Raw genomic sequence first — 57,671 nt, forward strand, 5'->3', positions numbered from 1 at the left:
AAATCGCCCTACAAATCGCCAAACGCAACCTAAAAAGCACAGGCTTTTGGAAGTGGCAACTTGAAGCAAACGAAATCGAGCATTTGCTCGAAATCGCCTAACCCACCGCCATCAGTCGAGGGCTTTTTATTGGAGAAAATATGCCCCAATCTGAATTTCTCACCCTCAAAGAACTTGTTGATTTAACAGGGTACACACAGAAAAAACGCCAAATCCAATGGCTAAAACAGAGAAACTATATTATCCAAGATGAAAACCGCTACAAACCACTCGTCCTTTACAAGGACGTGTTTGGACAACCTCGTCATCTATCAAGCCATATACAGCCAACAAAGACTTGGCACCCCTCAGTTCACCTCACAGGAGTAACCTATGGGAAGACCTCGAAAAATCACCAACAAGCATCTACCTGACAACCTAAGACCAAAAACCGTTATTCGAAAATCAGGCAAAACCGTCATCTACTGGCTCTATCGCACTCACGGCAAAACAGAAATTTCCCTTGGTACAGATCGAAACCAAGCCTTTATCAAAGCAGCACAGCTCAATATTGAGCGGGAAAGTAAAAAAGACTACATCACATTCGGCCTAGTGGCGAAACGCTACCGTGACGAAATCATTCCACAGAAAAAAAACAGCACTGCTCAAAACGACTTAGTAAAACTCAAACCACTGCTACTTTTCTTCAGTGATGCACCACTAGAACAAATCACTGCCCAACATATTCGAGAATATATGAATTGGCGAAAAGAGACACCAAGTGCGGCAAATAATGAATTTTCGATGTTTGGCCATATTTGGCAACACGCCCGAGAATGGGGATACACCAACTTGCCTAGCCCAAACACCAATATGAAACGCTTTCCAATTCGCAAACGAGAAATCTACGTTGAAGATCACATCTTCCAAATGGTGTACGAATTTGCCGACCAAGATATGAAAGACCTAATGGATCTCGCCTATCTCACTGGGCAACGTCCTGTCGATCTTGCCAATTTAGAGCGAGAACATATTTTTGACGGCTACCTGCACATCGTCCAACAAAAAACGAATGCCAAACTGCGAATTGAAATAGTTGGCCAACTCGCAGAAATTCTTCACCGACGATTGGAAACGGCAATAGGAATTTATCTATTCACTACAAAAAAAGGTGAAAAAATGACAGCAAGAAAACTGGGAAAACGGTTTATTGTTTATCGAGAACACGCTATCAAAGCCTACCCAGAACATAAAAAAGAACTAACTGCTTTCCAGTTCCGAGACCTGCGAGCCAAATCAGGCACAGACATCGCAATGACTTCAGGCGAAGAAATGGCACGCCAACAACTTGGGCATACCAATATTCAAATGACAAAAACCTACATCAGAAAAGCCCCCATCATCACCCCAATTCAAGACAGCATATCAACCAAACAAAAGGGCTAATTTAGCCCTTTTTCCCTCCCTAAAAAATCGCCATTTATTACAGAGTTTCGGAACACTTCACTTTTTTTCGGAACGTTTCCCAAAAATAACCGTCTAACATATTGATTAAAAACAAATATTTTTTGTTTGAATAATATTGCAAAATTTTGCTAGAATTTTGCAAAATTTCCGCAAAAACTCACCGCTTGTATCATCAATAAAAGGAAAAAAATGGAATATCAATTTACCCATACCGTTCACGGTGTATTGGCAAAATGCTCAATGGAACACGAGGCTTTTGCTCACTGGTTAAATATTGAGATCATACCAAATCCCGAGAAAATTCCTGCGATTCTAGACGAAGTTAAGCATTGTCGTACTAATCTCAACGGAGAAAGTGTGTTTGAGGGCAAAGAATATAGCCTTTATCTTTCAAATGATGAAGTTGTGGCAAAATCTAACCAAGTAGACTTCCCTTTTGAGGAATTTGATGAGATGGAAAATGGCTTCCACGTCTATGAAGATGAGAGCATCGCATTTTGCGGATTAGAAGACTTTGAGGCTTTTCTACAGGCTTATTTACGTTTCGTCAAAAATTATCACTAAAGCTTAAAGCAAAAATCATTACCCTATAGTATCAGCTATAGGGTAACGAAAATTCAGAGCAGCAGAGATGCTATAACAACCAAAAGTTATAATGGTAAAGTTATAGTAGTCCTGCTTTTTCTAATGCTGAAAGCACAATCGGCTGATGTTGTTCAGACAATGTTGTAAGCGGTAAACGCAAACTTGGCTGGCTAATTAAGCCCATTTTATAAGCAGCCCATTTCACTGGAATTGGATTTCCTTCCACAAATAAATTTTTATGCAACGCCATTAATCGCTGATCAATTTGTTCTGCTTCTTCAAATTTACCTGCCAATGCTAACTTACACATTTTTGCCATATCCGCCGCCGCAAGATTGTTCGTTACCGAAATCACGCCTTGCCCGCCAAGTTTCATTGACTCTAACCCTGTCGCATCATCACCACTTAAGAAAATGAAATCTTCACCAGCTAATTGTTTAATTTTAGCCAAACGACTTAAATCTCCTGTTGCCTCTTTCACCGCAACAATATTTGGAATTTCAGCTAAACGAGCAATCGTTTCAGGTTGTAAATCAGTAACGGTACGTCCTGGTACGTTATATAAAATTTGTGGCAACTCTGTACTTTCTGCGATGGCTTTATAATGCTGATACAGCCCTTCTTGGGTCGGTTTATTATAATAAGGCACAACACTTAGACAGCCGGCAACACCACTATTTGCCAGCAATTTCGTCATAATAATCGCTTCATTGGTAGAATTTGAGCCAGCTCCAGCAATAATGGGAATACGACCTGCGGCATATTCAACTGTTTTTTTAATGACCTTTACATTCTCATCAATACTTAACGTACTTGATTCCCCTGTTGTACCAACTGAAACAATACCATCTGTCCCTGATTTGATATGAAACTCAACTAATTTTTTCAGTTCACCAAAATTAATTTCGCCGTCTGTCATCGGTGTTAGCAAGGCAACAATACTGCCTGAAAAAATGGGTTTTGCCATCACTCTACTCCTGTCCGTTTTGTAAATATCAAATTTTCACTAGCTTGCAAAATTACACACAAATATGCAAGTTTTTCTTGCTCTTTTTGCAAAAATTTTACCTAATCGACCGCTTGTTCAATCTGTTGCTGATATGCCATCATCACCAGAGTACGCCACTGATCTTGCCCTTGTGAATCTTTTCTCATATTCGCTAAATTTGGAAAACGCCCCCAACATTCAAAACCGTGCTTGCACATTAGGTTAATGCTCACCTGATTTAACTCAAATACATAGGCAAGCAGTGTTTGAATCCCTCGCTGTAACATATTAGCCTGCATAAATTGAATAATTTTTGAACCATACCCTTTCCCTTTTGCTTGCTCATCAAGATAGAGGCTAATTTCTGCACTGCAAGCAAAAGCAGGACGCTCATAAAATGGCGAGAAACTGAACCAGCCTGCGATCCTATTTGAATTGGCCACTTCATTTTTATCCTCCACCACCCAAAGAGGATATTTTTCACTGGATAAATGAAAATCAAACCAGCCTTGGCGAGTTGTTCTATCCGCTATCTCAAGATCACCTGTGATTTGATAGCTTGGAATAGCTTGATTATAAATATCTAAGATCGTATCAAAATCCGCAAGTTCCGCACGGCGAATATTCATAAAATTATAGCCCCAATAGCTCTACCAACGCTTGAGCAATACTATCATCGTTGTTAGAGCCAATCGTACGTTTTGCAGCACGTTGTACATCATCTTCAGAACCGCCCATTGCGATCCCCATTCCGACTAACTCTAACATACTAATATCATTGAAATTATCGCCGAATGCGATTACCTCTTTCGAAGAAATGCCTTCAATTTGCAGCAATTCCGCTAAACTTTTTCCTTTGCTATTTCCTTTTGCTGTAATATCAACCCTGTCCACCCAAGACCACTCAGCACTCACTTGATCAAACGGTAATTTGCGACAAAAATTTTGCAATTTCTGAACATCAGGATCGCTAATCAAGACTTTCCAAATTGTTGTGTCATTGTCAATAAACTGCTGAAAGTCTTCGACCTGATACACGTTTGGACGCACTTCTTCAGAGCAACTTTCAACCCATTTGAGCAATTTAGTAAAATGATTATTCAAAGTTTCATAAGTCATCGCATCACGAGTATAAACAGAAAGGTGAATATCCTCAGCTTTCGCTGCTGAAACCAGCTCTGCAACTTGTACCGAACTTAGTGGATTTGATGCCAACACACGATCACTCGCAAAATCATAAAGATAAGTACCGTTACAGCACACAACAGGAGTATCCAATCCCAACTCAACATAATACGGGCGCACTGCCGTGTGATGCCGTCCGGTCACAATAAACACTTCAAGCCCTTTTTGTTGAGCCAGTTTAATTGCTTTTTTACTTGATTCCAAAATCGTTGCGTTACTTGATAACAATGTACCGTCAAGATCAAATGCAATCGCTTGATAAGTCATTATTTCCTCCCCCAAAAGCATATAAAAATAAATAGATAAAAACAGATTAAAAATAAAGGGTGTTTCCGCAGAATACACCCTTTAAAACGAACACGATATACAATCAACTACATAGGAGTAGAAAAACTATTTACCTGAGTTATGAGCAGGTGTTTTGTAAAGCGGTGCGGGACCTTGTTGTCCTGCTACACCACTATTTTGCTGTACAGCTTGCTGTTTTAACACCGTACCGCCTGCATTAATTTCAACACGACGATTCGGTCTTAAACAATCACGCAATGCTTGACCAGTCTCGTGATGACACGCTACAACCTGTTTTGCTTTACCATAGCCTACCGCTTCAATTTGACCTGTTACCCCTTGCTGCTGTAAACGAGCTTTCACCGCATTTGCACGACGTTGAGATAAGGTTTGATTATAGCTATCTGATCCTAAACGGTCAGCGTAACCTGCAATTTGAACTTGCTGTGAACTCGCATCTTTAAGCTGACGAGCAATATCATCAACAATTTCTTCACCTTTTTCACTTAGCACATCTTTATTAAAATCAAATGAAAAATCCCCATCTAACTTAAATGATGAGTGAGTGATCTCATTGCTGTTACAGCCATTTGGATACCAAAAGAAACTTTGTGCTGTCATATTTTTATCAAATAAAACTTTAAATTGGCAGGTTTTATGCTCACCATTTTCACGGTAATTAAATAAATAATCCCACTCACGCACACCGTACAATCCTTCCTCAAAATGAGGTGACCCAATTAATGTACGCAATTGATGCTTATTCATACCACGCTCAACTTGACGCACATTTTCCCAATTTGGCCAAGTTCCACGCTGCGTATCTTCAGTTCCTAAGTTATAATCTTCAAGATTAGGGAAAATCGGATTGGTTGTCGTCCCCTCATCAGACACATCACTTAAATTACCACACGCAGCTACTGCGACTGCCATAGAGGACAATAAAAATCCACGAAATAAAGCTGATTTTTTCATTTTTTATCCTTATTCAAATTAAATTAATGAAATACCTATCTGTATAAGACCTAGCCTCATTCTACGCTACTCATTCTATGAATTCCAGCATTTTATAAAGGCTCCAAATAGTCTACTAATAACTGAACTGTTCGATTTCCCTTATAAAGATTAATATCCAATTTATAAACTAATTTTGCTTGTTTAATCGATAAATCAGGAAACTGCCTAATATCCACATTAAACCAAATCGCATCAAATAACATACCCTGCGAATGCTCCACTAACATTTTTAAATACTTACCTGCTAATAATCGTTGCTGCAAGATACGAAAATTACCCTCAAAAACAGGCTCTGCAAAATTTTGCCCCCAAGGCCCCGCTTGTGCTAGTAATTCTGCGGTCTCAAGGGAAAGTTCGTAGCCTTGTAATTCACCATCAGTATAAATCACACCTTGTAACGCCTCTGCAGAAATAAATTGTGCAATCGCTTCATCAAAACAATCCTCAAATTGTTTCAAATTATCGCTATGAATCGTTAAGCCCGCTGCCATTGAATGCCCACCAAATTTCACCAGCAGTTGCGGATAATTAACATCAATTCGCTCCAGTACATCTCGCATATGTAACCCCATTATCGAACGAGCTGAACCTTTCAAATAAGGACTTCCTTCACTTTCTTGAGCAAAAACAATCACGGGACGATGAAATTGATCTTTAATCCGAGCCGCCAAAATCCCAATTACTCCTTGATGCCAATCTGCTTGATATAACACAATGCCTTTTGCTTGATTACTCTCATCTATTACAGCACTTGGTTGCAATAAATTGGGCAACTTCGCACAAATAGCAAGTGCTTCAGTTTTCATTTCTTGCTCAAATGCTTTACGCATTTGATTTAGCCCATCTAGCTCTAAAGCTAGCTGGCGAGCTTTTTGAATATCCTCACACAGCAGCAACTCAACACCAATCGACATATTTTCTAACCGTCCAGCTGCATTCAAACGTGGAGCAATCGCAAAGCCCAAATCCCCTGCCCTCAAATTAGCCAGCTCTCGTTTTGCAACTTCCGCCAATGCTTGAATACCAACTCGACAACGACCAGATCGAATACGATTCAATCCTTGATGAATTAAAATACGATTGTTGTGATCTAAACTCACTACATCAGCCACTGTACCCAGTGCAACCAAATCAAGCAATTCTGCAATATTTGGCTCCTTGCCTACAAACATATTTCGTTCTCGTAATTGAGTGCGTAATGCCATCATCAAGTAAAAAATCACCCCTACCCCTGCCAACGATTTAGACGGAAATTGACACTCACTTAAATTAGGGTCAACTATCGCATCAGCATTTGGCAGTACTTCGGCAGGTAAATGGTGATCGGTTACCAATACCTTAATTCCGTGTGATTTTAATAACTCGATCCCCTCAAAAGATGATACGCCATTATCCACGGTAAGCACTAGATCTGCTCCCTTTTCTCGTACACAATCTGCCACGCTAGTGCTTAAGCCATAGCCTTGCGAAAAACGATCTGGAATTAAATAATCAACAGAATTAAAACCAAACTGACGTAATGCAATCATCGCCAATGCCGTGCTCGTTGCCCCATCAGCATCAAAATCCCCCACAATCACAATGTGTACTTGACGTTGATAACAATCAATCAACAATTCCACAGCTTGATCAATATTCGCCAGCAAATGAGGCGTTAAAAGATGCTGAAATGTCAGCTCCAGTTCTTGAGGAGAAGATACTCCTCTATTTTGATACAGACGATTGAGTAGCGGATTTTCTGATAAATATTGAGAAGAAAGCGGCGAACGAGACTTGATAATTTTCTGCACGAATAATCACTCAAAAGGTAATAACTATGAAATGGTTGCCATTTTAGCATAAAATAGTATGCTGTTTTTACAAAGTTTAATACTCACTTCAATAAAAGATAATACATAGCTACAAAATACTTTTGCAACGATTTCAGAATTTGTTACTGTTTACGGTCTTTGTTTTGTACAAATTGTTTAAAGTTTTCAAGGGCAATTTCAAAATAGCACAAGAGGTCAAAGGCGATATTTTTACAAGGCAAACAGTGTAATTCATCGCCCTTAGAAATCACTAAACCACGGCATTTTTGCCAAAACGCAATTCACAGCTAAGCAGATTGAAACTTAGCTTTTTCAAACACTAAGGTAATAGTGAATTTTCCTAAACCACTCATATTTTCTCCCATAAAAAAGCCGTTAGGTCTATTTCCTAACGGCTTGAGTGTCTCTCATTGAACGACTATATTATTTCACTCGAATATATTTCACACCATTGCTATCTACCTCATAATCCACAGACTTCATTGGCTTTTTTACCTCTGGCTGGTCAAAGTGTACGCTGTTTTTCTTAATAGTAGATGAAATATTCGGTGGTTCATCATATATCCCAAAACTCCGACGCCATTTTTGGGCTGTCGTTAAATTTGTGTTGAGCCAGATACTTATCAATCCATACACCGCCATCAACAGTACGCTAAAGCTGAATACCATCATAATTGATATCGTATTCAGTTCGCCATATCGGTCTATGAGAAAAATATAAATGAACGCAGGCGAAACCAATAGCAAAGCAAACAGCATAAATTTGAACAGGATTTTCAAGATATACCCAAAAATCCCTAATAATTCACACACTTCTTTAAACATTTTTTCACCTCCTTTTTCATCTTTCGTAAGGCAATAATAGGGAAAAATCAAGCTATCTCTTCGCCAAATAATCCGTCACACTGCTCTGTTCTGTCTCTTGCGTGTCTATTTTTTGGTGAAAAGGCAGAAAATCAGCAAGCGTCGGCACACGTCCTTTTGTATCACGGTTTATCATTGCCAATAAATGACTAATTTGGGCAGTGCGATAATCTTCATAACTCCATCAATATCAAAACCTTAAATCTGATCGATGAAGGGTAATACTATTAAGATAAGAAACCTCAATCCCATCTTTGTTGATTGAATCATAATTTGTGATCGTTTCTCACTAACAACTTGCCATGTGGTTTTATGATTGCCTGTTAAAAGTAGCAAGAAGTATATAAAAAAACAGCGGTTAGATCCTATCTAATTTTTGCAAAATAAGATAAAAAACTAACTGCTGTTCTACAAATTAAATCACATTAAATACTGCGTTTAATCTCAACAATTTCAAAGACTTCAATTTGATCGCCGACTTTCACATCATTGTAGTTTTTCACGCCAATACCGCATTCCATACCGTTACGCACTTCGGCTACATCGTCTTTGAAACGACGAAGCGATTCGAGTTCACCCTCAAAAATCACGACGTTGTCACGTAGTACTCGGATTGGGTTGTTACGTTTTACAACTCCTTCTGTTACCATACAGCCTGCGATTGCACCAAACTTAGGGTGACGGAAGACATCACGAACTTCTGCTAAACCAATAATTTGTTGCTTAAATTCTGGTTGTAGCATTCCACTCATTGCCGCTTTAATTTCGTTAAGTAGTTCATAGATAATGGAATAATAACGTAAATCAATATTTTCATTTTCGATGACTCGGCGAGCAGAAGCATCAGCACGCACGTTAAAGCCAACCATAATGGCATTCGACGCTGCGGCTAAGGTAGCATCAGTTTCAGTAATACCACCAACGCCTGATCCAACAACTTTTACTTTTACTTCGGCTGTAGAGAGGTCTTGTAAAGATTGAACAATCGCTTCGACTGAACCTTGTACGTCCGCTTTCACAATGACATTTAATTCTGCTACATCACCTTCTGCCATATTGCTAAACATATTTTCCAGTTTCGCTTTTTGTTGACGAGCCAGTTTCACATCACGGAATTTACCTTGTCGATATAGTGCCACTTCACGAGCTTTTTTCTCATCACGCACCACTGTTGCTTCATCACCTGCAGCAGGTACGCCTGATAATCCTAACACTTCAACTGGAATTGATGGTCCAGCAGATTCAATTTCTTTACCATTTTCATCACGCATTGCTCGAACACGTCCGTATTCAAAACCACATAGCACAATGTCGCCTTTATTCAATGTACCTGATTGGACTAAAATAGTCGCCACTGGTCCACGTCCCTTATCAAGATAAGATTCAATGACTACACCACTTGCCATACCTTGCTTAACGGCGGTTAATTCCAATACTTCAGATTGCAACAAAATAGCTTCAAGCAATTCATCAATCCCCAGCCCTTGTTTAGCTGAGACTGGCACAAATTGTACATCTCCACCAAATTTCTCTGAAATTACATCATGTTGAAGCAATTCTTGTTCAACTCTGTCAGGGTTCGCTTCAGGTTTATCAATTTTATTCACTGCAACCACTAAAGGCGCTCCTGCGGCTTTGGCATGCTGAATCGCTTCTATCGTTTGGGGCATAACACCGTCATCAGCAGCGACCACCAGTACTACGATATCGGTTGCTTTCGCACCCCTTGCACGCATAGAAGTAAAAGCAGCGTGTCCTGGAGTATCTAAAAAGGTAATCATTTTGCCATCATCAGTTTCAACGTGGTATGCACCGATATGCTGGGTAATACCACCAGCCTCACCTGCTGCAACCTTAGCCTTACGGATATAATCAAGTAACGAAGTTTTACCGTGATCAACGTGTCCCATAATTGTAACAACAGGTGCTCGAGTAACCAATTCTGCGTGCAAATCACGATCACTCATTAATGCTTCTTCAAGCTCATTTTCTTTACGCAGAATAACTTTATGTCCCATTTCCTCAGCAACTAGCTGTGCCGTTTCTTGGTCAATAACTTGGTTAATCGTTACCATTTCACCCATTTTCATCATTGTTTTGATGATTTCGGTGGCTTTAATTGCCATTTTCGCTGCAAGTTCTGCAACAGTAATGGTTTCTCCAATAACCACATCAGCTTTTGCAACTTGAGCAGGTTTATTAAAACCTTGCTGAATAGTCGAACCTTTTTTCGAATGTTTACCTTTACCTTTTCCATCTTTTTGACGGCGATCGGATTGACGTTCATTTTTACTATCATCACGCCCACCTTTTTTAGCCTTCACAACAGCAGGTTTACTACGCCCACGAGTACTGTCTATACGGCGTTCAGAATCTCGTTCCGCTTCACGAGCATAATTTGAGGTAAGATGTTCATCTTCAAACTCTTCTGCAACGTTTACGTTTTCCTCGCTCGCTAGCTCTGCCAAACGGCGAGCATTTTCTGCTGCTCGTTTCGCTTCTATTTCGGCTTTTTGCAATGCCACTTCTTCTTGCTTACGACGTAATTCAGCCTCTTCTTTTTTCTTCGCCTCTTTTTCTACATCAACGACTTTTTCTTGTTTTGGTTGAGCTTCTTTCTTGTCTTTTTCTTGTTTTGGTTTATTGTCTGATTTTGCTTTGCTATTAGGCATAACAGGTGGCTGAATAGTCGCTTTACTAGCGGTGCTTTCTTCCGATTTTTTTGCAATTTTGTTTTCAGCTTGCTCTCTAGAGGCTAACTCTTTAGCCTCAGCTTCTTTTTGAGCCTTTAGCCTTGCTTCTTCCGCTGCTTTTTTCGCAGCTTCAGTGTCAATTTTACGAGACTTACGCACTTCGACTTGTACTTTTTTTTCTTTACCGCCAGCCGTTGTCCCACTTACTGTTGTTTTCGTTCTTCTTTGAAGGCTTAACTTTTTCGGTGCTTCATTTTTAATTTCATTATCACTCATACTCTTCTCCTACATCTTAGCTAAACCAACAAATTTGACGTGCGGTCATAATTAACTCACCAGCACTCTCAGCGGTTACCCCTTCAATATCCACTAAATCATCAACCCCTTGTTCGGCTAACTCTTCAAGGGTTTTAATTCCTTTCTCTGATAATTTTAGAGCAATATGATTGTTTATGCCGTCTAAATTAAGTAAACGTTCTTCGATCGCTGCTTGTTTTAGTGCTTCTTCCTCTGCAAGGGCTTGTTGTGCTAATACTGCCTTAGCACGAGTTTGTAACTCAACCACAAGATCTTCATCTTCTAAACCATCAATCGCTGTAAGTTCATCAACAGATACATAAGCGAGTTCAGCTAAACTAGTAAACCCTTCATCAATCAAAATTTGTGCAAACTCTTCATCAATTTCCAAGCTGTCTACAAATAAATTAATCACTTTCTTATCTTCTGCTTGGTGTTTTTGAGCAAGATCTTCTATTGTCATCACATTTAATGTCCAGCCAGTTAATTGTGTTGCTAAACGAACATTTTGCCCATTACGCCCAATTGCTTGAGCCAACGTCGTAGCCTCTACGGCAAGATCCATTGAATGGTTATCTTCATCAACTACAATTGAACTCACATCGGCAGGTGCCATCGCATTAATCACATATTGTGCTGGATTATCGTCCCAAAGTACGATATCAACTCGTTCGCCACCGAGTTCATTGCTAATCGCTTGCACACGCGCACCACGCATTCCTACGCACGCTCCAACAGGATCAATTCGCTTATCATTGCTTTTCACCGCAATTTTGGCACGAGATCCCGCATCACGAGAAGCCCCTTTGATCTCAATCAACTCTTCACCAATTTCTGGCACTTCCAACTTGAACAATTCTTGAAGCATAATTGGTTTAGCACGAGTAACAAACAATTGCTGTTCTTTTGATTCAGGTTTAATCGCATACAACACACCACGCACTCGATCTCCTGGGCGGAAATTTTCTCGAGGTAGCATATCTTCACGCATAATTACCGCTTCAGCTTGATTACCTAAATCCAAAATAATTTTATCACGGCTTACTTTTTTCACAATTGCTGTGATAATTGTGTCTAGCTGCGAACGAAATTGCTCAATCACTTTATTACGTTCTGCTTCTCGAATTTTCGTGGTAATGACTTGGCGTGCAGTCTGCATTGTAATCCGATCAAAGGCAATGGATTCAATCTCATCTTCAATATAATCCCCTAGTTGAACAGTTGGATCGTCAAATTGTGCCGCTTCCAATGTGATTTCACGAGTGTGGTTACTGACACTCTCAACCACTAACCAACGGCGGAAAGTCCTAAATTCTCCTGTTTTACGATCAATAACCACACGCACATCAATATCAATGCCACTGGCTGCTTTACGATCTTCTCGCTCCGATAATGCTTTCTTTTTGGTAGAAATGGCCAGCGCGATCTCTAACGCTTCAAAAATTGCGTCTTTTGGTAATAATTTCTCATTAGAAACAGCTTCTGCGGCTAATAAAAGTTCTTTACTCATCTGTATGATACCTTCTCTGTTTTACAGCTTAGAAATAGTTATGCCCTAAAAATGTTTAAAAATTAAAAACGGGGATTAAATTTGCTTTTTGAATATTGCCTAACGCAAATATATGTTCGTTACCCTCAACATTTAAGGTGATTAAATCTCCATCAATATTTAAGAGTGTGCCTTGCCATTTACGGCGATCAAGTACTGGAATTCGCAAATGAATAACAATATCACGCCCCACAAAACGTTGGTAATGTGCTGAGGTAAAAAGCGGACGGTCAAGACCTGGCGAAGAAACTTCTAATGTATATTTATCTGCAATCGGATCTTCTACATCAAAAATCGCACTCACCTGATGGCTAACCTCGCCACAATCATCAATGGTTACACCGCCTTCTTTATCAATATAAAGTCGGACGGTTAAAAAACGCCCTGTTCGCTGACATTCAACGCCGACGAGTTCAAATCCCATCGCTTCAATTGAAGCCTCCACAAGATCTTGTAATTTTTGTTCTAACGTTGCCAAGGAAACCTCCATTCAACACTGATATGTTTTGTTTTATTTAACCGTTCACGGTCAATGTTACAGATATAAAAAAAGAGCTAAAAAGCCCTCTTATAACACAATTAAAGCTGACTACGCTGTAAAAAAGCCCCAAACAACAGTTTCGGGGCTTCTACAAGCAGTGCGTTTTATCAAGGATTCTGCAAAAATCCTTTACGAAATTTATTGCTAGATAAAACAAAACCCATCACCTTAAACAAGATGATGAGTTTATAAAAACTGGTTGCGGGGGCTGGATTTGAACCAACGACCTTCGGGTTATGAGCCCGACGAGCTACCAAGCTGCTCCACCCCGCGTCTGATGTGGTGCATTATAGATAATATAAAAAACTTAGCAAGCACTTTTTTCGCATTATAACAACAACATTATTCAACCGCTTTATTTTTAGGCATTGTGCTATATTAAACAGCACAATCTGTTTTTTTATTCCCCAAATAAGACGATTGCATTTTATGTATTGAATTCGTCTCACCACAAATGAGCAACGTTTCCGTAGTGAACATCTTGTTATTGTATTGAATGCCCTTTACTAATTCACCATGGGTAATACCTGTCGCAACAAAAGTAACTTCATCATTACACACCAAATCATCTAGCTTCAATATCTCATTAACAGGTACATTTAATGCTTTACAACGTGCGATTTCCATTTCTGCTAACCTTTGAGTTTCAACAGAATTTCCTTTTACTTGATTACGAGGAAGTAAACGAGCCTGCATATTTCCACCCAATGCTCTTACAGCTGCAGCTGCAATCACTCCCTCTGGCGCACCGCCAATACCATACAGCAAATCAATATTGGCATTCGGCAGACAACATTGTACCGCTGCAGCAACATCACCATCAGGAATACTAATCACACTGACTCCTAACTGCTGCATTTGATTGATAATTTCACTGTGGCGAGGTTTATCTAATATAGCAACTCGCAAGGCTAATAAGGGTTTCTTTTTCGCCTTAGCAATCTGATGTAAATTCTGATCTAAAGGCAAAGCAAGATCAATAACCTCTTTCGCTTCTTTTCCAACAATCAATTTTTCCATATACATATCTGGAGCTTTTAGAAATGCACCTTGCTTCCCTACCGCTAACACTGACAATGCATTTGCTTGCCCCATTGCCGTCATTCGAGTGCCATCAATGGGATCAACCGCAATGGACACTTCATCATCGCCAGCACGGTTTAACCCAACGCTTTCTCCAATATACAGCATTGGTGCATCATCAATTTCCCCTTCTCCTATCACAATTTCCCCTCGAATTGCCATCTGACTGAGCAAATCACGCATCGCCTTCACTGCCGCATCATCGGCTGCATTTTTATTGCCTTTCCCCACCCATTCAAAAGCAGCCAATGCTGCCATTTCAGTCACCTGAGAAAATTCAAAAGAGAGTCCTTTTTTCATTATCATTTACCTCTAACAAGCATTTTCATTTACTAAATGAGTCTGCCTATTTTGTATTTTATTTAATTATTGTACAAGCATATTATAAACTTCAACGAGAACGTTCTTTAAATAGATTAAATTATTTAAGTTAATAGCGATACCGTGTAGAATAACCAGTTATTTTCTATTTTCCTTAACAAAGCAAATAAAGAGCAAATAATATGAACAACGAAGACGCACTTAATAGCGAAAAAAATGACATTCGCACCAATTTTATTACTCACATTATTGATGAAGATTTAGCCTCAAAAAAACATACAGCCGTACAAACACGCTTTCCACCTGAGCCAAATGGCTATTTACATATTGGACACGCAAAATCTATCTGCCTTAATTTTGGCGTTGCCGAAGATTATAACGGCTTGTGTAACTTACGTTTTGACGATACCAACCCTGTCAAAGAAGATGTTGAATATGTCGATTCCATTAAAGAAGATGTGCAATGGCTTGGTTTTAAATGGAATGGGGAGCCTCGTTATGCCTCTGATTATTTTGATCAACTTTATGAGTATGCCGTAGAATTAATTCAAAAAGGCTTAGCTTATGTTGATGAACTTTCACCTGATGAAATGCGAGAATATCGTGGCACATTAACAGAAGCTGGCAAAAACAGTCCATATCGTGATCGTTCAATCGAAGAGAATCTCGCATTATTCGAGAAAATGAAAAATGGCGAAGTCGCTGAAGGTAAAATGAGCCTTAGAGCAAAAATTGATATGGCTTCGCCATTTATGGTAATGCGAGATCCTGTGATTTATCGGATAAAATTTGCTAGCCATCACCAAACAGGCGATAAATGGTGCATTTATCCAATGTACGATTTTACGCATTGTATTTCTGATGCGATCGAGCGAATCACTCACTCACTTTGTACACTAGAATTTCAAGACAACCGCCGTTTGTATGACTGGGTGCTTGATAATATTTCGATCGAACGTCCATTACCACACCAATATGAATTCTCTCGTTTAAATTTAGAAGGTACTCTTACCTCAAAACGCAAGCTATTAAAATTAGTGGAAGATAAGATTGTTGATGGCTGGAATGATCCTCGTATGCCCACTATTTCAGGCTTACGTCGCCGTGGTTATACACCTGAATCATTGCGTGAATTTTGTCGTCGAATTGGCGTAACGAAGCAAGACAATGTTGTGGAATACAGTGCGCTTGAGGCTTGTATTCGTGATGATCTTAACAACAACGCACCACGAGCAATGGCTGTCATCAACCCAGTTAAAGTAGTGATTGAAAATCTGCAAAAAGACGAAATTCTCACTGCCCCAAATCACCCAAATCGTGAAGAACTCGGTACTCGACAACTCCCTTTTACTCGTGAACTTTATATTGATAAGGCTGATTTCCGTGAAGAAGCAAATAAACAGTATAAACGCTTAGTGCTGGGTAAAGAAGTCCGTTTACGCAATGCTTATGTCATTAAAGCAGAACGTGTGGAAAAAGATGCAAGCGGTCAGATTACAACTATTTTTTGCAGCTATGACCCTAATACGCTTGGTAAAAACCCTGCTGATGGGCGTAAAGTAAAAGGCGTCATTCATTGGGTTTCAGTCACACAAAGTAAGCCTGCTGAATTCCGCTTATATGACCGCTTATTTACGGTGGCCAATCCAAGTGCAGAAGAAGATCTTAATGCGGTTATCAATCCAAACTCATTGATTATCAAACGTGGCTTTGTCGAACCAAGTTTAGCAAATGCAAAACCAGAACAAGGTTATCAATTTGAACGAGAAGGTTATTTCTGTTTGGATAGCAAAGATGGCTCATCAGACAATTTGGTCTTCAATCTCACGGTTAGCCTCAAGGAAAGTGTTACATTCTAAAAATACTTGGCATAAAAAATAAAGTAGCAAATTAAAGCTGCTTTATTTTTATCTTTTCTTTAACGATAAATGATAAGTTTTCTCTCATCTAGCGATATAGCTTGATAGCCGTATTTTTCACATAGCAGCTGAAAATCAGTGAACGAAGTTGTTGCATTAATACTTATGACTAATTTCTGCCCATTTGCTAATTTCTCCATCACTTTTTTTGTGATTAAAATCGGTTCAGGACATAGATAGCTCGATAAATCTAGCTCAATATCATTCATTTTACTTTTCGGCGATTGGACATCATTTTTCCCATAGCTTGCAGATTTTCTTGCTCTAAATGCTCACGACCTAACTCAAATAAGGGTTCTTCAATGGCGATATGCTGCTCATAACCCACTACAAAACGAGCAACTAAATCCCGATTAATCGTCTCTCGCTCGCCCGCTAATAAAGCCGTTAATTGCTCAGATAAGCTATCCCAATTCTGGTGTAAATCAATGTGCTGTGCTTCTAACTTATCGACCGCTGACTGCACGTCTGGTAATCGTTTAATCAATGCTGGGAAAAAATCTTTTTCTTCATCATCGTGGTGTAACGGAGCAGAAAAATTAAAGTAATTAAGTATCTGCTGAACATCATTTTTCACCGCTTGGTTAATGCCATTTTTTTCCAAGTAATCAGGTAAAATTTGCAACTGCTGGCAAAAACGCTTCACTTTACTATGACAAGCATAAAGCATTTCAATAGGCTCATTCCAACTTGCAAAAGTTTGAGGTTGCAATTGTTCCATTTTATCACTCCTTAATTATCAATCATGATGAAAAACTCTCCCCATCAAATTGAAGAAAACTTGCTAAAACCGACCGCTTAGCGACGTTTCTGCTCGCTTTCGTCCTAACTTTCTATCGCATCTTGCTGTATGACATCTGTTTGTAATGGCGGCATCGGTTTACCAATTTTTGCATAAAATTCTTGGGCAAACTCATCAAAGCGATCTTGTTCAATCGCTTCACGAATTTGAGCCATTAGACGCTGATAATACCGTAAATTATGGATCGTATTTAATCTCGCCCCTAAAATCTCACCACATTTATCCAAATGATATAAATAAGCCTTGGTATAATTCTTACAAGTGTAACAATCACATTCTGGATCTAACGGTGAGGTATCGCTGCGATATTTCGCATTACGAATTTTCACAATCCCATTGCTTACAAAAAGATGTCCATTGCGTGCATTACGAGTTGGCATAACACAATCAAACATATCAATACCACGACGAACACCCTCAACCAAATCTTCAGGTTTTCCAACCCCCATCAAATAACGAGGTTTATCTTTAGGAATTTGTGGACAAACGTATTCCAAAATTCGGTGCATATCTTCTTTTGGCTCACCGACCGCCAATCCGCCCACTGCATAACCATCAAAGCCAATCTTAATTAGCTCTTCCGCTGAAATTTTACGTAGTTCTTCGTAAACACCACCTTGGATAATACCAAATAGAGCATTAGGATTTTCCAGCTCATCAAAACGATCTCGGCTACGTTTTGCCCAACGTAAAGACATCTCCATTGATTTTTTCGCATAGTCGAAAGTAGCAGGATAAGGCGTACATTCATCAAAAATCATCACAATATCAGAACCAAGATCGTACTGAATTTCCATTGATTTTTCAGGAGAAAGAAAAATCTTTTCACCACTAATTGGATTTTGAAAAGTAACACCTTCTTCCTCAATTTTGCGTAGCTTGCCCAAACTAAAAACTTGAAAACCACCAGAATCTGTTAAAATTGGAGCGTGCCATTGCATAAAATCGTGCAAATCCCCGTGCATTTTCATTATTTCTTGCCCAGGTCTAAGCCACAAATGAAAAGTATTGCCTAAAAGAATTTCAGCACCCGTTGCAGTGACTTCCTCTGGTGTCATTCCCTTCACTGTACCATAGGTACCAACAGGCATAAAAGCAGGTGTCTCAACGTGAAATTCGCCTCGAGGACGTGAAAAAGTTAAGCGACCACGGCGAGCATTTCCGCTCGTTTTTTTAAGTTTATATTTCATTACAATTCTCTCAAATTAAATTTTTTGTTATCCTACCGTTCCTCATTAATTCGACTCGAGATAACACTTTGTTGATTTTTGTATTTGGCGTCTTTACGGACATTATAAGGGCGTTGTGCAACACCGCTTAGGACTTCAAAACTTAATGCACCAATCGACATATTCGGTCGAAGAGCAAGAGGAAGCTTGCCTGCGTTATAAAATTCCAGCACAATCTTTCCTTCCCACCCTGGGTCAATTCGGTGAGCAGTAACGTGAACCATTAGCCCTAGTCTTGCAAGAGAGGAGCGTCCGTCCAACCAGCCTACGATGTTAGCAGGCAATTTGACGGATTCGAGCGTTGTAGCCAGTGCAAGCTCACCAGGGTGGAGAAAAAAGGCTTCTTCATCGTTAATGATAATTTCCTCACTCATTACACGCTCAAGTTGTGCGGTAACTTCTTCTCTTGGACCACTTAAATCAATATAGGGGGTTGAATGCTCACGAAAAACACGAAATGAGTTACCTAAGCGAACATCAACGGTTGCACCATTGATTTTATCGCTTGCAGGACGTGGGGTAATTTGGATTTTATTTTGGTCTAAATAATCTTCAATATCGCTGTCGCAAAGACGCATATTTCCTTCCTATTTTTGTTTAAGCAGTTGTTTGATTTGTGCTTTTAAAATATTGATGGCAATACGGTTTTTGCCGCCTTTTGGTACGATAATATCGGCGTACTGTTTTGATGGTTCAACAAATTGTAAAAACATTGGACGAACCGTTTTGCGATATTGGCTAACCACAGATTCTAAACTTCTACCACGCTCTTGCATATCTCGTTTTAGGCGACGGATAAAACAGATATCCAGTGGAGCATCAACGAAAATAGATACATTAATTTCGTTGCGAATTTCTTCATCAGTGAGAAGTAAGATTCCTTCTAAAATAATAATGCGTTTAGGCGAGAAATGAGTAACGGTTGGTTTACGGTTGTGTTCGGTGTAATCGTATTCTGGAATATTGACCGATTGACCTTGTTTGAGTGCTTTTAGCTGCGAGACTAATAAGGCGTGATCCATAGAGCTTGGGTGGTCATAATTCGTCTTTATTCGTTCTTCCATTGCAAGATGTGTTTGATCTCGGTAATACGCATCTTCAGAAATAATACCAATATCATCTTGTCCTAATTCCTCTTTTAATTCTTTATAAATCGTAGAAGCAATAAGGCTCTTACCTGAAGCGGACGCTCCTGCAATAGCAATCACAATACAAGATTCATTTTCAGTGAGTTGGGATTGTCGAGACATAGTCAATTCCTTAAACTTTTCAAGGGAGGGAAATTTTGTTGATTATACCCTAAATTCTGTATAATCTCATTCTCCCTATGATAAAGATTTATGCAGTATGTAACAGAGGGTTTTATGGCAACTTTTTTTCAAGGCTTTATAGTCAGCTTTGGCTTGATTGTTTCAATCGGTGCACAAAATGCATTTATACTAAAGCAAGCTATTCTTAAACAACATATCTTTTGGGTTGTATTCATCTGTTTTGCTTGCGATATTATTTTGATGGGCGTTGGTGTGCTTGGGTTAGGCACATTACTTTCTCAATCATCTTTAGCTACCTTACTTTTATCATTATGTGGTGCAATTTTTTTACTTGCTTATGGTAGCCGTTCTTTTATTAGTGCCTATAGAGGAAACTATGAACTGATGTCTGTGGAAAAGAATAAGCAAACTAGTCTGAAAAAAACGATTCTTATTACTTTTGCTATCACATTACTCAATCCTCACGTTTATATTGATACGATTGTTATTGTTGGCGGAATCGGTAGCACGCTTAGTTTTGACCAAAAAGTTTTTTTCCTCTTGGGGGCTTTGGCCTGTTCATTTACTTGGTTTTTTGGGTTGGGCTATGGGGCTGGGTTCCTTACCCCTTATTTTAAAAAGAAACGCACTTGGCAAATTTTGGATATCCTAACAGGTTTTTTTATGTATTTCATTGCAGGCAGTTTGTTTATTTATTCAGCAAAATTAAGCGGTCAGATTTTCTGAAAATTTTGCAATTGTCTTTTGAATAATTTCTTTATTTAAATATATTCCCTTTTTTTGAACAAGTTCACATTTTTACGAAAAAAAATGTTATTAATTTGTAAAAATTAGATTTACATCACAGTTTTATTTTTAAGTTTCTGTCATAATGGCGGCTGTTTGCGAACACTTCATCAAGGCTCACGACTGTCGGTGTTGCAAACTACGAAAAAAAGAAAACCTTGTGTTTCATTTTGCTTTGATGACTACCTATTGTAGCTATTTTATCTGTTGTAGTTATTTCAATAATGGTTAAATGTCTGTAAGCAATGGTTTTCTATAAATAATCGTTTCTTGTAAACAATAATTGATTAAACTAAGGTTAGGTCTTTTTATGCAACATAATAATTTTGATGACTGGTTTGCCTCCACTGCATTGGGCGGTGCAAATCAATCTTATGTTGAAGAAATCTATGAGCAGTATCTTACAGATACTGAAAGTGTTGATGAAAGTTGGCAAGCTATTTTTTCCAAACTACCTAAAACGACTGACGTAGAGCAACCGCATTCTGGTGTACGAGATTACTTCCGCCGTTTGGCTCGGGAAAGTCGTGCCGAGGCAATCACGGTGATTGACCCAGCAGCAAGTGCTAAGCAAGTTAAATTACTCCAATGGATCAATGCTCATCGCATTCGTGGTCATCTTGAAGCAAATTTAGACCCACTTAATTATTATCGTTGGAAGACGTCCTCTGTGCCAGAGTTAGATTATCGTTATCACGGTTTTAGCGAAGCTGAATTAAATGAAACAGTCACAGTCGGACGCTATGTTTTTGACAAAGAGCAGATGAAGCTGGGTGAGCTCGCTGAGGCACTTAAAGGCACATATTTAGGCACGATTGGACTTGAATTTATGCACATTCAAGACATAGACCAGCGTAATTGGCTGCAAGCTAAAATGGAAAGCGTGCTAAATAAACCGTTGTTCAGCCACGAAGAAAAAATCAATTTGTTAAAAGAGCTGACCGCCGCAGATGGTTTAGAGCGTTATTTAGGTGCAAAATTCCCAGGTGCAAAACGCTTTTCGTTGGAAGGCAGCGATGCGTTTATTCCAATGATGAAAGAGATTATTCGCCACGCTGCACGCCAAGGAATTAGCGATGTCGTGATGGGTATGGCACACCGTGGACGGTTAAATTTATTAGTGAATGTGTTGGGTAAAAAGCCGATAGAATTATTCGATGAGTTTGCAGGAAAACACGCCGAGGTCAATCGTACGGGGGATGTAAAATACCATCAAGGCTTCTCATCAGATTTTGCGGTAGAAGATAAAAGCGTGCATTTAACGCTTGCCTTTAATCCATCGCATTTAGAAATTGTCAGCCCAGTGGTAATTGGTTCTGTGCGCGCAAGACAAAATCGTATCCACGATACGGAACACAATAAGGTGCTAGCGGTTACTGTACACGGAGATTCTGCAGTTGCAGGACAAGGCGTAGTACAGGAAACCTTAAATATGTCAAATGCGAGAGGTTATAAAGTAGGCGGTACAATCCGCATTGTTATTAATAACCAAATTGGCTTTACCACTTCTAATCCGAATGACACTCGCTCCACTGAATATTGCACCGATATTGCTAAAATGATCCAAGCCCCTATCATTCACGTTAATGGTGATGACCCTGAAGCAGTTGCCTTTGCAGCTCGTATGGCAGTGGAATACCGTTGTTTATTCAAGCGTGATATTTTCATTGATCTCATTTCTTATCGCCGCCACGGTCATAATGAAGCTGATGAACCGCTTGCCACCCAGCCGATGATGTACAGTTTAATTAAAAAACATTCTACGCCACGCAAGGTATATGCCGATCGCCTGATTGCAGAAAACGTAATTAATGGTGATGATGAAATTGAAATGATGAATCTTTATCGTGATGCATTAGATAATGGGGATCGTGTTGTCCCAGAATGGCGTGAAATGAATATGGCGACCGTGGATTGGTTGCAATATCTAAACTATGAATGGACCGATAACTACGAAAGTCAATTCCCAGCCGATCGCTTTACAACTTTAGCAAAACGAGTTTGCGAATACCCTGATGCTATTCAACCACATTCTCGAGTTGAAAAAATCTATAATGATCGTAAAGCGATGTACGAAGGTAAAAAATTGCTCGATTGGGGAATGGCAGAAACAATGGCATACGCCACACTGCTTGATGAAGGAATACACGTTCGTTTATCTGGTGAGGACGCTGGGCGAGGCACGTTCTTCCATCGCCACGCTGTAATTCATAATCAGCACGATGGGACAGGCTATGTGCCTTTAACTCAATTGCACGCTAACCAAGGTCATTTTGAAGTTTGGGATTCTGTCTTATCTGAAGAAGCAGTACTGGCTTTTGAATATGGCTATGCGACTACTGATCCAAAAACATTGACGATTTGGGAAGCACAATTTGGTGATTTTGCTAATGGTGCCCAAATTGTGATTGATCAGTTTATCAGTTCAGGCGAACAAAAATGGGGCAGAATGTGTGGGCTTGTGATGTTGTTGCCACACGGCTATGAAGGACAAGGTCCAGAACACTCTTCTGCACGTCTTGAACGCTATTTACAACTTTGTGCAGAACAAAATATGCAAGTTTGCATACCAAGTACGCCTGCTCAGGTTTATCATATGCTACGCCGCCAAGCGATTCGTAAAATGCGTCGTCCACTGATTGCGATTTCACCAAAATCACTGCTTCGCCACCCGCTTGCGGTCTCAACGCTTGATGAATTAATCAATGGTTCTTTCCAAAATGTGATTGGTGAAATCGACGCCCTCGATCCTACGCAGGTTAAACGAGTCGTGCTTTGCTCAGGCAAAGTGTATTACGATTTATTGGAGGCTCGCCGCCAACGAGAACAAACTGATGTCGCTATTGTTCGCATTGAACAGCTTTATCCGTATCCACACGATGAAGTAAAAGCGATACTGGCACAATATTCACACGTTACCGATTACGTATGGTGTCAAGAAGAGCCACAAAACCAAGGTGCGTGGTATTGCAGTAAGCATAATTTTGAGGCATCAATCCCAGACAATGCGAAGCTGAAATATGCTGGAAGAATGGCTTCAGCTTCGCCTGCAGTAGGTTATATGTCTCTTCATACCAAACAGCAAAAACAGCTTGTTGAAGACGCACTCTCGTTATAGTAGACGAGCAATTTGATAATAAAATGGAAAATTTGCAATATTTTGTTGTAAATTGACCGCTTAAATAAAGTCATTAGAAAAAGTAAAGTATAGAAGGAAACAACAAATGACAATTGAAATCCTTGTTCCAGATCTCCCTGAATCTGTTGCCGATGCAACGGTTGCAACTTGGCATAAAAAAGTAGGCGACAGCGTAAAGCGTGATGATGTATTAGTTGAAATTGAAACCGATAAAGTAGTACTGGAAGTACCTGCTACAAGCGATGGTGTACTAGCTGAAATTCAACAAGACACAGGAGCAACGGTGGTAAGTAAACAGTTGCTAGGTTTGCTTTCTATTGCACAAGCAGGCGATTTTTCGAAAGAAACGCTTAAGCCTACAAGTGAAGCCACGCCAGCGGATCGACAAACTTCAGCAATTGAAGCAGACACAAGTGCAGCGGACGCATTAAGTCCAAGTGTACGTCGCCTACTTGCTGAACATAATATTAGCCCTGAAGAGGTGAAAGGAACAGGCGTTGGAGGTCGAATTACTCGTGAAGATATTGATGCTTTTATTGCCAAACGTGCGGTACAACACATTGCAAGCAATGTTGAAAACACGGTAAGCACGGTCGCTTATTCTGCTCGTAGCGAAAAACGTGTGCCGATGACTCGCTTACGTAAACGGATTGCAGAGCGATTACTTGAGGCAAAAAACACAACCGCAATGCTCACCACATTTAACGAAGTGGATATGAAGCCTATTATGGATTTACGCAAACAGTATGGCGATAAATTTGAGAAGCAACACGGCGTACGCTTAGGCTTTATGTCATTTTATATTAAAGCCGTGGTTGAGGCATTAAAACGCTACCCAGAAGTAAATGCATCAATTGATGGCGATGATGTAGTTTATCACAACTATTTTGATGTCAGTATTGCTGTGTCTACACCAAGAGGGCTAGTCACCCCTGTATTGCGTGATTGCGATAAACTCTCAATGGCGGAGATCGAAAAACAGATTAAAGCATTAGCGGAGAAAGGTCGAGACGGTAAATTAACGGTCGATGACCTTACAGGTGGCAATTTCACGATTACTAATGGCGGTGTGTTTGGCTCTTTGATGTCCACTCCTATCATTAATCCGCCACAAAGTGCAATTTTAGGTATGCACGCAATCAAAGATCGCCCAATTGCACTTGATGGGCAAGTTGTCATTCGCCCAATGATGTATTTAGCATTGAGTTATGATCACCGCTTGATTGATGGACGTGAATCCGTTGGTTTCTTGGTCTCTATCAAAGATTTACTTGAAGATCCAACTCGTTTATTGCTAGAAATTTAGTAAATCTAACCGCTTGTTTTGTTCTACAAGCGGTCAGGTTCTGCTGGAATATTGTTAAACCTCCCCTAGCTCCTCTTTAATAAAAGAGGGAAATCTCTGCGGAAAGTTAGCAGAAAGAAATTCAGATCATTTATCCAAAACAAAGAGGATTTTCACTCTATGAATTTACACGAATATCAAGGCAAACAAATTTTTGCCCAGTACCAACTTCCAATCAGCAAAGGGATTGCTTGTCAGACTGCAGATGAAGCGGTTGCGGCAATCAAGCAACTCAGCGGTGATGCGTGGGCAATCAAATGCCAAGTACACGCAGGCGGTAGAGGGAAAGCAGGCGGTGTGAAACTTGTGCATAATGAAGCGGAGGTGCGTGAGTTTGCAGATAAATGGCTGGGACAGCGTTTAGTGACGTTCCAAACTGATGCAAATGGACAGCCTGTTAATACCTTGTATGTTGAAGAAACAGCCAATATTGAACGTGAACTTTATTTAGGTGCAGTGGTTGATCGCACATCACAAAAAATCGTATTTATGGCGTCTCCAGCAGGCGGAATGAATATTGAAGATGTGGCACACGATACACCAGAACTTATCTATAAAGCAGAAATTGATCCACTTGTAGGCGGAATGCCATATCAAGGGCGTGAGCTGGCATTTAAGCTAGGCTTACAAGGTGATCAAATTAAACAATTTGCTTTCATTTTCACACAATTGGCAAAATTGTTTACGGAAAAAGATTTGTCTCTACTTGAGATTAATCCTCTTGTGGTGACCAAAGAAGGCAATATTTTGTGTCTTGATGCAAAAATGGTCGTGGACGGTAATGCACTTTATCGCCAAAAAGCACTAAGTGCAATGCAAGATCCCACTCAAGATGATCCTCGTGAAGCCTTAGCAGAAGCTCATCAATTAAACTATGTTGCCTTAGACGGCAATATTGGCTGTATGGTAAATGGTGCAGGTCTCGCAATGGGAACGATGGATATTGTCAAGTTACACGGCGGTTCTCCAGCAAATTTCCTCGATGTAGGAGGTGGTGCAACCAAAGAACGTGTCGCTGAAGCCTTTAAAATTATCCTATCAGATAACAATGTCAAAGCAGTTTTGGTCAATATTTTTGGCGGCATTGTTCGCTGCGATCTGATTGCTGATGGCATTATTGCCGCGGTTTCTGAAGTGGGAGTCAATGTGCCTGTAGTCGTTCGCCTTGAAGGTAATAATGCCGAACTTGGACGTGAAATTTTAGCAAAAAGTGGATTAAATATTATCGCAGCAACAACATTAACAGATGCGGCAGTGCAAGCGGTTAAGGCTGCGGAGGGAAAATAATGTCAATTCTAATTAATCAAGAAACGAAAGTCATCTGTCAAGGATTTACAGGCGGTCAAGGCACATTCCATTCTGAACAAGCCCTCGCCTATGGTACACGGTTAGTCGGTGGTGTCTCACCGAATAAAGGCGGTACAATGCATTTGGGCTTACCTGTTTTTAATACTGTGCGTGAAGCAGTCGAAGCAACAGGAGCAACGGCAAGCGTGATCTATGTGCCAGCAGCAGGCTGCAAAGATGCCATTCTAGAAGCAATAGATGCAGGTATAGAGCTTATCGTATGTATTACAGAAGGCATTCCAACTTTGGATATGTTAGAAGTCAAACAACGTCTTAACCAAACAGACGTACGAATGATTGGACCAAATTGCCCAGGGATCATCACACCAGAAGAGTGCAAAATTGGGATTATGCCAGGCAGTATTCATAAAAAAGGGAAAATCGGCATCGTATCTCGCTCAGGCACACTTACCTATGAAGCCGTAAAACAAACAACTGATGAAGGGTTTGGTCAATCAACTTGTGTAGGTATCGGAGGCGACCCTATCCCAGGTTCAAACTTCATTGATATTTTAAAACTGTTCCAAGACGACCCACAAACTGAAGCCATCGTAATGATTGGTGAGATAGGCGGTTCAGCGGAAGAAGAAGCCGCAGCCTTTATCAAAGCTAATGTAACCAAACCTGTTGTCAGCTACATTGCAGGGGTTACCGCCCCAAAAGGTAAGCGTATGGGACACGCTGGTGCAATCATCAGCGGAGGAAAAGGCACTGCGGATGAGAAATTCAAAGCACTTGAAGACGCAGGTGTAAAAACCGTGCGTAGTCTAGCAGAAATTGGTTCAGCATTGCGTTGTTTGTTAGGTTAAACTTATTATTCTCATTAAATTATAAGTGATTAAGTTTCATAGTAGTGGGATTCCCTCAAGCTTCGGCTTGAGGGTTTCTGTTTTTGGGAAAATATATTTCCCTACATATTCTCCACAATATCCGCTGCGAATTCATCTGTGGAGCGTAGGGTTGCTCCGCCTAACATTTCCGCAAAATCAAAGGTAACCGTTTTATTTGCAATTGTTTTAGACACTGCATTCACCACTAAATCTGCCGCTTGTGTCCAACCTAAATGGCGTAACATCATTTCACCACTCAGAATAATTGACCCTGGATTGGCTTTATTTTGCCCTGCAATTTTAGGGGCTGTGCCGTGCGTTGCCTCAAAAATAGCCGTATCTGCACCAATATTCGCCCCAGGGGAAATACCGATACCGCCTACTTGTGCGGCTAGTGCATCGGAAATATAATCGCCATTCAGATTTAAGGTGGCGATCACATCATAATCTTTAGGGTGCAACAAGGCTTCTTGTAGAAACGCATCAGCAATACAATCTTTGATGATGATTTCCTTGCCTGTTTTAGGATTAGTCAATTTATGCCAATCGCCACCATCAATAGGCTCCGCACCGAATTCTTTTGCCACTTGATAGCCCCAATCTTTAAAGGCTCCTTCGGTGAACTTCATAATATTGCCTTTATGTACCAATGTCAGAGAATTTCTGTCATTATCTAGCACATATTGTAATGCGGCACGAACTAGACGTTGCGTGCCTTGTTTTGAAACTGGCTTAATGCCTATTCCACACTCTTCAGTAAAGCGGATTTTAGTTACACCCATTTCATTTTTTAGGAAATCAATAACTTTTTCAGCTTCTGGTGAGCCTGCTTTCCATTCCACGCCTGCATAGATATCTTCAGAATTTTCACGGAAAATGACCATATTTACTTGCTCTGGGTGTTTAACAGGACTTGGTGTCCCTTCATAATAACGAATTGGACGTAAGCAATTATATAAATCTAGCCCTTGACGCATTGCAACATTAAGAGAACGAATACCGCCTCCAACTGGTGTCATTAATGGTCCTTTAATTGCAACGTGATACTCTCGAATTAATGCCATTGTTTCATCAGGCAGCCAAGTGTTTTCGCCATATAGTTGATTTGCTTTACTGCCAGCATAAATTTCTAGCCACTCAATTTGACGCTCGCCACCGTAAGCTTTTTGCACTGCCGCATCAATCACCTTCTGCATAGCAGGCGTAACGTCCACGCCAATCCCATCGCCCTCAATAAAAGGAATGATTGGACACACAGGCACGTTGAGTGTGCCATCATTATTCAATGTGATTTTGTTACCTATGGTTGGCTGCTTGACCGCTGACTGCATTACTTGAGATTGCATAAACTCCCCCTTGAGTGTTGTATTTGGTTAAATCTATGCCATTTTAGCTAATTTTTTATCATTTTGTTAGTTAAATGTTAAAAATTAGTTTTTAACCGCAAAAAGAGCATTCAACGCCTTGAATTTTTCAGACTTGTCATAGTCTTTACAAGCAACCTCATTAACCGCTAACAACAACTGAGACTGATGTGTATCGGTTTGGAATGTCAGGGTTTGTCGCTGAAACAGTTGTGCAATGTAAGCGGTCAGTTCTTGTAATAATTTTACAATTTCAGGTTGATCGTGATGTAAAGCGAATAAATTCTCCAAAATGGGGGCGATTTCTTGTGCTTTTTGAGCTAATTGCTGATAGCAATATTTCTGCCAACGTACTTGTTCAGCTCGAGTAAGCGTATCAGGATAGTGGCGAGCTCGATAGTGAAATAACAATTTTTCAACTCTCGGATCAGCAAATTTCAAGCCGTGATTCGCTAACTCTTGGGGCGGCAACGTTCTTAAAATGACCATATTATTTTTATCTGCTGGCGAAAAAAAATCTTGATAGAGCGTTGTCTCCACATTTTCTGACGCTTCAAAATAGCGAACTTCATCAAATATATCACTGACCGTTTCCCGCACTCTATTTTTTTGTGCTTTTAATTTTTTTAAGTTCTGTAGACAGAGTTCTCTATCAATCCCTAAACGAGCAGCATTCTCTGGCAATAAGGTTTTAGCAGGAGCAAGAATCGGACATTTATTAATATGTACCAACTTTAATGGCACACTTGCCGTATGCTGCTCTGCTAAAACGCTTTTTTTCGTATATAAACGCTCTCTCAGAGTTTCGCTCGTTTCAGACAACAGCGAATCAATATCTCCCATTAAATCACACACAATAACTGCATTGCTATTTGTTGGGTGAAACGCTAACGGCACAACCCACGTTGTATTCCCTCGATAATTGCCCAGCATACCCGAAACGTGAACAAGTGGGGTCATTTCGGCCGTATCAATCATTGCCTCAACCGCCTTTTTTCCTCGATGAGCAAAGAAAAACTGAAATAACTTAGGCTGTTTTTCTGCAATGAGTTTTGCCATTTCAATAGTGGCATATACATCAGCCATCGCATCGTGGGCGTTTTGGTGTGCAATACCGTTAGCCTTAGTCAAATTTTCTAACTTAAAACTGGGCATACCTTCGTCATCAAACGCCCACTCAATACCCTCAGGTCGTAAAGCATAGCAAGCTCTCACTACATCAAGCAGATCCCAACGAGAATTGCCATTCTTATAACTATATTCATAGGGATCAAAAAAATTACGAAAGAAAGTATAGCGTGTCATTTCATCGTCATAGCGAATATTGTTGTAACCGACGATACAAGTATTGGGTTGGCTAAATTCGGCTTCAATTTTGGCACTAAACTCGGGTTCTGGTAGACCTTGTTGATTACACAATTGCGGTGTAATCCCCGTTACCAGCACAGCTTCAGGGTGTGGCAAATAATCTGCAGTCTGCTGGCAATAAAACATAATCGGTTCGCCAATAATATTGAACTGGCTATCGGTGCGAATACCTGCAAACTGTGCAGGGCGATCGGTCGCAGGATTAACGCCAAAACTCTCGTAATCATAAAAAAAGAAGGTTGGTTGATTCATAATGGCTAAAAATAAAATAGCATTGAGGGAAGTTGGTAAGATTGTAACATAAGGAAGAGTCTAAAACAGCGGAAATGACAACCTGCTTGTAGCAGAAAAATTTGTTGTAGCAAGCAGAAGTACTTAATCGTAAGCGGTCAATTTTCAAAAATTTTTTGCAAAATATTGTGATAAATTGACCGCTTAAGTCGATTTGCTGTTTATCCCTATTTGAGTTTACGGCATCTTCAATTTCATTAAACGTGCCACGTTTTCTGCACAAGATAGCAAATTTTCTCGTCCTTGGTTTAAAGTTTCTTCAACTGAACTGACTTGACGAATGATCGGAAACACAGCATCAATTCCATATTGATAAACAACGCCGTAATCCTCTCGTAAACTGCCAACAATCGCAATCACTGGCACGTTAAATCGCTTTGCTACCTTAGCAACACCAATAGGCGTTTTGCCTGCAATACTTTGTGCGTCCATACGTCCTTCGCCAGTAATAACTAAATCCGCCTGTTTAATATGCTCGGTTAAACAAGTTGCCTCAATCATAATTTGTACGCCAGATTTAAGCACTACATTTGGAAGTAACAACAAGCCTCCACCCATTCCGCCTGCTGCTCCAGCACCTGCACGGCCAGCAATAGCCACACCCAATTGAGCCAATGCCACGTCTGCAAAATGAGCCAGTGCTTTATCCAAAGTTTTCACCATAGCAGGCGTTGCTCCTTTTTGCGGTCCAAATACAGAGGAAGCTCCATACTCACCACATAACGGATTATTGACATCGCAGGCAACCTCAAATTCAACATCATTCAAACGTGAATCAACATTTTCCAGCGACACTTGACTGATGTGTTGTAGCTGCTCTGCACCAAAACCAATTTCTTCACCTTTTGCATTTTTGAAGGAAAAACCGAGTGCTTGTAGCATACCCACGCCAGCGTCATTCGTTGCACTGCCACCAATCCCTAGCAAAATTTTCTTTACACCTAAATCCAAGGCTTTCTTGATTAATTCCCCTGTACCGAGGCTGGTTGTTCTAAGCGGATTACGCTGTGCTATCGGAACAAGATGTAACCCAGAAGCAGCCGCCATTTCGATAAAAGCAGTCTGTCTATCGCCTGAAATGCCTAAAAAGCCACTCACACGATTGCCTAGCGGTGCGGTTACTTCCACGCCCAATAACTCCCCATTTGTAGCATCAATCAATGACTGAACCGAACCTTCTCCACCGTCAGCCATCGGTATTTTAATGTATTGTGCATCAGGAAAAATGCGTCTGAAACCGCTTTCAATGGATTGTGCGACATCAAGTGCCGTTAGGCTTTCTTTAAATGAATCTGGTGCGATCACAATTTTCATCTTCCACCTCTTAGAATAATCTCAATACCTTCAGACTAAAATCTAACTATTTTCCGTGTTCTCATTAAATTCACGCAATGGTTTGTGTTGGCAGCCGAGATAAGTATAAATCACAGGTAGCACAAATAGCGTAAACAATGTACCTATTGCAAGCCCTGCTACAATGACCATTCCAATGCTAAAACGTGCAATCGCTCCAGCCCCACAGGCTGACAGGAGCAGCACAATCCTAGAATACTATCAAAAAGTGTATAAATTTGGCGACGTTTTATTTTCAATAAATTATAAATTTAACCTTCCAAACTAAATCCCCTTATTATGAAATAAGGTAAGTACCTTCAAACTCAGTTTAAAACTTGAAAAAAATAGCAAAAAGGTTACTATTTCGCACTTTTATTTTTGATGCTTCCCTGTAGATTTTCACATTATGAACCAAGATACTATGCAAAACACGCAAAATAATAAAAAAGTGGCTTATAATTTTAATAAGTTGCAAAAACGTTTACGCCGAAATGTTGGCAATGCGATTGCTGATTTTAATATGATTGAAGATGGCGACAAAATTATGGTTTGCCTATCAGGAGGTAAAGATAGCTACACTCTGCTTGATATTTTACTCAATTTAAAATTGAATGCTCCAATTACTTTCGAGCTTGTAGCAGTTAATCTTGATCAGAAACAGCCTAACTTTCCTGAACATATTTTGCCTGAATATCTGCAAAGCATTGGTGTAGAATATAAAATTGTTGAAGAAAATACCTATGGGATTGTTAAAGAGAAGATCCCTGAAGGGAAAACAACTTGTTCGCTTTGCTCACGTTTACGCAGGGGAATTTTGTATCGTACGGCAACAGAGCTAGGAGCCACGAAAATTGCATTAGGACATCATCGTGATGATATGCTCGAGACATTATTTCTTAATATGTTTTATGGTGGGAAATTGAAGTCAATGCCTCCGAAGCTGATTAGTGATGATGGTAAACAGATTGTGATTCGCCCTCTTGCCTACTGCAAAGAAAAAGATATTGAGAAATATTCACAAGCAAAACAGTTTCCAATTATTCCGTGTAATTTATGCGGCTCTCAACCCAATTTGCAACGTCGAGTAGTGAAAGAAATGCTGCAAACTTGGGATAAGTTATACCCTGGTAGGGTTGAAACGATGTTTAGTGCATTACAAAATGTAACCCCTTCGCACCTTTGTGATCCAAAATTATTTGATTTTAAAGGAATTAAGCGTGGTGAATTGCTTGAGGGGATTGAGGGCGATATTGCGTTTGATAAAGCGGAAATCAATGCTATTCCTGTTGTACAAGATGATGAATATCTTGATTTTGCTGAAAATGGAGTGATTCATTTTAAAGCGGTATAATTTGTTTATTATATTTACTCTTATTTTTCAGATAGATTGACGAAAGATAAATTAGCGATAAATAGTATGTATTCAGGCTTTCTGATACAATTTTTTAGTATTACATTTTTAAACGAGGTCAAACTTATGTTATTTTCAAATGAGGTGGTCATCTCAATTATTGTGTTACTTACGCTGAGCTTATTGCGTATTAATGTGGTCATTGCGTTGATTATTGCTGCTCTAACCTGCGGTATCTTAGGCAACTATGGTAATGGTGTTGCTTTAAGTGATGCACTCACAACCACTGTAAAAACTTTTACAAGCGGGCTTGGAGGCGGTGCAGAGACAGCGATGAACTATGCCGTTCTTGGTGCATTTGCTGTAGCATTATCCAAATCTGGCGTAACTGATTTGCTCGCCTATAAAGTCATTAAATCTTTCGGACAACGCCCATCAGGACGCTCCGTCTTTTGGTTCAAATATGTCGTATTATTTACACTAGTCGCTTTCTCTATCTCATCACAAAATGTAATTCCCGTGCATATTGCCTTTATCCCTATTGTAGTACCACCGCTGTTAAGCGTAATGAACCAGCTTAACATTGACCGCCGTGCAGTGGCTTGTGCCATCACATTTGGTTTAACTGCAACCTATATGCTGATTCCAGCAGGCTTTGGACAGATTTTTATTGAAAGCATTTTGGTGAAAAATATCAACCAAGCTGGCGAGTCTCTTGGATTGGTTACAAGCACATTAGAAGTTACAAAAGCAATGTTATTACCTGTGTTAGGTATGATTTTAGGACTATTACTAGCACTATTTGTTACTTATCGTAAACCTCGTATCTATCTTGCACAAAATCAAGCATTCGTAGTTGATAACATTGAAACTCGTGTCGCCAATGTGAAAAAGTTCCACATTGGTGTGAGCGTGATTGCTATTTTAACTACTTGTTTCGTGCAACTTGCAACAAATTCAACGGTGTTGGGTGGTTTAGTTGGTTTGATTATTTTCGCACTAGGCGGAGTATTTAAGCTCAAACAGAGCAATGATATTTTCCAAGATGGTCTAAAATTAATGGCAATGATCGGCTTTGTGATGATTGCAGCTTCTGGTTATGCAAATGTTGTCAATTCAACAGGTGGCGTAGCGGAGCTGGTTGAAGGATTAAAAGGGGTGATTTCAAGCAAAGAAATGGCAGCGTTTTTAATGCTACTCGTTGGTCTACTAGTTACAATGGGAATTGGCTCTTCATTTTCTACTGTACCGATTATTGCCTCTATCTATGTGCCGCTTTGTGTTGCATTTGGTTTCTCGCCACTCGCAACAGTTGCGATTGTTGGTGTTGCGGCTGCACTCGGTGATGCAGGATCTCCAGCTTCAGATTCAACGCTTGGACCAACCTCTGGCCTAAATGCAGATGGTAAGCACGATCACATTTGGGATTCTGTTGTGCCTACATTCATTCACTACAACATTCCACTGCTCGCCTTTGGCTGGATTGCAGCAATGGTGCTATAAAACATATGTGCTAAAAACATATGCACTATAAAACAATCATCTTAAAATAGTGCTGTAATCTGCAAAATTTTCAGTAGAATAGATCGCTTACCTCAACAAGCGGTCTATTCTTGTGTTTTTTGCCAAAATTTAGCAAGATACAATATAAATATTTACCACGACTTAATTTATCCGCTTGACAAAAAAGGAAAAATATGAAATTTATCTCTTTTAATATCAATGGGTTGCGAGCAAGACCGCACCAACTAGAAGCATTGATCAATAAACATCAACCTGATGTCATTGGATTACAAGAAATTAAAGTGGCTGATGAAGATTTTCCGCATAATTTGGTCAATCACCTTGGCTACCACGTTTTTTATCACGGGCAAAAGGGACATTATGGCGTTGCCTTACTAACTAAACAACTACCGATTAGTGTTCGCAAAGGATTTCCAACTGATCAAGTCGATGCTCAAAAACGTATGATTATGGCAGACTTTGATACGCCTTTTGGAGTACTCACCGTGCTAAACGGTTATTTTCCACAGGGAGAAAATCGCCAGCATGAAACAAAATTCCCTGCCAAAGTCGCATTTTATACTGATCTGCAACACTATCTAGAAAATGAATTAAAACCTGAGAACCCAATTATTGTGATGGGAGATATGAATATTAGCCCAACCGATTTGGATATTGGTATTGGCGAAGCCAATCGTAAACGCTGGTTGCGTGATGGGAAGTGTTCATTTCTACCAGAAGAACGTGAATGGCTAGCACGTCTACAGCAATATGGTTTGGTTGATACATTCCGAGCCCAAAATCCTGAGGCAAATGATAAATTTTCTTGGTTTGATTACCGCTCAAAAGGCTTTGATGATAATCGGGGATTACGCATTGACTTGATTTTAGCATCTCAATCGCTTGCTCATCGATGCGTTGAAACAGGGATTGATCTTGAGATTAGAGCAATGGAAAAACCGTCCGACCACGCCCCTGTGTGGGCAGTGTTTGCTTAAAAAATAATAAAAAAAGAAAAATAATTGCAGAAGTAGAAAAAGGAAATTGAGCAATTCTGTTTTTTCTACTTCCGCCTTGTTGCCCTTAAATTTGAGAAAATAAAAGAAGCAAATAAAACTAAGGTCGAATGCCTAACGTATGACAAATGGCGTAGCTCAATTCAGCACGATTTAAGGTATAGAAATGGAAATCTTTTACCCCTTCTTTCGATAAAATTTTTACCATATCCATTGCAATACTTGCCCCAACCAAATTGCGTGTTGTTTGATCGTCATCTAAGCCTTGATACATTTTTTGCATCCAACTTGGAATTTTTACATTAGTAATTTTAGACATTTTCTCAAGCTGCTTGAAATTAGACACTGGCAAAATCCCAGGTACAATTTCAACATCAATCCCCACCGTCGCACAACGATCACGGAAGCGTAGATAACTATCAATATCGAAGAAAAATTGTGTGATCGCACGGTTCGCCCCTGCATCAATTTTTTGCTTCAAATAAAGTAAATCGGATTGAGCCGATTTTGCTTCAGGGTGAACCTCAGGATAGGCGGCCACTGAAATATCAAAATCCGCTACATCTTTAAGTAATGCAACAAGATCTGAAGCATAAAAGGATTTTTTAGTATAACCTGCAGGCTCATCACCACGCAACGCCACTATATGACGAATGCCACTCTCCCAATAATCTTTTGCAATCACCCTTAACTCATCAGGTGTGGCATCAATCCCGGTCAAATGGGGGGCAGCAACGATCCCTGTCTCTTGTTGAATACTTTTTACGATTGAGTGAGTACGATCACGCTCGCCTGAGTTTGCACCATAAGTAACAGAAACAAATTTTGGTTTAAGCACCTTTAATCTGTGAATAGACTCCCACAATAACGATTCCATTTTTTCATTTTTAGGTGGAAAAAATTCAAAAGAGACATTCACTTTGCCATTTAAATCCGCAACATTTTGATTTAATAGATCAATTTCTCTTGCATAACTCATCATCTATCCTTAAATTTTATTTAGCCATTTAGATGGCTAAACTTTAAAGAAGCGTGATTATGATGTCAATTCTATTATTTTCACTTTTAGATGAATTAAATTCATATTAAAACACGTTAAGCGGTTAAATCTTATAAAAAGATTGCAGAATTTTACTTGTAATTCTGCTTATTTTTGACTAATCTCGACGGGTTATTTTGAAATGTAAACAGGTTATATTATGAACCAAGTAGAATTAATAAAATCATCAATCAAATCTATTCCTGATTATCCAAAAGCAGGCATTATTTTTCGTGATATTACATCATTACTCGAGGTTCCAAACGCGTTCCAAGCGACTGTTGATATGATCGTGGCGGAATTCAAGCATAAAGGCATTACAAAAATTGTTGGTACAGAATCCAGAGGTTTCATTTTTGGGGCACCTGTAGCTCTTGCGTTAGGCGTGCCATTTGTATTAGTTCGCAAACCGAAAAAATTACCTCGTGAAGTCATTTCACAATCTTATACCCTTGAATACGGTGAAGATGTGCTTGAAATTCATACTGACTCAATCCAAGCAAACGATAATGTTTTGATTATCGATGACTTACTCGCCACAGGCGGTACAGTAGAGGCTACAACAAAACTGATTCGTCGCTTAGGTGGTAAAGTTGAAAATGCAGCATTCGTTATTTATTTGCCTGATCTTGGCGGTAAAGAACGTCTTGAGCAAGCTGGCATAAATTCTTTCACGCTAGTCAGCTTTGAAGGGCATTAGAGATTAAATCAGTTTAATCAATCCGTTCTCTTTTTGGGAGTTAAGCCAAGTTTATGTCATATCAAGTTCTTGCACGCAAATGGCGACCACAGCGTTTTTCCGAGGTTGTTGGGCAGCAGCACGTTCTATCCGCCCTTGAAAACGGATTGCGAGAACAACGCCTGCACCACGCCTATCTTTTTTCAGGCACACGAGGTGTCGGCAAAACCTCTATTGCTCGTCTATTTGCAAAAGGCTTAAACTGCGAAAAGGGAATTACAGCCAATCCCTGTGGAGAATGTCCGCACTGTAAAGCGATTGAGGAAGGGCGATTTATTGATCTTATTGAGATAGATGCTGCCTCTCGAACAAAAGTGGAAGACACTCGTGAGCTACTTGATAATGTGCAATATAAACCGACAGTAGGACGCTTTAAGGTCTATCTTATCGATGAAGTTCATATGCTCTCTCGACATAGTTTTAATGCGTTACTTAAAACCCTTGAAGAACCGCCAGAATACGTTAAATTTCTACTGGCGACCACAGATCCACAAAAGCTGCCAATTACCATCTTATCTCGCTGTATGCAATTCCATCTGCGAGCTTTAGAACAAGTTCAAATTCGCACACATCTTGAGTTTGTCCTCAAGCAAGAAGCCATTCCATTTGAATTACCTGCTCTTGAAAAACTCGCTAAGGCAGCACAGGGCAGTGTTCGTGATGCATTAAGCCTGACAGATCAAGCTATTGCCATAAGTAATGCCAATATTACCTTACAAGTTGTCAGTGAAATGCTAGGCTTAATTGATGATCATCATTCTCTAGAACTGGTGCAGGCTCTTGCTAATGCCGATGGCGAAAAAATGATGAGCGTCATTCAGGCAATTGCAGAAAAAGGCAGTGATTGGCAAACGTTATTAAACGACATCGCAGAGATATTGCACCGTATAGCAATGATACAATTGCTCAAAAACCACGCTGAGCAGACAACGCATCTACATTTATTGGCTCAACAAATTTCACCTGAAGATGTGCAATTTTTCTACCAGCTAATGCTAACAGGCAAGCAAGAGCTTCTTATTACGCCAGAACCTCGAATTGGTGTGGAAATGACAATGTTGCGTGCATTGGCGTTTCACCCCAAAAAAATTGAAGCCACTCTCTCAAGCAGCTCTTTACTTTTAACGCAATCTTCGTCTACGATAAATCCACCTCCGACTACGCAGGATTTAATAAAAGAAAATAAAGTACACGGCGGAAGTAAAGATCAGAAAGAAAGTAAAGATCAGAGAGCAGATAAAGCAACCTCAAATATTACCCAATTGCGAGAACAATTACAGCCAACACAAGCGGTCAATACAGCAGGAAAAACTGCACAAGAAACTGCTATCAATGCTGAAATGTCGTCTACCACAGAAATGCCTTCGCCAGCTATTGTAGCGATGAATGCAAGAAAGGCCTTACAAGAACAACGTTCAACACTGATACAAAGTGAAAAAAAAAAGCCAATAGCAGCAGAAATGCCTAACGCAGCACGTCCCCAAACAGGCTCAAAAAATCAATCTGATATTCAAACTCGCTTTGTCAATCTAGCAACTGAACAATCTGCTTCTACTGCCCCTTCCTCAATACAAAATATCAAAACTAATTCAGACGATGATTACCGTTGGACTTGGTTAAATCCTGAATTGGAAGAACAAAATGAGACAGTAAAACCCTCCGATATTCGCCAATCCATTTTGCAAGAGCGAACGCCAGAAATTTTAGCCAAAATGATTGCAATATCGTGTGAGCAAGATGCATGGTGTAGAATTGTTGATCAGCTCCATTTAGGAGGCTTATCTCGCCAGCTTGCCTTAAATAGCTATCTCGCTGAAAAAATCGAAAACCATTTAAAATTGGTACTTAAGCCTACTATGGCACATTTAAATAGCGATGAATCTCGCCAAAGCCTTGCGAATAGTTTGGCAAAACAAGCATTAACATTTGATATCATCATTGGCGAAAGCGAAGCACACCTGACTCCACTAGAGTACCGTCGCAAGATTTTTGAGAGCTTAACCCAAGAAGCCAAAAATGCCCTACTTGATGATCAAAACTTAAACCTATTAAAAGCGACTTTTGATGCTCAAATTGATGAAAGCACCATAAGAGCTGTTGCAAGCGGTTACAAATAAGGAAAAATTTGCAATGTCCGTACCTCAAGTTATGTCTTTGAATAAGAACAAATATGCACTCGAAATTAAAAACCTAATCAAAGAATATCCAACAGGTGTACAGGCTGTGAAAGGGATTGATCTTACCGTTAATCAAGGGGATTTTTATGCCCTATTAGGACATAACGGTGCAGGAAAATCGACAATTATTGGCATCATTAGTTCTTTAGTGAATAAAACAAGCGGTAGTGTCAAGGTATTTGGCTACGATCTTGATATTCAAAAAATGCAGTTAAAACGGCAAATTGGACTAGTGCCTCAAGAGTTCAATTTTAATCAATTTGAACGAGTCATTGATATATTAATCAATCAAGCAGGCTTTTATGGTATTGCTCGAAAAGAGGCGACCCTTCAAGCAGAAATATGGCTAAAAAAACTAGAGCTGTGGGAGAAACGAACACATCTTACCCGAGAGCTATCTGGTGGTATGAAACGTAGAGTAATGATCGCTCGAGCGTTAATGCACAATCCTCAATTGCTGATTTTAGATGAGCCTACCGCAGGGGTCGATATTGAATTACGCCGTAGTCTATGGGATTTTCTCACTGAACTTAACCAGCAAGGTACAACAATTATTCTGACCACGCACTATCTTGAGGAAGCTGAGAATTTGTGCCGCCACATTGGGATTATTCAAGAAGGTAAGCTGATTGAAAATACCTCAATAAAAGCGTTACTTACCAAACTTGAAACAGAAACGTTTGTACTTGATTTGCAAATTTCTGCACAAAACTCACCGCTTGTAATTGAAAATTATGCCTTCAAATGGCTAGACGATAGCTCAATTGAAGTCGAGGTAAAACGCCAACAAGGTCTCACCCAGCTTTTTCAACAACTTAGCCAGCAAAATATTGAGGTGTTAAGTATGAGAAATAAATCGAACCGTCTCGAAGAATTGTTTATGAGAATGGCAAAATAGAAAAATAGGACTAGCACGAATGCAAAATAAGCGGATAACCCAAAATTGGATTGGATTTTATACCTTAAGTTATAAAGAGTCTTACCGAGTACTACGCATTTGGCGACAAACGCTCGTTCCGCCAATCATCACAACCACCCTCTATTTCTTAATTTTTGGTGGATTAATTGGCAATCGTATTGGTGAAATGAATGGGTTTAGTTATATGCAGTTCATTGCTCCAGGGCTTACAATGATGGCAGCTATTACAGCAGCATATATCAACACTGCCTCTTCATTTTTTCTAAGTAAATTTGTCAATAATATTGAAGAAATTTTAGTTTCTCCACTGAGTACACATACCATTATATGGGGCTATTTATCAGGCAGTTTAGTTCGTAGCATTTTAGTAGCTATTCTAGTAACTGCTATTTCAATGTGCTTTGTTGATTACAACATTTATTCTTGGTGGGTAATTATTCTTACTTTGTTGATGACAACCATTGCTTTTGGGCTAGGTGGCTTAATTAATGCCATTTTTGCTAGGACTTTTGATGATATAGGGGTTATTCCTACCTTTGTTCTCACACCGCTTACCTATTTAGGTGGAGTATTCTACTCTATCTCATTGCTCCCAGATTTTTGGCAAAGCGTGTCAAAATTTAATCCCATTGTCTATATGATTAACGGATTCCGATTCGGCTTTTTGGGGCAAAGTGATGTCGGTGTGTTCTATACTTTTAGCGTATTAACGTTTTTTGTACTAAGCTTGTATGTTATTGCCTACTATCTTATTGAAAAAGGGATTGGCTTACGTTCCTAGGCATCATCTTTAACAAAAGCTTCGTGATAAATACAACGCGAGTAGCGATAAGATAAACAAAACGGAACACAAAAGTATTATGTTCCGTTTTTAATAAGCAAAATAACACGACTATTTCACTTCACGAATCATAATTTCCGAAGGAATGACGCTTCCTTGCCAATATAATTCTGCAGCAACATTGGCAGCTAATTGCTCGTATGATTGGCTAATTTCGTGTTTTGGATAAGCCATGACTGTTGGAATACCTTTATCCATATCTTCACGCAGACGAATATGTAGCGGCATTTCACCAATCACTTTTGTTTGATATTTTTCTGCCACCTTTGCAGCCCCACCCGAACCAAAAATTGGCTCGCACTGTCCGCAATTTGAACAAATATGTACACTCATATTCTCAATAATACCTAATACTGGGACAGAAACACGATTAAACATCGCAATGCCTTTAATCGCATCAAGTAATGCAATATCTTGTGGTGTCGTGACCACTAATGCTCCAGTAACAGGAATTTGTTGCGAAAGGGTAAGTTGAATATCGCCTGTCCCTGGTGGCATATCAATGACAAGATAATCCAAATCTGGCCACCAAGTCTCTTGCAATAATTGGGTTAAAGCACTGCTTGCCATTGGACCTCGCCAAATTGTGGCACTGTCGGACTCCATTAAATAACCAATTGAATTAGAAAATAAACCGTGTGCTTCGATCGGCATAATGTGCTTATTATCTGGCGAAGTCGGTCGTTGATTTGTTGCGCCCAACATATGAGGGATAGACGGACCATAAATATCTGCATCTAAAATCCCCACTTTCGCTCCTTGAGCCTTTAATGCCAATGCTAAATTCACTGCAGTCGTTGATTTCCCCACACCACCTTTGCCCGAGCTTACAGCAATAATATTTTTAACACCATTCACAGCAGGCTGCCCATTTGCACGCTTTAAGGTTGCAATCTGGTAAGTCAAAAGCCATTTAACTGTTTTTGCTTGCACAATTTGCTTAAGTTTTTCTTCAGTTGCTTGTTGTAAAGCATTAAAACCGCTATTCCACGCAAAAGGCAGCACCAGCTCAATCCGCAAAGTTGTTCCTCCCAATTCAACTTTACGCAACGCATTGATTTCAAGCAGATTTTTTTGTAGCGTTGGGTGAGAAAAATCCGCCAAAATCGCTTTAATTTCGGCTAATAGTGGCTCTGTGAGTTGTTGTTCATTAAGTATATTCATTTTCAATCCTTATACCGATATAAATCTTTGCTGTAAATGACTTCGCTGGCATTCTCTTTTTCGATGCCTCCTAACGAGGGATCAACGCTAATACGCCGCTGGTACTGAAAGAGCGGTAAAATAACGACATCTTTCTCCAACTGAGAGAGAACCTGTTCCGCTATCTGTTTACGCCCTTGCTCATCAAACGATTGCGTCTGTAACTGTGTCAATAAATTATCTACAGTTTGATTTTGATAACCCATTTTATTATCAGGACTATTTGAATGAAACGGCATTAAAAATGCATTGAAGTCTGCATAATCTGCACACCAGCCTGAACGAATAAGTTGAAAATTTTTCTGCTCTCGTTGCGATAATAACTGCGTCCACTCTACTTCATTGAGTGTTACACGAAATAATTCTGACTGACTTAACGTTCGCATTATACGTTCTGCAATCAGTTTATGTTGCGGCTTATCATCGTAAGTCAAAGTAATTTCAAGTGGATTTTTAACCGATATGCCAGCCCCGGCCAATAACGCTTCAGCACTGCGATTAGAAAACAAACTATGCCATTCAGGTAACCAATTTTGTGGTAAAATATGCTGCATAGAAAGTCCAAATCCCTTACTGATTTCTGCAGAAGAGAGCATTATCTGAATGGCTTTGCGTACATCAGGATTCTGTAGTTTCGGATCTTGCACATTAAACTCATAAAAATAATGGCATAAACGTGGTAGTTTCTGTTCGTTTCTAGAGTAGCCCGTTAGAGGGTTTTCGATAAGATCAAAGCTATCAGGATTTTTAGTTGATGAAATAAGCTGATAATTCACTTGCTTAAATGGCATATCATCTTGTCTTGCTTCCAGTATTAACTGCTGTTTACTCTGCGATGAAACCTCGTAAACACCATTGCTAATAAAAGGCTGTTGTGGAGCTAGTCCTTGATAAGTTGGCAATAAAGCACTGTGGGCTAACATTTTAGGAAGTTGATAATTGGGCTGCTCAAGCTGAATTTGCAACGTATGTGGATTCAGGACGGCTACGCCTAATTCTGTTATCGCTTTTTCGCCAGCTAAAATAGCTTTAGCATTCAATATCCCCATTGAAACTAAATAACTTGCTAAAGGAGAGCCTTTTTGGGGATCACTCAATCGTTGCCAGCTTGCAACAAAATCGAGTGCCGTTACCGCTTGACCATTAGACCACGTTGCCTTATCGTCTAAAATAAACAGCCAATTTTTACCATCATCACTAAACCACTCTTTCGCCAGAGCTGGAATGACTTCTCCTTGTGAATTATATTGCAACAACCCTAACAGCAAATCACGCACAGGACCTGCATCAGCAGCAACTTTAACAAAATGCGGATCAAGTTGTAGGTGAGCAGAATAAATGGCTCGAGTTAAAATGTGTTCATTTTTAGGCTCTTTCGTTTGGGGTAATAGCGTCTGAGAATAATTAACCTCTTCGCAGCCAGATAACACTGTCAGACAAGCGGTGAGATTGATTAATTTTTTTGCAAATCTGTGCAGGTGAGAAGCGCATAACCTAGAAATGCATAATGATGAATATCGTTTCATATTAGCCTGTTGATGTTAATGCGGGAAATAAGTTGGTTAATCCTGCAACAATAATTTCAATGCCTAAAGCCATTAGAATTAATCCCATAATCCGTGTAACAACATTTGATCCAGTCTTACCAAGACGTTTAACCAATGGTGCAGAAAAACGAAATAACACATAACAAGTCAGTCCAAAAATAATAATGGCTAAACTAAATCCGAGATAATCAATCCAAGAATGGTGTAATGTCCCCCACACAATCGTTGAGCCAATCGCGCCTGGACCTGCCATTATTGGCATGGCTAACGGCACAACACCAATATTTTCATATTCTGACAGATCTTCATTTTTTTCCTCTTTATTCTGTTTATGTTCACCTAATTTACCGCTAATCATCGTCATCGCAATACTGACAATCAAAATGCCGCCCGCTACACGAAAGGAATTTAAAGAAATGCTAAATGCGTCAAGAATCAACTTGCCAAAATATAGGCTAACAAGCAAAATAACAGATACAGAAATTGAGGTAATGACGTTAGTTCGATGGCGGTCTGCCTCATATTGGTGAGCCGTCATACTAAAGAAAATTGGTAATGTTCCAAAGGGATTAACGATTGCAAACAGCCCGATAAAAAATTGCAAATAAATAGCAAAATTAATCACATCACTCACACAAAACCCATCTTATTTTATAGCTTAAACTGTCATCTATTATATAGTGAAATGACCTAAAAGGCTTGCGGAATTTAAAACTCATCTTTTGTTCTCTATCCCTTTTTCTACAATCGTGTCATTATTTTATAAATTGTTCTATAATGCTCGTCTTTTTTACTGACTATTTAACCGAGCAACATCAATGCGTTTAGATAAATTTATCGCTGAAAATACAGGTTTAACACGCTCTCAAGCCAGCAGGGCATTACGGACAGGACAAGTGAGTGTCAATGGCATCATCGTCAAAGAGAGTGCATTAAAAATTAGCCAACAGGATCAGGTTTGTTTTGAAGGTGAGCGAATTGAGTGGGTGAATACTGGGCAGTATATTATGTTGTATAAACCTCAAGGTTATGTTTGTAGCCACGATGACGGAAATTATCCTTCTGTTTTCCAATTTTTTGACTACCCTCTTAGTACAAAACTACATTGTGCAGGACGACTTGACGCCGATACGACAGGACTGGTTTTATTAACCGATGATGGGAAATGGTCTCATCGCATCACTTCGCCAAAACACCATTGTGAAAAAACCTACTTAGTTACGCTTGCTGATCCGATAGAAAATGATTACACAGAAAAATTAGCACACGGCTTGTTGCTGCGAGGCGAAAAAAGGTTAACCAAACCTGCAAAGCTCGATATTCTTGACGATTACAATGTCAATCTGACAATCAGCGAAGGACGTTATCATCAAGTCAAAAGAATGTTTGCCGCACTAGGCAATAAGGTAGAAGCACTGCATCGCTGGAAAATTGGTGATGTCATACTGGACGAACAATTATTGGAAGGTGAGTTTCGTTCGTTAAGCGTTGATGAAATAGCGTTTTTCAAAGGTAAATAACACATATTGCAACTGTAAGCATATCAAAGCAATGCGGAAATAAAAGATATTGCACGATTTCAAGCGATCAGTTTAATGGCGAATTTTGCAAGAATACTCGCTAATCTGACTGCTTGTTAAATAAGTTTTACAATACTTATCTTTTACTCACTTTGCGTTATGGATTTTAACTCACTTTTTAGGAGAAAAAATGGCTCGAAAACAGCGAAATGAAATGGATTGGACTGATGATAAAGAAGAAATCATTTGGGTCAGTAAAAGTGAAATTAAACGAGATGCTGAAGCGTTAAAAAAATTGGGGGCAGCATTGTTAGAATTAACCCCAACCAACCTTGCCAAAATTCCACTAGATGATGACGTGCGTGAAGCTATTAAGCTTGCACAACGTCTGCGTTTAGAGGCTCGCCGCCGCCAAATTCAATATATCGGCAAACTACTACGCAATCTTGATCCAGCTCCTATCCAAGAAGCATTAGATAAAGTTGAAAATCGCCATAACCAACAACTCGCGTTACTGCAAAAATTAGAATTATTGCGTGATGAATTAATCGAAAAAGGCGATGAAACGGTCAATAAAATCGTTGAACAATACCCATCATTAGAACGCCAACAGTTGCGTAATTTAGTCAGAGCTGCTCAAAAAGAGAAAGCCGCAAATAAGCCTGCTAAAAATTATCGTGAAATTTTTCAATATTTAAAATCAATGATTGCAGAATAATCCAAATAATTAACGGCTACTTACATCAACGTCATCACCAAATAGGGGATTTTTATGACAACACTTTTTTTATCACACGTGGGATTGGCTTATTTAAGCTTAGGATTACTACTTATTAGAGGGCTTCTCTGTGCAAGACAAATCAATTGGCGACAATACACATTACTCAAAATTACCCCACATCTCGTCGATACGCTCTTGCTTGGTACAGGCATTATTTTTATTGTAATGTGGGGTTACCCTATTCAATTATGGCTCATCGCAAAATTCTTATTGATTGTGCTGTATATTATTTTTGCCGCAAAAGCGTTTAAAAAATCTCAACCTTTTTCAATTAAACACTTTTTATTAGCGGTAGTTAGCTTTATTTGTGCGATGTTAGTCGCTATTTTTCATTGATTTTGTTTTTCACCAATTTTACTTTTTAGCTAACCGAATTAGCCATTACAAGAAATCTCTTTTAGAAAATATTAAGGAAAAAATAATGTTTGAACTTAATCCAATAAAAACACAACTTGCCGATATGACCCAACGAACCGCTACCCTTCGGGGGTATCTTTGACTTTGATCTAAAAGTTGAACGCTTGGAAGAGGTGAATGCTGAACTGGAACAACCTGATGTTTGGAACACCCCTGAAAAAGCACAAGCCCTCGGCAAAGAGCGAGTCGCTTTAGAAAACGTTGTCAGTACCATTCTTGAACTACAACGGGGAATTGATGATGTTGAAGGGCTTATTGAGCTTGCTGTTGAGGTCGAAGACGAACAAACATTCCAAGAAGCACAAAATGAAGCAGACGAGCTTGCTAAAAAGCTAGCACAATTAGAATTCCGCCGAATGTTCAGTGGGCAGCACGATGCAGCGGATTGTTATGTGGATTTACAAGCAGGATCAGGCGGTACAGAAGCTCAAGATTGGACAGAGATGTTGTTGCGTATGTATCTACGTTGGGCAGAAAGCAAAGGCTTTAAAACGGAATTAATGGAAGTCTCTGACGGCGATGTCGCAGGACTAAAATCTGCAACAATTAAAATATCAGGCGAATACGCCTTTGGCTGGCTACGCACAGAAACAGGCATTCACCGTTTAGTACGAAAAAGCCCTTTTGACAGCAATAATCGCCGCCACACCTCTTTTGCTGCAGCATTTGTATACCCAGAGATTGATGACGATATTGATATCGATATCAATCCTGCTGATTTACGCATAGACGTTTATCGAGCCTCTGGAGCAGGCGGACAACATGTTAATAAAACCGAATCCGCAGTGCGAATTACTCATATCCCAAGTGGGATCGTTGTGCAATGTCAAAATGATCGCTCACAACACAAAAACAAAGATCAGTGTATGAAGCAGCTAAAAGCTAAGCTCTATGAAATGGAAATGATGAAAAAAAATGCTGATAAACAGGCGTTGGAAGAAAGTAAATCGGATATTGGCTGGGGAAGCCAAATTCGCTCTTATGTGCTAGACGATTCACGCATTAAAGATTTACGCACAGGCGTTGAAAATCGGAATACACAGGCTGTATTAGATGGCGATTTAGATCGGTTTATTGAAGCCAGTCTAAAAGCAGGGTTATAACCCGTATTATCAGCTTGCATATCTATTCCAATGGCGGTCAATCCGCCATTGGATTTATTCCTTTATCACTCATCTATTCGCTTAAAAACCGCTGAATTGCCCGAACCACGGTTTCCGCCTTTTCAGCGTGAACCCAATGATCCGCATTACTTACCACAAATAGCTTCGCATTGGGAAATTGTGCAAGTACTCGGTTTGTATCGCTTTTTTGCAAATAATCGGATAATTCACCTTTAATAAATAAAGTCGGTTTCTCAACAGCCACCGCTTGCCAACCCATTATAGTTGAATAATTATGCTTTAACGCTGATAAATTAAATTTGAAATATTCTTCACGGTTTGGATCAAAAGATTTCAACATAAACTGCTGTGTTGCTTGCGATTGAATGTACTCTGACATCAGCGATTGTGCCTGCTGTCTTGTTTTTGGTTTCGCATTTTTTACCGCAAATAATGCCTGAAAGACGGTCTCATGGCGATTTTGTGTATATTCAACAGGGGCAATATCAATCACTATCAGCTTTGCAACTCGCTTTGGAAATAAATGCGTAAACATCATTGCAGTTTTTCCGCCCATTGAATGGCCCACCACAATCGCTTGTTCAATTTGCAGATATGTCAATAACTCATCAATATCTTGTGCCATTAGAGGATAATCCATTTCATTTGAATGAAAGGATTGTCCGTGATTACGCAAATCTATTCGTAAAATGTTGTAATGTTGGGCAAAAGCACGAGCAATGCCACCAAGATTATTGAGATCGCCAAATAATCCGTGTAAAAGCACTAACGTCTGCGTTTGTCCACCTTCTAATCTTGGTGCTTTTTGGTATTGATAATTGAGCAGCTTTTCTTCTAACATAATGGTTTACTTAAAAATTTATATAAAAGTGCAATTTAGATCCTGCAAATCGAAAATGAAATGCGTATAATGCCTTGAAATTTTTTCTAATCAAGTTTTTTAGGGGTTATAGATGAAAACAATCGAAGTCGATGACGAATTGTATCATTATATTGCAAGTCGAACTCAAGCCATTGGCGAGAGTGCTTCCGATATTTTACGCCGTTTATTGCGTTTACCCGCCTCGCCTCAGCCTTTTGTTTTAGTACAAGAAAATATGATTAATGAGCTAAAAGATCTCGCTAAATTACCCAAAACAAAAGCTCCAGCCAATCCACAAGATAAACTCATTAAACAGATTGAATTTGTACTTGCTTCTAGCTTGTTTAACCAAGAAAAAAAAGTTGTCAATCGCTTTTTAATGTTACTTTCCGCTATTCACCGTGCAGTTCCAGCTAAGTTTACACAGGCGACTGAAAAGGTTCAGGGTAGCGAACGAGTTTATTTTGCACGTGATGAAGCGACCATTTTAGCAACTGGAAGTGGAGCAAAAGCAAAAGCTATTCCAGATTCACCATTCTGGGTCATTACGAACAACAATACTGAACGTAAAGGGATTATTTTGGCTTCATTAATGACGGAATTGGAATTACCCACTGAACTTATTGAGCGTATCAAAGCCTTATTTAACCAATGATTTCTGACATTCGTTCTCATTTTCTATCCACTTATTGGGCAACTCATCAGCCGTGCTCTATCGCTATACGCTGGGACAGGGCTGATTCGTTACTTTTTGCTAATTTACCCACACAGCTGACTTGGCAACAATTTCATCAACTCATCTCTGAACTTGCCTTGTGGCTTGAACCAAAATTAGCGGATAAACAATTAATTGCATACTGTGGACAAAATCGTTTAGCCGCACTACTCTGCTATTGCACGGCAATTGCATTAGGAAAATACATTCTCATACTTAATCCAGCACTGACTAACACTCAAAAGCAGAACATTGTTACACAAAATCAAATCAAACAATTGCTCACTGATGACGATTTTGCAAAATTTACAGCCATTCTGACCGCTCATTCGTCTTTTAAAACCACATTACCCAAACTTGATTATCAGGTCGCAGCAACATTTACTCTAACATCAGGTTCATCAGGATCACCCAAAGCAGTCGTGCATTCTATTCAAAATCACCTTGATAACGCTAAAGGTGTTTGTCAATTGATGGCGTTCACTGCTCAAAATAGCTGGCTGTTAAGCCTACCGCTCTACCACGTTTCAGGACAGGGTATCGTTTGGCGGTGGTTATTACAAGGTGCAACATTACAGATTACAGAAAGCAAAACAGCATTTTGGCAGCAGCTTGCAACCGTAAGCCACGCCTCGCTAGTCCCTACACAATTACAACGCTATTTACATTACATTTCATCGGTTGATCGCCCTCCACAGGATTTTGCTCAACAGCATATTCTGTTAGGAGGAATGTGCATTCCAGCGACATTGATTCGTCAAGCTCAACAATATGGTATTCAAATCTATATAGGCTACGGAATGACTGAAATGGCATCAACCATTACTGCAACATCAGCAAATAAACAAGAAATCACGGAAACAGACAACGTAGGAAAAGCATTACAAGGTAGAAAAATTCAGATTGTTGAAGAAGAAATTTGGGTAAAAGGTGCAGGACTTGCACTGGGTTATTGGCAAAATGGACAAATTATCTCTTTGACCAATCGCCAAGGCTGGCTTCAAACTAAAGATAAAGGCTATTGGGATAATGCCAAAAATTTAGTTATCACAGGCAGAAAAGATAACCTTTTTATCTCTGGTGGCGAAAATATTCAACCTGAAATGGTTGAAAAAGTGCTGTTTTCTTCAAATTTGCTAAAAAATGTGTGGATCTTACCAATCCCTGATCCTGAATTTGGAGCAAGACCGATTGCCATTGTTGAATTTCACACCGAATTCAATGCACAAGCGGTTAATAATTTGCAAAATTTTGCAAAAAGTAAACTCGAAAAATTTAAATTACCTCTATACTATCTCCCTTTTAATAGCCAAGATTGGCAGGAAAATGGGGTAAAAATATCTCGCCAACAATTAACCCTTTACGCTGAAAAATGGATTGAAAAAACACAGAGAGAACGTGATGTTTAAACGATATTATTGGATATTCTTATCTTGCACGCTATTTAGCCCAATACTGCATAGCTCAGTAGAGGATTTTGTTAGTAGCGAAGATATAAAGCAACAATTGAACGAACTAAAAAATGTCCCTGCGACCAACGATTCTCAATTGCTGACAAAAAATTTGTCAGAAGCCTTAGCGTTCACAGAAAAATTAAAAAAACAACAAGCCGATTTTAAAACGTTAGAAGCCAAAGTTCAAAATGCAGAGACTAACTTAAATCAGCTACAGAAAAATATTCGTGATTTAACAGAACAACTTAAACGCTCTCCTATTTCTGAAGAAGAATTAACGAGTACAGAAATTGATGTTGAACAGAATAAGATTCAAAAAGAATTTCAAGAACTTCAACCCCTGCTAACGGAAGTCAATATTGCATTAGCTAATTACCGCAATGCGACCGAACAATCTCGTAAACAGATAGCTGAAAATAACACACAAAGAGAAAAGCTTATTCGCTGGCGGTATAATAGCCAAGCCAGTAAGTCATTAATAGACAAATATAATGCTGAACTCAAATTCCTTGAAGAAAATAATAAATTTCAGACATTCTTAAGCCAGAATAGTGATATTTTAGTAGCACTAGAAGAAACTAAACGACACGAAATTAGTTTAAAACAGCAATTACTAGAAAAGCAGTTAAATCACTTACAGCAAGTTTTAAATGCAAATCGTTTAAAGGAGTATCGAGAGCAAGCAAAACAAGCGGAACAATTAAAAGCTGATAATAAAGTTGAAAATCCCATTATTCAGCAAGAACTCACTTTTAATACCGATTTGAGCCAATATTTGGTCGAACAAACGCACAAGGCCAATTCGCTCTCGCAAGATAATCTTCGAGCTAAAAATGTCTTAGATAGTTTAACGCAAACACAGCGAAACATAGAAGAACAAATCAGTGCCTTACAGGGTACACTGGTGTTATCTCGCATCATCAACCAACAAAAACAGGCATTGCCAACTGATAGCTTAATTCAAGGGTTATCAAAAGATATTGCAAAATTACGAGTTGAAATTTTTGATTTATCCCAAAGACGAGATGAACTTTACAATATTAGCCAAGCTATTAATAAATTAGAAACTGATCATAAATTATTCTTAGATAATAGTGAAAGAGAAATACTAACCCAAATTCTTAAAGAGCGTGAAAAAATTCTCAGTGATTTAGTAAAAACGCTAAACTCACAATTAAATCTAGCGAATCAAATAGAAACAACTCAACAGCGAATTATTACTATTAGTGATACATTGCAAAATAAATTGCAATTGCAAAGTTTTTGGGTACAAAGTAACGGTCCAATTGTACTCTCTTGGCTGGAAAATTTCCCTAAATTGGCTATTTCTCAAGTTACTGAACTGACAAAGTATATTGGGTTTAATCCAATAAACCAAAATATCTTTTCGAGCTTAAGTTTTACGCTCGTTTTACTATTACTTTATGGCATTATTATTTGGAAAAAACCTGCTATTAAACAACGTTTAACCGCTCTCTCTAGCCAAGTAAATACACTCAAAAATGATAGCCATTGGTTTACACCAGAAGCAATGTTATGGACAATAGTCCTTTCTTTACCAAGCACATTGATGTTTTTAATGGTTTCAACCATTACATTATTTCTATTTTTTAAAGATCCGTTATCTGGCTCCATTTGGATCACTCAAGCGGCTGGATATTGGTTATTTTTTGCAACAGTACTGTCATTATTAAGACCGAATGGGTTAGCCTATCGCCATTTTGATATGCCTCAAGCAAGTAACCAAATTTTCCAGCGAATTATCAAGCAATCTGTTTGGATTGTAGTGCTGTTACTCGTCTCCTCAATTTTCTCTCAAGTAGAAAGCATCGGTTTCACCAACGATGTGATTGGGCAGGTAATGACAATTATTGCTCTCGCACTTTGCCTGTTTGCCGTTCGTCCTTTATTGGATAGAGGAATTCGGGAATATGAAAATACACGTAATGAAGATGGAACAAAACGCAGTGTCAGCCTATTCAAATTACTCCGTTTAGTGCTATTTATTGCACCAATTACCTTAATCGCTTTAATCGTACTCGGCTATTATTACACTGCGGTTTACTTAATTGAACACATCATCAAAAGCTATTTAATTGCATTGATTTGGGTATTCGGTCGCTATTTTGTTTATCGTTCTCTGACTATTTCTTCTCGCCGTATGGCATATAGACGTTTACAACAAAAACGTGAAAAACTTCGAGAACAAGCCCAAGAATCAGAGCAAGAAAAAATTGAGAAAGAAGAGAAAAAAATTAGAATCTCAACAGTTAATGAACAAATTTTCCGTATAGCGGATTTGATCGCTTGGGTACTCTTATTAGGTTTTTTATATACAATTTGGTCCGATTTAATCAGCGTCGCTACATACCTGAATACCTTTATTCTATGGGAGCAAGTCGAAACAACATCTAAAGGCACAATTGTTGAATCCGTTACCCTACTAAATATTCTTCGATCAGTTATTTATGTAACCATCACTTATGTGTTAGTGAAAAACATTGCAGGTATTTTAGAAGTTACCTTTTTCTCTCGAGTAAAACTATCAAAAGGCACGCCACACACAATCACAGCGATACTGACTTACGGCATTATCACCTTCGGCAGTATTTCAGCTTTCACTTCTCTTGGGATCTCATGGAATAAAATCCAATGGATCTTTACTGCCCTATCGGTGGGATTAGGTTTTGGTGTGCGTGAAATTTTTGGTAGCTTTGTCTCAGGAGGAATATTGCTGTTTGAGCGCCCTATTCGAGTAGGCGACAAAGTAACCGTAGGTAATTTTACTGGCGTGATCACAAAAATCCGCCTACGCTCTACAACATTGGTTGATGATGAACACAAAGAAGTTGTCTTACCCAATCAAGCATTTGTTACTGACCGATTCATTAACTGGACACTCAATAACACCATTACACGTTTACAAATTACAATGAAAATTAATTCAGGTGCTGATCTCAATCTCGTTCGTCGTTTATTGCTTGAGGTAGCCAATGAAGCCCCTAAAATTATGCAAGAGCCATCACCAAACGTAAACCTGTTACATTTTGGCGATGGTTGGATAGAACACGAATTAATCGCTTATGTTCCTGAATTAAATGATAGAACAACCACACGCAATTTCTTACATCAACGAATTGATGAGATCTTTAAATTACATCAAGTGAAAATCGCATTTAACCAAATGGATATACATATATATAATAACGATATTCACAATCGTAATACTGAAAAAAATTCTACACCACTGCTCACATCACTCAAATAAGGACAAATTATGGCAGGTAATAGTATTGGACAATTATTTAAAGTAACCACCTTTGGCGAATCTCACGGCATAGCATTAGGCTGTATTATTGATGGTATTCCACCCAATATGACGTTAAGTGAAGCCGATATTCAACCCGATTTAGATCGCCGCAAACCAGGTACATCTCGTTATACCACCCCTCGCAGAGAAGAAGATAAAGTACAAATTCTCTCTGGCGTTTTTGAAGGAAAAACCACAGGAACAAGTATCGGATTAATTATCCACAATAGCGACCAACGTTCCCACGATTACAGCGAAATTATGGACAAATTCCGTCCAGGACACGCAGATTACACCTACCAAAAAAAATACGGCATTCGTGATTACCGAGGAGGGGGACGATCTTCTGCACGAGAAACTGCAATGCGTGTTGCCGCTGGAGCTATTGCAAAAAAATACCTTCGTGAACAATTTGGTATTGAGGTGCGTGGTTACATCTCTCAAATAGGGACGATTAAGATTAACCCTAAAACGGTTGAAGAGATTGAACAAATTGATTGGACACAAATAAATAATAACCCCTTTTTCTGCCCTGATCCTATAGCAGTTAAACAATTTGATGAACTCATTCGCCAATTAAAAAAAGAAGGAAATTCAATTGGAGCAAAATTAACAGTTATTGCAGAAAACGTCCCCGTAGGACTTGGAGAACCTGTTTTTGATCGCCTTGATGCTGATCTTGCTCACGCATTAATGTCCATTAATGCTGTAAAAGGCGTAGAAATTGGTGATGGTTTTGATGTCGTTCATCAAAAAGGAAATGAACATAGAGACGAAATGACACCTGAAGGTTTTTGTTCCAATCATGCAGGTGGTATTCTAGGCGGTATCAGCTCAGGACAACCAATCATCACACACATTGCCCTAAAACCAACCTCTAGTATAACGATCTCAGGTAAAAGCATAAACTTAAAAAATGAGCCTGTAGAACTGATTACTAAAGGTCGTCACGATCCTTGTGTAGGCATACGAGCTGTCCCTATAGCAGAAGCTATGACCGCTATCGTCCTACTCGACCACTTACTCCGATTTAAAGGGCAATGTCGATAGAATATGCAACTATTCTAATAAAAAATAATTAAATAGACGCTTTATGGTGCGTCCGTTTAATTATTTGCAGCATGCTGCTGAAGAAGAGAACATCCAAACTAATTTCTCTTGTTCTTTAATGTAATCACTCATTTGCGATACAGTAGATTCATCATCACTTTCCTCAGCTAATAATAAGATTTCTCGTTGATGACCGAGGAGAACACTGAATCCTTCCAATGTACCGTTTAAACACTCTTCCGCAGATGTTACCCCTGTATGCTCTGGTAAGTGCGTTTTGGTCAAGTATTCGCTGTAAGCGTTACTTGGAGTGTGGCCTAGTGTTAGGATACGCTCAGCAATTTCATCAATTTTTACAACCAAATCGTTATAAATTTCTTCAAATTTTGCGTGTAATTGGAAAAAATTAATGCCTTTAATATTCCAATGATAACCACGGACATTCATATAAAACACTTGGTAAGTCGCAAGTAATTTATTTAATTCGGCTGCAATTTTTGCTGAAGATTCAATATTTAAGCCAATTTTATTTGTCATTTGTATTCCTCTTTTGGGTGAATTAAATGTTTGAACGTAATAATAACCTATTAACTGACCCATTATAGACAGGTAATCCTCATTGTAAAATGATTAAAACTTATTCAAATGATAGATATTTTCTATCATAACATTTAAATTTAATGCGAATTAAATCTATTTACAAAATAGAATTTTTATTGTAAGCAGAATAATTGATATTAATGTGAGGAAAACGCTATTTGATAAAAATGGCTTTTATGGCAAATTGTGCAGAAAATAGAACAACACCTGCCACTTTTGAGTTTCACTTATCATTTTTAAAAAATTTTTTATATTTATAAAATATAAAAAATTCATTCTAAAAAAACATTTATCTCATAAATAAAGATATAAAAAACCAAAAATTTTTTTTATTTAGATTTTTAATCTAAATAAAGACAAATATAAGCACAATTTGTTCTATAGACAAAATACGTTTTTTTATGCACAATTCCAACCACTATTTTATGTGTGATTAATTGTTGTTGGAGGATTTAATGAAGAAACTTTCTGGTGCAGAAATGATTGTCCAATCCTTGCGAGACGAAGGGGTAGAATATGTATTCGGCTACCCAGGTGGCTCAGTATTGGATATTTATGATGCGATTCATACACTCGGAGGCGTTAAGCACGTTCTTGTTCGCCACGAACAAGCCGCTGTTCATATGGCTGATGGCTATGCACGTGCAACAGGTAAGGTTGGGTGTGTGCTTGTTACATCTGGTCCTGGAGCAACAAATGCAATAACAGGCATTGCAACCGCTTATTCTGATTCTATTCCACTTGTCGTATTTTCAGGGCAAGTACCGTCCAATCTAATTGGTAGTGATGCATTCCAAGAATGTGATATGGTAGGGGTTTCTCGTCCAGTAGTAAAACATAGCTTTCTAGTCAAACGTACTGAAGATATTCCAGAGATCATCAAAAAAGCCTTCTATATTGCTTCAACAGGTCGCCCTGGACCTGTTGTGATTGATGTACCGAAAGATGTAGTCAATCCCGCCAATAAATTTCCTTATGAATATCCGACTGAGATGTATTTACGTTCTTATAATCCAACGGTTCAAGGACATAAAGGTCAGATTAAAAAGGCTTTAAAAGCAGTATTAGTCGCGAAGAAACCTGTGCTTTATGTTGGTGGTGGGGTTGTAATGGCAGAAGCAAGCCTGCAGGTGACCGAATTTGCTCGTAAATTGAATCTACCTGTTACCAGTTCATTAATGGGACTTGGTGCTTATCCGAGTACAGACAAACAATTCCTTGGAATGTTGGGTATGCACGGTACCTATGAAGCCAATAATGCGATGCACGATAGCGATCTTATTTTGGGCATTGGCGTACGCTTTGATGATCGTACAACGAACAATTTAGATAAATATTGCCCAAATGCCAAAGTTATTCATATTGATATCGATCCTGCCTCCATTTCAAAAACAGTTCCTGCTTATATCCCTATTGTAGGTTGTGCAAAAAATGTACTAGAGGAATTTCTATCGCTACTTGATGAAGAGAATCTTGTAAAAAATCAATCTAATCTGACCGCTTGGTGGACGCAAATCAATCAGTGGAAAGCACGTCAATGCTTAGCTTTCAACAAAGGCAACGTGATTAAACCCCAAGAAGTTATTCAAGCTGTATATAGATTAACTCATGGTAAAGCTTATGTTACCTCTGATGTTGGGCAACACCAGATGTTTGCCGCATTGCATTACCCCTTTGATCAACCTCGTCGTTGGATCAACTCTGGAGGGCTTGGTACAATGGGATTTGGCTTACCTGCTGCAATTGGGGTTAAATTCGCCTATCCTGATGCAACCGTCGTCTGTGTAACTGGCGATGGCAGTATTCAAA

The 57,671-nt window shown here is 39.2% G+C and carries 49 protein-coding genes, 1 tRNA gene and 2 pseudogenes (1 of these 52 only partly in view); 25 read left to right on the forward strand and 27 right to left on the reverse strand.

The genetic code is table 11. The annotated features are described in order from the left end of the window. Positions 1–140 precede the first annotated feature (140 nt). The 3 genes from EV693_RS03095 (at position 141) to EV693_RS03105 (ending at position 2,010) form a co-directional block, all read left to right on the forward strand. On the forward strand, positions 141–413 hold the full coding sequence (locus EV693_RS03095; protein ID WP_132500922.1) for a DUF4224 domain-containing protein: 273 nt from the start codon (positions 141–143) through the stop codon (positions 411–413). After that, positions 373–1,425, forward strand: coding sequence for a tyrosine-type recombinase/integrase (locus tag EV693_RS03100; RefSeq protein WP_132500923.1), 1,053 nt, complete (start codon positions 373–375; stop codon positions 1,423–1,425). Before EV693_RS03095 ends, EV693_RS03100 begins: the two co-directional genes overlap by 41 nt. Before the next feature lie 210 nt (positions 1,426–1,635). Next, a complete protein-coding gene (locus EV693_RS03105; RefSeq protein WP_132500924.1) occupies positions 1,636–2,010 on the forward strand; it encodes a YacL family protein in 375 nt (124 codons plus the stop codon). A gap of 100 nt (positions 2,011–2,110) precedes the next feature. On the opposite strand, the gene dapA is transcribed toward EV693_RS03105, so the two are convergent. The 12 genes and pseudogenes from dapA to glpX all read right to left on the reverse strand — a co-directional run bounded on the left by dapA (position 2,111) and on the right by glpX (position 14,647). Then, a complete protein-coding gene (gene dapA, locus EV693_RS03110) occupies positions 2,111–2,998 on the reverse strand; it encodes a 4-hydroxy-tetrahydrodipicolinate synthase (RefSeq protein WP_132500925.1) in 888 nt (295 codons plus the stop codon). Positions 2,999–3,099: 101 nt separating this feature from the next. Beyond that, positions 3,100–3,648 (reverse strand): GNAT family N-acetyltransferase, encoded by a 549-nt coding sequence (locus EV693_RS03115; RefSeq protein ID WP_132500926.1) that lies wholly within the window; start codon positions 3,646–3,648, stop codon positions 3,100–3,102. A 4-nt stretch (positions 3,649–3,652) separates the two neighbouring features. Next, on the reverse strand, positions 3,653–4,471 hold the full coding sequence (locus tag EV693_RS03120; protein WP_132500927.1) for a pyridoxal phosphatase: 819 nt from the start codon (positions 4,469–4,471) through the stop codon (positions 3,653–3,655). Positions 4,472–4,597: 126 nt separating this feature from the next. Next, positions 4,598–5,467, reverse strand: coding sequence for an OmpA family protein (locus EV693_RS03125; protein ID WP_132500928.1), 870 nt, complete (start codon positions 5,465–5,467; stop codon positions 4,598–4,600). Positions 5,468–5,559: 92 nt separating this feature from the next. Continuing rightward, positions 5,560–7,299 (reverse strand): single-stranded-DNA-specific exonuclease RecJ, encoded by a 1,740-nt coding sequence (gene recJ, locus EV693_RS03130; protein WP_132500929.1) that lies wholly within the window; start codon positions 7,297–7,299, stop codon positions 5,560–5,562. A gap of 444 nt (positions 7,300–7,743) precedes the next feature. Continuing rightward, positions 7,744–8,145, reverse strand: a complete 402-nt coding sequence (locus EV693_RS03135; RefSeq protein ID WP_132500930.1) for a hypothetical protein — start codon at positions 8,143–8,145, stop codon at positions 7,744–7,746. A 52-nt stretch (positions 8,146–8,197) separates the two neighbouring features. After that, positions 8,198–8,347: pseudogene (locus tag EV693_RS03140) on the reverse strand (hypothetical protein); the annotation flags it as partial. A 262-nt stretch (positions 8,348–8,609) separates the two neighbouring features. After that, complete coding sequence (infB, locus tag EV693_RS03145; protein WP_132500931.1) at positions 8,610–11,153, reverse strand: translation initiation factor IF-2; 2,544 nt, start codon at positions 11,151–11,153, stop codon at positions 8,610–8,612. A gap of 16 nt (positions 11,154–11,169) precedes the next feature. After that, positions 11,170–12,684, reverse strand: coding sequence for a transcription termination factor NusA (gene nusA / locus EV693_RS03150; RefSeq protein WP_132500932.1), 1,515 nt, complete (start codon positions 12,682–12,684; stop codon positions 11,170–11,172). A gap of 55 nt (positions 12,685–12,739) precedes the next feature. Further along, positions 12,740–13,201, reverse strand: coding sequence for a ribosome maturation factor RimP (rimP, locus tag EV693_RS03155; RefSeq protein ID WP_132500933.1), 462 nt, complete (start codon positions 13,199–13,201; stop codon positions 12,740–12,742). A 259-nt stretch (positions 13,202–13,460) separates the two neighbouring features. Continuing rightward, positions 13,461–13,537: transfer RNA gene (locus EV693_RS03160), tRNA-Met, on the reverse strand. A gap of 105 nt (positions 13,538–13,642) precedes the next feature. Beyond that, positions 13,643–14,647, reverse strand: a complete 1,005-nt coding sequence (gene glpX / locus EV693_RS03165) for a class II fructose-bisphosphatase (protein WP_132500934.1) — start codon at positions 14,645–14,647, stop codon at positions 13,643–13,645. 203 nt (positions 14,648–14,850) lie between these two features. On the opposite strand from glpX, the gene glnS reads away from it, so the two are divergent. Further along, on the forward strand, positions 14,851–16,527 hold the full coding sequence (gene glnS / locus EV693_RS03170; RefSeq protein ID WP_132500935.1) for a glutamine--tRNA ligase: 1,677 nt from the start codon (positions 14,851–14,853) through the stop codon (positions 16,525–16,527). 59 nt (positions 16,528–16,586) lie between these two features. On the opposite strand, the gene EV693_RS03175 is transcribed toward glnS, so the two are convergent. From EV693_RS03175 to udk, 5 genes are all read right to left on the reverse strand, one after another. After that, positions 16,587–16,796, reverse strand: coding sequence for a sulfurtransferase TusA family protein (locus EV693_RS03175; protein ID WP_132500936.1), 210 nt, complete (start codon positions 16,794–16,796; stop codon positions 16,587–16,589). After that, positions 16,793–17,308, reverse strand: coding sequence for a hemerythrin domain-containing protein (locus EV693_RS03180; protein WP_132500937.1), 516 nt, complete (start codon positions 17,306–17,308; stop codon positions 16,793–16,795). Before EV693_RS03180 ends, EV693_RS03175 begins: the two co-directional genes overlap by 4 nt. Positions 17,309–17,412: 104 nt before the next feature. Continuing rightward, positions 17,413–18,579: a tRNA guanosine(34) transglycosylase Tgt gene (gene tgt / locus EV693_RS03185; RefSeq protein WP_132500938.1), complete on the reverse strand. Its 1,167-nt coding sequence runs from the start codon at positions 18,577–18,579 to the stop codon at positions 17,413–17,415. A 32-nt stretch (positions 18,580–18,611) separates the two neighbouring features. Continuing rightward, the gene (dcd, locus tag EV693_RS03190; RefSeq protein WP_132500939.1) at positions 18,612–19,196 is read right to left on the reverse strand and encodes a dCTP deaminase; all 585 of its coding nucleotides are present in this window, start codon (positions 19,194–19,196) and stop codon (positions 18,612–18,614) included. Positions 19,197–19,205: 9 nt separating this feature from the next. After that, positions 19,206–19,868, reverse strand: coding sequence for a uridine kinase (gene udk, locus EV693_RS03195; protein ID WP_132500940.1), 663 nt, complete (start codon positions 19,866–19,868; stop codon positions 19,206–19,208). A 114-nt stretch (positions 19,869–19,982) separates the two neighbouring features. Here udk and EV693_RS03200 point away from each other — a divergent pair, with 114 nt between their 5' ends. The 5 genes from EV693_RS03200 (at position 19,983) to sucD (ending at position 27,315) form a co-directional block, all read left to right on the forward strand. Next, complete coding sequence (locus EV693_RS03200) at positions 19,983–20,615, forward strand: LysE/ArgO family amino acid transporter (RefSeq protein ID WP_132500941.1); 633 nt, start codon at positions 19,983–19,985, stop codon at positions 20,613–20,615. A 370-nt stretch (positions 20,616–20,985) separates the two neighbouring features. Beyond that, the gene (sucA, locus tag EV693_RS03205; protein ID WP_132500942.1) at positions 20,986–23,793 is read left to right on the forward strand and encodes a 2-oxoglutarate dehydrogenase E1 component; all 2,808 of its coding nucleotides are present in this window, start codon (positions 20,986–20,988) and stop codon (positions 23,791–23,793) included. A 106-nt stretch (positions 23,794–23,899) separates the two neighbouring features. Beyond that, on the forward strand, positions 23,900–25,120 hold the full coding sequence (gene odhB / locus EV693_RS03210; RefSeq protein WP_132500943.1) for a 2-oxoglutarate dehydrogenase complex dihydrolipoyllysine-residue succinyltransferase: 1,221 nt from the start codon (positions 23,900–23,902) through the stop codon (positions 25,118–25,120). A gap of 159 nt (positions 25,121–25,279) precedes the next feature. Further along, entirely contained in the window at positions 25,280–26,446 is a 1,167-nt protein-coding gene (gene sucC, locus EV693_RS03215) for an ADP-forming succinate--CoA ligase subunit beta (protein WP_132500944.1), read from the forward strand. After that, a complete protein-coding gene (sucD, locus tag EV693_RS03220) occupies positions 26,446–27,315 on the forward strand; it encodes a succinate--CoA ligase subunit alpha (protein ID WP_132500945.1) in 870 nt (289 codons plus the stop codon). Before sucC ends, sucD begins: the two co-directional genes overlap by 1 nt. 101 nt (positions 27,316–27,416) lie before the next feature. On the opposite strand, the gene icd is transcribed toward sucD, so the two are convergent. From icd to EV693_RS03240, 4 genes and pseudogenes are all read right to left on the reverse strand, one after another. Then, positions 27,417–28,667, reverse strand: coding sequence for an NADP-dependent isocitrate dehydrogenase (gene icd / locus EV693_RS03225; RefSeq protein ID WP_132501015.1), 1,251 nt, complete (start codon positions 28,665–28,667; stop codon positions 27,417–27,419). 99 nt (positions 28,668–28,766) lie between these two features. Then, on the reverse strand, positions 28,767–30,320 hold the full coding sequence (gene sbcB, locus EV693_RS03230; protein WP_132500946.1) for an exodeoxyribonuclease I: 1,554 nt from the start codon (positions 30,318–30,320) through the stop codon (positions 28,767–28,769). A 216-nt stretch (positions 30,321–30,536) separates the two neighbouring features. Beyond that, positions 30,537–31,673, reverse strand: coding sequence for a glycerate kinase (locus tag EV693_RS03235; RefSeq protein ID WP_132500947.1), 1,137 nt, complete (start codon positions 31,671–31,673; stop codon positions 30,537–30,539). 42 nt (positions 31,674–31,715) lie between these two features. After that, positions 31,716–31,901, reverse strand: a pseudogene (locus EV693_RS03240) (hypothetical protein); the annotation flags it as partial. Between the two features lie 199 nt (positions 31,902–32,100). Between EV693_RS03240 and ttcA the strand changes: the two are divergent. The 3 genes from ttcA (at position 32,101) to xthA (ending at position 35,546) form a co-directional block, all read left to right on the forward strand. Continuing rightward, on the forward strand, positions 32,101–33,045 hold the full coding sequence (gene ttcA / locus EV693_RS03245) for a tRNA 2-thiocytidine(32) synthetase TtcA (protein ID WP_132500948.1): 945 nt from the start codon (positions 32,101–32,103) through the stop codon (positions 33,043–33,045). 126 nt (positions 33,046–33,171) lie between these two features. Beyond that, entirely contained in the window at positions 33,172–34,548 is a 1,377-nt protein-coding gene (locus EV693_RS03250) for a Na+/H+ antiporter family protein (protein WP_132500949.1), read from the forward strand. A gap of 194 nt (positions 34,549–34,742) precedes the next feature. Then, on the forward strand, positions 34,743–35,546 hold the full coding sequence (gene xthA / locus EV693_RS03255) for an exodeoxyribonuclease III (RefSeq protein WP_132500950.1): 804 nt from the start codon (positions 34,743–34,745) through the stop codon (positions 35,544–35,546). Between the two features lie 118 nt (positions 35,547–35,664). Here xthA and metF read toward each other — a convergent pair whose 3' ends face one another. Then, positions 35,665–36,543, reverse strand: coding sequence for a methylenetetrahydrofolate reductase (gene metF / locus EV693_RS03260; RefSeq protein ID WP_132500951.1), 879 nt, complete (start codon positions 36,541–36,543; stop codon positions 35,665–35,667). A gap of 220 nt (positions 36,544–36,763) precedes the next feature. Between metF and apt the strand changes: the two genes are divergently transcribed. The 4 genes from apt to EV693_RS03280 are packed head-to-tail and all read left to right on the forward strand — an operon-like array spanning position 36,764 to position 41,219. Further along, entirely contained in the window at positions 36,764–37,303 is a 540-nt protein-coding gene (apt, locus tag EV693_RS03265; protein ID WP_132500952.1) for an adenine phosphoribosyltransferase, read from the forward strand. Positions 37,304–37,356: 53 nt separating this feature from the next. After that, positions 37,357–39,459 (forward strand): DNA polymerase III subunit gamma/tau, encoded by a 2,103-nt coding sequence (dnaX, locus tag EV693_RS03270; protein WP_132500953.1) that lies wholly within the window; start codon positions 37,357–37,359, stop codon positions 39,457–39,459. A 13-nt stretch (positions 39,460–39,472) separates the two neighbouring features. After that, complete coding sequence (locus EV693_RS03275) at positions 39,473–40,417, forward strand: ABC transporter ATP-binding protein (protein WP_243694559.1); 945 nt, start codon at positions 39,473–39,475, stop codon at positions 40,415–40,417. A gap of 19 nt (positions 40,418–40,436) precedes the next feature. After that, positions 40,437–41,219, forward strand: coding sequence for an ABC transporter permease (locus EV693_RS03280; RefSeq protein ID WP_132500954.1), 783 nt, complete (start codon positions 40,437–40,439; stop codon positions 41,217–41,219). Between the two features lie 111 nt (positions 41,220–41,330). On the opposite strand, the gene apbC is transcribed toward EV693_RS03280, so the two are convergent. The 3 genes from apbC to EV693_RS03295 form a co-directional block, all read right to left on the reverse strand. Further along, entirely contained in the window at positions 41,331–42,443 is a 1,113-nt protein-coding gene (gene apbC / locus EV693_RS03285; RefSeq protein ID WP_132500955.1) for an iron-sulfur cluster carrier protein ApbC, read from the reverse strand. A 2-nt stretch (positions 42,444–42,445) separates the two neighbouring features. Next, complete coding sequence (locus EV693_RS03290; protein ID WP_243694560.1) at positions 42,446–43,912, reverse strand: peptide ABC transporter substrate-binding protein; 1,467 nt, start codon at positions 43,910–43,912, stop codon at positions 42,446–42,448. Positions 43,913–44,009: 97 nt separating this feature from the next. Further along, positions 44,010–44,663: a YchE family NAAT transporter gene (locus tag EV693_RS03295; protein WP_132500957.1), complete on the reverse strand. Its 654-nt coding sequence runs from the start codon at positions 44,661–44,663 to the stop codon at positions 44,010–44,012. A 184-nt stretch (positions 44,664–44,847) separates the two neighbouring features. Between EV693_RS03295 and rsuA the strand changes: the two genes are divergently transcribed. From rsuA to prfB, 4 genes are all read left to right on the forward strand, one after another. Continuing rightward, the gene (gene rsuA / locus EV693_RS03300) at positions 44,848–45,549 is read left to right on the forward strand and encodes a 16S rRNA pseudouridine(516) synthase RsuA (protein ID WP_132500958.1); all 702 of its coding nucleotides are present in this window, start codon (positions 44,848–44,850) and stop codon (positions 45,547–45,549) included. Positions 45,550–45,739: 190 nt separating this feature from the next. Beyond that, positions 45,740–46,267, forward strand: a complete 528-nt coding sequence (yjgA, locus tag EV693_RS03305; protein WP_132500959.1) for a ribosome biogenesis factor YjgA — start codon at positions 45,740–45,742, stop codon at positions 46,265–46,267. A 54-nt stretch (positions 46,268–46,321) separates the two neighbouring features. Beyond that, the gene (locus tag EV693_RS03310) at positions 46,322–46,666 is read left to right on the forward strand and encodes a SirB2 family protein (protein WP_132500960.1); all 345 of its coding nucleotides are present in this window, start codon (positions 46,322–46,324) and stop codon (positions 46,664–46,666) included. Positions 46,667–46,751: 85 nt separating this feature from the next. Then, a protein-coding gene (gene prfB, locus EV693_RS03315; protein ID WP_132500961.1) for a peptide chain release factor 2 occupies positions 46,752–47,850 on the forward strand; the annotation gives its coding sequence in 2 pieces (ribosomal slippage) (positions 46,752–46,826 and positions 46,828–47,850; 1,098 coding nt in all). A gap of 73 nt (positions 47,851–47,923) precedes the next feature. Here prfB and EV693_RS03320 read toward each other — a convergent pair. After that, positions 47,924–48,712 (reverse strand): alpha/beta fold hydrolase, encoded by a 789-nt coding sequence (locus tag EV693_RS03320; protein WP_132500962.1) that lies wholly within the window; start codon positions 48,710–48,712, stop codon positions 47,924–47,926. A gap of 112 nt (positions 48,713–48,824) precedes the next feature. Here EV693_RS03320 and seqA point away from each other — a divergent pair, with 112 nt between their 5' ends. Genes seqA through aroC form a run of 4 tightly spaced genes read left to right on the forward strand, consistent with a single transcriptional unit; the run spans position 48,825 to position 55,262 of the window. Beyond that, complete coding sequence (seqA, locus tag EV693_RS03325; protein WP_132500963.1) at positions 48,825–49,388, forward strand: replication initiation negative regulator SeqA; 564 nt, start codon at positions 48,825–48,827, stop codon at positions 49,386–49,388. Continuing rightward, the gene (gene menE, locus EV693_RS03330; RefSeq protein WP_132500964.1) at positions 49,385–50,857 is read left to right on the forward strand and encodes an o-succinylbenzoate--CoA ligase; all 1,473 of its coding nucleotides are present in this window, start codon (positions 49,385–49,387) and stop codon (positions 50,855–50,857) included. Before seqA ends, menE begins: the two co-directional genes overlap by 4 nt. Next, the gene (gene mscK / locus EV693_RS03335; RefSeq protein WP_132500965.1) at positions 50,850–54,170 is read left to right on the forward strand and encodes a mechanosensitive channel MscK; all 3,321 of its coding nucleotides are present in this window, start codon (positions 50,850–50,852) and stop codon (positions 54,168–54,170) included. The genes menE and mscK overlap by 8 nt, the downstream gene beginning before the upstream one ends. Positions 54,171–54,179: 9 nt before the next feature. Beyond that, positions 54,180–55,262, forward strand: a complete 1,083-nt coding sequence (gene aroC, locus EV693_RS03340; protein WP_132500966.1) for a chorismate synthase — start codon at positions 54,180–54,182, stop codon at positions 55,260–55,262. A gap of 60 nt (positions 55,263–55,322) precedes the next feature. Here the strand turns inward: aroC and EV693_RS03345 are convergent, their stop codons facing one another. Next, positions 55,323–55,799 (reverse strand): Dps family protein, encoded by a 477-nt coding sequence (locus EV693_RS03345; RefSeq protein WP_132500967.1) that lies wholly within the window; start codon positions 55,797–55,799, stop codon positions 55,323–55,325. A gap of 518 nt (positions 55,800–56,317) precedes the next feature. Between EV693_RS03345 and EV693_RS03350 the strand changes: the two genes are divergently transcribed. Further along, positions 56,318–57,671, forward strand: the 5' portion of a protein-coding gene (locus EV693_RS03350; RefSeq protein ID WP_132500968.1) for an acetolactate synthase 3 large subunit. Its footprint extends 368 nt past the window's final position; only the first 1,354 of its 1,722 coding nucleotides appear in the window; its start codon is at positions 56,318–56,320; the stop codon falls past the right edge of the window.

This window comes from Nicoletella semolina (assembly GCF_004345745.1).
GTDB classification, from domain to species: domain Bacteria; phylum Pseudomonadota; class Gammaproteobacteria; order Enterobacterales; family Pasteurellaceae; genus Nicoletella; species Nicoletella semolina.

Excerpts from the sequence above, each read along its gene's own strand:
- yjgA (WP_132500959.1), top strand. The coding sequence starts at position 45,740 with ATGGCTCGAAAACAGCGAAATGAAATGGATTGGACTGATGATAAAGAA.
- EV693_RS03120 (WP_132500927.1), bottom strand. The coding sequence starts at position 4,471 with ATGACTTATCAAGCGATTGCATTTGATCTTGACGGTACATTGTTATCA.
- dcd (WP_132500939.1), bottom strand. The coding sequence starts at position 19,196 with ATGCGTCTTTGCGACAGCGATATTGAAGATTATTTAGACCAAAATAAA.
- apbC (WP_132500955.1), bottom strand. The coding sequence starts at position 42,443 with ATGAATATACTTAATGAACAACAACTCACAGAGCCACTATTAGCCGAA.
- EV693_RS03135 (WP_132500930.1), bottom strand. The coding sequence starts at position 8,145 with ATGTTTAAAGAAGTGTGTGAATTATTAGGGATTTTTGGGTATATCTTG.
- rsuA (WP_132500958.1), top strand. The coding sequence starts at position 44,848 with ATGCGTTTAGATAAATTTATCGCTGAAAATACAGGTTTAACACGCTCT.
- EV693_RS03280 (WP_132500954.1), top strand. The coding sequence starts at position 40,437 with ATGCAAAATAAGCGGATAACCCAAAATTGGATTGGATTTTATACCTTA.
- glnS (WP_132500935.1), top strand. The coding sequence starts at position 14,851 with ATGAACAACGAAGACGCACTTAATAGCGAAAAAAATGACATTCGCACC.
- EV693_RS03310 (WP_132500960.1), top strand. The coding sequence starts at position 46,322 with ATGACAACACTTTTTTTATCACACGTGGGATTGGCTTATTTAAGCTTA.
- menE (WP_132500964.1), top strand. The coding sequence starts at position 49,385 with ATGATTTCTGACATTCGTTCTCATTTTCTATCCACTTATTGGGCAACT.
- aroC (WP_132500966.1), top strand. The coding sequence starts at position 54,180 with ATGGCAGGTAATAGTATTGGACAATTATTTAAAGTAACCACCTTTGGC.
- EV693_RS03095 (WP_132500922.1), top strand. The coding sequence starts at position 141 with ATGCCCCAATCTGAATTTCTCACCCTCAAAGAACTTGTTGATTTAACA.
- EV693_RS03100 (WP_132500923.1), top strand. The coding sequence starts at position 373 with ATGGGAAGACCTCGAAAAATCACCAACAAGCATCTACCTGACAACCTA.
- metF (WP_132500951.1), bottom strand. The coding sequence starts at position 36,543 with ATGAGTTATGCAAGAGAAATTGATCTATTAAATCAAAATGTTGCGGAT.
- EV693_RS03180 (WP_132500937.1), bottom strand. The coding sequence starts at position 17,308 with ATGGAACAATTGCAACCTCAAACTTTTGCAAGTTGGAATGAGCCTATT.
- EV693_RS03320 (WP_132500962.1), bottom strand. The coding sequence starts at position 48,712 with ATGTTAGAAGAAAAGCTGCTCAATTATCAATACCAAAAAGCACCAAGA.
- odhB (WP_132500943.1), top strand. The coding sequence starts at position 23,900 with ATGACAATTGAAATCCTTGTTCCAGATCTCCCTGAATCTGTTGCCGAT.
- EV693_RS03345 (WP_132500967.1), bottom strand. The coding sequence starts at position 55,799 with ATGACAAATAAAATTGGCTTAAATATTGAATCTTCAGCAAAAATTGCA.
- glpX (WP_132500934.1), bottom strand. The coding sequence starts at position 14,647 with ATGAAAAAAGGACTCTCTTTTGAATTTTCTCAGGTGACTGAAATGGCA.
- EV693_RS03125 (WP_132500928.1), bottom strand. The coding sequence starts at position 5,467 with ATGAAAAAATCAGCTTTATTTCGTGGATTTTTATTGTCCTCTATGGCA.
- EV693_RS03105 (WP_132500924.1), top strand. The coding sequence starts at position 1,636 with ATGGAATATCAATTTACCCATACCGTTCACGGTGTATTGGCAAAATGC.
- icd (WP_132501015.1), bottom strand. The coding sequence starts at position 28,667 with ATGCAGTCAGCGGTCAAGCAGCCAACCATAGGTAACAAAATCACATTG.
- sucA (WP_132500942.1), top strand. The coding sequence starts at position 20,986 with ATGCAACATAATAATTTTGATGACTGGTTTGCCTCCACTGCATTGGGC.
- xthA (WP_132500950.1), top strand. The coding sequence starts at position 34,743 with ATGAAATTTATCTCTTTTAATATCAATGGGTTGCGAGCAAGACCGCAC.
- seqA (WP_132500963.1), top strand. The coding sequence starts at position 48,825 with ATGAAAACAATCGAAGTCGATGACGAATTGTATCATTATATTGCAAGT.
- ttcA (WP_132500948.1), top strand. The coding sequence starts at position 32,101 with ATGAACCAAGATACTATGCAAAACACGCAAAATAATAAAAAAGTGGCT.
- tgt (WP_132500938.1), bottom strand. The coding sequence starts at position 18,579 with ATGAAATATAAACTTAAAAAAACGAGCGGAAATGCTCGCCGTGGTCGC.
- sbcB (WP_132500946.1), bottom strand. The coding sequence starts at position 30,320 with ATGAATCAACCAACCTTCTTTTTTTATGATTACGAGAGTTTTGGCGTT.
- EV693_RS03275 (WP_243694559.1), top strand. The coding sequence starts at position 39,473 with ATGTCCGTACCTCAAGTTATGTCTTTGAATAAGAACAAATATGCACTC.
- EV693_RS03175 (WP_132500936.1), bottom strand. The coding sequence starts at position 16,796 with ATGAATGATATTGAGCTAGATTTATCGAGCTATCTATGTCCTGAACCG.
- EV693_RS03115 (WP_132500926.1), bottom strand. The coding sequence starts at position 3,648 with ATGAATATTCGCCGTGCGGAACTTGCGGATTTTGATACGATCTTAGAT.
- EV693_RS03200 (WP_132500941.1), top strand. The coding sequence starts at position 19,983 with ATGGCAACTTTTTTTCAAGGCTTTATAGTCAGCTTTGGCTTGATTGTT.
- sucD (WP_132500945.1), top strand. The coding sequence starts at position 26,446 with ATGTCAATTCTAATTAATCAAGAAACGAAAGTCATCTGTCAAGGATTT.
- sucC (WP_132500944.1), top strand. The coding sequence starts at position 25,280 with ATGAATTTACACGAATATCAAGGCAAACAAATTTTTGCCCAGTACCAA.
- EV693_RS03235 (WP_132500947.1), bottom strand. The coding sequence starts at position 31,673 with ATGAAAATTGTGATCGCACCAGATTCATTTAAAGAAAGCCTAACGGCA.
- apt (WP_132500952.1), top strand. The coding sequence starts at position 36,764 with ATGAACCAAGTAGAATTAATAAAATCATCAATCAAATCTATTCCTGAT.
- udk (WP_132500940.1), bottom strand. The coding sequence starts at position 19,868 with ATGTCTCGACAATCCCAACTCACTGAAAATGAATCTTGTATTGTGATT.
- mscK (WP_132500965.1), top strand. The coding sequence starts at position 50,850 with ATGTTTAAACGATATTATTGGATATTCTTATCTTGCACGCTATTTAGC.
- EV693_RS03250 (WP_132500949.1), top strand. The coding sequence starts at position 33,172 with ATGTTATTTTCAAATGAGGTGGTCATCTCAATTATTGTGTTACTTACG.
- nusA (WP_132500932.1), bottom strand. The coding sequence starts at position 12,684 with ATGAGTAAAGAACTTTTATTAGCCGCAGAAGCTGTTTCTAATGAGAAA.
- dapA (WP_132500925.1), bottom strand. The coding sequence starts at position 2,998 with ATGGCAAAACCCATTTTTTCAGGCAGTATTGTTGCCTTGCTAACACCG.
- dnaX (WP_132500953.1), top strand. The coding sequence starts at position 37,357 with ATGTCATATCAAGTTCTTGCACGCAAATGGCGACCACAGCGTTTTTCC.
- infB (WP_132500931.1), bottom strand. The coding sequence starts at position 11,153 with ATGAGTGATAATGAAATTAAAAATGAAGCACCGAAAAAGTTAAGCCTT.